Origin of the sequence: Rufibacter latericius, assembly GCF_003721515.1 — a bacterium.
GTDB lineage: Bacteria > Bacteroidota > Bacteroidia > Cytophagales > Hymenobacteraceae > Nibribacter > Nibribacter latericius.
Window position 1 is genome coordinate 115,344 of sequence record NZ_RJJD01000004.1, and the last position, 57,671, is coordinate 173,014.

The 57,671-nt window shown below is 52.0% G+C and carries 45 protein-coding genes (2 of these 45 cut by a window edge); 21 read left to right on the forward strand and 24 right to left on the reverse strand.

The annotated features are described in order from the left end of the window. Positions 1–325, reverse strand: the 5' portion of a protein-coding gene (locus tag EFB08_RS08465) for an ABC transporter permease (RefSeq protein ID WP_123126518.1). 932 nt of this gene lie to the left of the window's left edge; the window shows 325 of its 1,257 coding nt (coding positions 1–325); its start codon is at positions 323–325; its stop codon lies beyond the left edge, outside the window. 237 nt (positions 326–562) lie between these two features. On the opposite strand from EFB08_RS08465, the gene queA reads away from it, so the two are divergent. The 3 genes from queA to EFB08_RS08480 all read left to right on the forward strand — a co-directional run bounded on the left by queA (position 563) and on the right by EFB08_RS08480 (position 5,461). Then, positions 563–1,609, forward strand: coding sequence for a tRNA preQ1(34) S-adenosylmethionine ribosyltransferase-isomerase QueA (gene queA, locus EFB08_RS08470; protein WP_123126519.1), 1,047 nt, complete (start codon positions 563–565; stop codon positions 1,607–1,609). A gap of 359 nt (positions 1,610–1,968) precedes the next feature. Further along, the gene (locus EFB08_RS08475; protein ID WP_165864837.1) at positions 1,969–4,602 is read left to right on the forward strand and encodes a PAS domain S-box protein; all 2,634 of its coding nucleotides are present in this window, start codon (positions 1,969–1,971) and stop codon (positions 4,600–4,602) included. 157 nt (positions 4,603–4,759) lie between these two features. Then, entirely contained in the window at positions 4,760–5,461 is a 702-nt protein-coding gene (locus tag EFB08_RS08480; protein WP_123126732.1) for a 2-C-methyl-D-erythritol 4-phosphate cytidylyltransferase, read from the forward strand. Between the two features lie 20 nt (positions 5,462–5,481). Here EFB08_RS08480 and EFB08_RS08485 read toward each other — a convergent pair whose 3' ends face one another. The 4 genes from EFB08_RS08485 to EFB08_RS08500 all read right to left on the reverse strand — a co-directional run bounded on the left by EFB08_RS08485 (position 5,482) and on the right by EFB08_RS08500 (position 8,869). After that, complete coding sequence (locus EFB08_RS08485) at positions 5,482–6,234, reverse strand: ABC transporter ATP-binding protein (protein ID WP_123126521.1); 753 nt, start codon at positions 6,232–6,234, stop codon at positions 5,482–5,484. A 90-nt stretch (positions 6,235–6,324) separates the two neighbouring features. Then, positions 6,325–6,546 carry a DUF2795 domain-containing protein gene (locus tag EFB08_RS08490; protein ID WP_022821757.1) on the reverse strand — a complete coding sequence of 74 codons (222 nt, stop codon included), beginning with the start codon at positions 6,544–6,546 and terminating at the stop codon, positions 6,325–6,327. Positions 6,547–6,715: 169 nt separating this feature from the next. Further along, positions 6,716–7,504, reverse strand: a complete 789-nt coding sequence (locus EFB08_RS08495; RefSeq protein WP_123126522.1) for an outer membrane beta-barrel protein — start codon at positions 7,502–7,504, stop codon at positions 6,716–6,718. A 48-nt stretch (positions 7,505–7,552) separates the two neighbouring features. Then, entirely contained in the window at positions 7,553–8,869 is a 1,317-nt protein-coding gene (locus EFB08_RS08500) for a DUF349 domain-containing protein (RefSeq protein WP_123126523.1), read from the reverse strand. A gap of 253 nt (positions 8,870–9,122) precedes the next feature. Between EFB08_RS08500 and ettA the strand changes: the two genes are divergently transcribed. Beyond that, on the forward strand, positions 9,123–10,790 hold the full coding sequence (gene ettA / locus EFB08_RS08505; protein WP_123126524.1) for an energy-dependent translational throttle protein EttA: 1,668 nt from the start codon (positions 9,123–9,125) through the stop codon (positions 10,788–10,790). Positions 10,791–10,910: 120 nt separating this feature from the next. Here the strand turns inward: ettA and EFB08_RS08510 are convergent, their stop codons facing one another. Then, complete coding sequence (locus tag EFB08_RS08510) at positions 10,911–11,225, reverse strand: hypothetical protein (protein ID WP_123126525.1); 315 nt, start codon at positions 11,223–11,225, stop codon at positions 10,911–10,913. Between the two features lie 729 nt (positions 11,226–11,954). On the opposite strand from EFB08_RS08510, the gene EFB08_RS08515 reads away from it, so the two are divergent. From EFB08_RS08515 to EFB08_RS08540, 6 genes are all read left to right on the forward strand, one after another. Continuing rightward, positions 11,955–13,187, forward strand: a complete 1,233-nt coding sequence (locus EFB08_RS08515; protein ID WP_123126526.1) for a glycosyl hydrolase family 18 protein — start codon at positions 11,955–11,957, stop codon at positions 13,185–13,187. A 260-nt stretch (positions 13,188–13,447) separates the two neighbouring features. Next, positions 13,448–16,579, forward strand: coding sequence for a SusC/RagA family TonB-linked outer membrane protein (locus tag EFB08_RS08520; protein ID WP_227006266.1), 3,132 nt, complete (start codon positions 13,448–13,450; stop codon positions 16,577–16,579). A 17-nt stretch (positions 16,580–16,596) separates the two neighbouring features. After that, on the forward strand, positions 16,597–18,192 hold the full coding sequence (locus tag EFB08_RS08525) for a SusD/RagB family nutrient-binding outer membrane lipoprotein (protein ID WP_123126527.1): 1,596 nt from the start codon (positions 16,597–16,599) through the stop codon (positions 18,190–18,192). 33 nt (positions 18,193–18,225) lie between these two features. After that, positions 18,226–19,572, forward strand: coding sequence for a glycosyl hydrolase family 18 protein (locus EFB08_RS08530; RefSeq protein ID WP_165864838.1), 1,347 nt, complete (start codon positions 18,226–18,228; stop codon positions 19,570–19,572). A gap of 240 nt (positions 19,573–19,812) precedes the next feature. Next, positions 19,813–20,925: a glycoside hydrolase family 18 protein gene (locus EFB08_RS08535; protein WP_123126529.1), complete on the forward strand. Its 1,113-nt coding sequence runs from the start codon at positions 19,813–19,815 to the stop codon at positions 20,923–20,925. A gap of 90 nt (positions 20,926–21,015) precedes the next feature. Beyond that, positions 21,016–22,077, forward strand: a complete 1,062-nt coding sequence (locus EFB08_RS08540) for a proline iminopeptidase-family hydrolase (RefSeq protein WP_123126530.1) — start codon at positions 21,016–21,018, stop codon at positions 22,075–22,077. Between the two features lie 91 nt (positions 22,078–22,168). Here EFB08_RS08540 and fabF read toward each other — a convergent pair whose 3' ends face one another. Continuing rightward, on the reverse strand, positions 22,169–23,413 hold the full coding sequence (gene fabF, locus EFB08_RS08545; RefSeq protein ID WP_123126531.1) for a beta-ketoacyl-ACP synthase II: 1,245 nt from the start codon (positions 23,411–23,413) through the stop codon (positions 22,169–22,171). Positions 23,414–23,616: 203 nt separating this feature from the next. Between fabF and EFB08_RS08550 the strand changes: the two genes are divergently transcribed. After that, positions 23,617–24,522 carry an alpha/beta hydrolase family protein gene (locus EFB08_RS08550; protein ID WP_227006267.1) on the forward strand — a complete coding sequence of 302 codons (906 nt, stop codon included), beginning with the start codon at positions 23,617–23,619 and terminating at the stop codon, positions 24,520–24,522. A 305-nt stretch (positions 24,523–24,827) separates the two neighbouring features. Here EFB08_RS08550 and EFB08_RS08555 read toward each other — a convergent pair whose 3' ends face one another. Together EFB08_RS08555 and EFB08_RS08560 are read right to left on the reverse strand one after the other, a co-directional pair. Further along, on the reverse strand, positions 24,828–25,535 hold the full coding sequence (locus EFB08_RS08555) for a YceI family protein (RefSeq protein WP_165864839.1): 708 nt from the start codon (positions 25,533–25,535) through the stop codon (positions 24,828–24,830). Between the two features lie 139 nt (positions 25,536–25,674). After that, complete coding sequence (locus EFB08_RS08560) at positions 25,675–28,275, reverse strand: M1 family metallopeptidase (RefSeq protein WP_123126533.1); 2,601 nt, start codon at positions 28,273–28,275, stop codon at positions 25,675–25,677. A gap of 178 nt (positions 28,276–28,453) precedes the next feature. Between EFB08_RS08560 and yjjX the strand changes: the two genes are divergently transcribed. From yjjX to EFB08_RS08585, 5 genes are all read left to right on the forward strand, one after another. Then, entirely contained in the window at positions 28,454–29,002 is a 549-nt protein-coding gene (gene yjjX, locus EFB08_RS08565; RefSeq protein ID WP_123126534.1) for an inosine/xanthosine triphosphatase, read from the forward strand. Between the two features lie 116 nt (positions 29,003–29,118). Next, on the forward strand, positions 29,119–29,823 hold the full coding sequence (gene pxpB / locus EFB08_RS08570) for a 5-oxoprolinase subunit PxpB (protein ID WP_227006268.1): 705 nt from the start codon (positions 29,119–29,121) through the stop codon (positions 29,821–29,823). Further along, positions 29,813–30,814 (forward strand): 5-oxoprolinase subunit C family protein, encoded by a 1,002-nt coding sequence (locus EFB08_RS08575; RefSeq protein ID WP_123126536.1) that lies wholly within the window; start codon positions 29,813–29,815, stop codon positions 30,812–30,814. The genes pxpB and EFB08_RS08575 overlap by 11 nt, the downstream gene beginning before the upstream one ends. Further along, positions 30,811–31,581 carry a LamB/YcsF family protein gene (locus EFB08_RS08580; RefSeq protein ID WP_123126537.1) on the forward strand — a complete coding sequence of 257 codons (771 nt, stop codon included), beginning with the start codon at positions 30,811–30,813 and terminating at the stop codon, positions 31,579–31,581. The genes EFB08_RS08575 and EFB08_RS08580 overlap by 4 nt, the downstream gene beginning before the upstream one ends. A gap of 4 nt (positions 31,582–31,585) precedes the next feature. After that, a complete protein-coding gene (locus EFB08_RS08585) occupies positions 31,586–32,776 on the forward strand; it encodes an NRAMP family divalent metal transporter (RefSeq protein WP_123126538.1) in 1,191 nt (396 codons plus the stop codon). 259 nt (positions 32,777–33,035) lie between these two features. Here EFB08_RS08585 and EFB08_RS08590 read toward each other — a convergent pair whose 3' ends face one another. Then, positions 33,036–35,921, reverse strand: a complete 2,886-nt coding sequence (locus tag EFB08_RS08590) for a M16 family metallopeptidase (RefSeq protein ID WP_227006279.1) — start codon at positions 35,919–35,921, stop codon at positions 33,036–33,038. Positions 35,922–36,465: 544 nt separating this feature from the next. Here EFB08_RS08590 and EFB08_RS08595 point away from each other — a divergent pair. Further along, positions 36,466–39,264, forward strand: a complete 2,799-nt coding sequence (locus EFB08_RS08595) for an outer membrane beta-barrel protein (protein ID WP_123126540.1) — start codon at positions 36,466–36,468, stop codon at positions 39,262–39,264. A 256-nt stretch (positions 39,265–39,520) separates the two neighbouring features. Beyond that, complete coding sequence (locus EFB08_RS08600; RefSeq protein ID WP_227006269.1) at positions 39,521–41,641, forward strand: ATP-binding protein; 2,121 nt, start codon at positions 39,521–39,523, stop codon at positions 41,639–41,641. Between the two features lie 518 nt (positions 41,642–42,159). Here EFB08_RS08600 and EFB08_RS08605 read toward each other — a convergent pair. Next, entirely contained in the window at positions 42,160–43,218 is a 1,059-nt protein-coding gene (locus EFB08_RS08605; protein ID WP_123126541.1) for a hypothetical protein, read from the reverse strand. Between the two features lie 271 nt (positions 43,219–43,489). Between EFB08_RS08605 and EFB08_RS08610 the strand changes: the two genes are divergently transcribed. After that, positions 43,490–44,368 carry a c-type cytochrome gene (locus EFB08_RS08610; RefSeq protein WP_123126542.1) on the forward strand — a complete coding sequence of 293 codons (879 nt, stop codon included), beginning with the start codon at positions 43,490–43,492 and terminating at the stop codon, positions 44,366–44,368. A 2-nt stretch (positions 44,369–44,370) separates the two neighbouring features. Beyond that, complete coding sequence (locus EFB08_RS08615) at positions 44,371–44,940, forward strand: cupin domain-containing protein (RefSeq protein WP_123126543.1); 570 nt, start codon at positions 44,371–44,373, stop codon at positions 44,938–44,940. A gap of 28 nt (positions 44,941–44,968) precedes the next feature. On the opposite strand, the gene EFB08_RS08620 is transcribed toward EFB08_RS08615, so the two are convergent. Then, complete coding sequence (locus EFB08_RS08620; RefSeq protein ID WP_123126544.1) at positions 44,969–45,505, reverse strand: dihydrofolate reductase family protein; 537 nt, start codon at positions 45,503–45,505, stop codon at positions 44,969–44,971. A gap of 128 nt (positions 45,506–45,633) precedes the next feature. After that, positions 45,634–46,095: a DUF1801 domain-containing protein gene (locus EFB08_RS08625; protein ID WP_123126736.1), complete on the reverse strand. Its 462-nt coding sequence runs from the start codon at positions 46,093–46,095 to the stop codon at positions 45,634–45,636. Positions 46,096–46,392: 297 nt separating this feature from the next. Between EFB08_RS08625 and EFB08_RS08630 the strand changes: the two genes are divergently transcribed. Then, positions 46,393–47,307, forward strand: a complete 915-nt coding sequence (locus tag EFB08_RS08630) for a zinc-dependent peptidase (RefSeq protein ID WP_227006270.1) — start codon at positions 46,393–46,395, stop codon at positions 47,305–47,307. Positions 47,308–47,337: 30 nt separating this feature from the next. Here the strand turns inward: EFB08_RS08630 and EFB08_RS08635 are convergent, their stop codons facing one another. From EFB08_RS08635 to EFB08_RS08685, 11 genes are all read right to left on the reverse strand, one after another. Next, positions 47,338–47,874 (reverse strand): hypothetical protein, encoded by a 537-nt coding sequence (locus EFB08_RS08635; protein WP_123126546.1) that lies wholly within the window; start codon positions 47,872–47,874, stop codon positions 47,338–47,340. A 99-nt stretch (positions 47,875–47,973) separates the two neighbouring features. Then, complete coding sequence (locus tag EFB08_RS08640; protein ID WP_123126547.1) at positions 47,974–48,894, reverse strand: helix-turn-helix domain-containing protein; 921 nt, start codon at positions 48,892–48,894, stop codon at positions 47,974–47,976. A gap of 66 nt (positions 48,895–48,960) precedes the next feature. Further along, the gene (locus EFB08_RS08645; protein WP_123126548.1) at positions 48,961–49,971 is read right to left on the reverse strand and encodes an aldo/keto reductase; all 1,011 of its coding nucleotides are present in this window, start codon (positions 49,969–49,971) and stop codon (positions 48,961–48,963) included. 187 nt (positions 49,972–50,158) lie between these two features. Beyond that, positions 50,159–50,542: an iron chaperone gene (locus EFB08_RS08650; RefSeq protein WP_123126549.1), complete on the reverse strand. Its 384-nt coding sequence runs from the start codon at positions 50,540–50,542 to the stop codon at positions 50,159–50,161. A gap of 139 nt (positions 50,543–50,681) precedes the next feature. Beyond that, a complete protein-coding gene (locus EFB08_RS08655; RefSeq protein ID WP_123126550.1) occupies positions 50,682–51,032 on the reverse strand; it encodes a hypothetical protein in 351 nt (116 codons plus the stop codon). Positions 51,033–51,110: 78 nt separating this feature from the next. Beyond that, positions 51,111–52,184 carry a serine hydrolase domain-containing protein gene (locus EFB08_RS08660; protein ID WP_123126551.1) on the reverse strand — a complete coding sequence of 358 codons (1,074 nt, stop codon included), beginning with the start codon at positions 52,182–52,184 and terminating at the stop codon, positions 51,111–51,113. A 65-nt stretch (positions 52,185–52,249) separates the two neighbouring features. Further along, positions 52,250–54,067, reverse strand: coding sequence for a serine hydrolase domain-containing protein (locus EFB08_RS08665; RefSeq protein WP_123126552.1), 1,818 nt, complete (start codon positions 54,065–54,067; stop codon positions 52,250–52,252). 84 nt (positions 54,068–54,151) lie between these two features. After that, a complete protein-coding gene (locus tag EFB08_RS08670; protein ID WP_123126737.1) occupies positions 54,152–55,513 on the reverse strand; it encodes a glycoside hydrolase family 140 protein in 1,362 nt (453 codons plus the stop codon). A gap of 7 nt (positions 55,514–55,520) precedes the next feature. Further along, positions 55,521–55,877 carry a YciI family protein gene (locus EFB08_RS08675; protein ID WP_123126553.1) on the reverse strand — a complete coding sequence of 119 codons (357 nt, stop codon included), beginning with the start codon at positions 55,875–55,877 and terminating at the stop codon, positions 55,521–55,523. Between the two features lie 148 nt (positions 55,878–56,025). Then, on the reverse strand, positions 56,026–57,444 hold the full coding sequence (locus tag EFB08_RS08680) for an MATE family efflux transporter (RefSeq protein WP_227006271.1): 1,419 nt from the start codon (positions 57,442–57,444) through the stop codon (positions 56,026–56,028). Positions 57,445–57,568: 124 nt separating this feature from the next. Then, positions 57,569–57,671: the 3' portion of a VOC family protein gene (locus EFB08_RS08685; RefSeq protein ID WP_123126554.1), read on the reverse strand. 401 nt of this gene lie beyond the right edge of the window; only the last 103 of its 504 coding nucleotides appear in the window; the start codon falls outside the window, past its right edge; it ends in the stop codon at positions 57,569–57,571.

The following is a 57,671-nucleotide window of genomic DNA, read 5'->3' on the forward strand; positions in this document are numbered from 1 at the left end:
CTCCTTCGGCGTTCTCCAGGTTCTCATGCATGTACCTGAACTCGCGCGTGTTAGGGGAAGGACGCTGCATGAATTTCCACCACGGAATATCAGAATCGTCGCTAAAGATCCAGGGGAATTTCTCAACGTAAACAATGCGTTCGCCCACAAAACTCATGCTTTCCCGTATGCTGCGTTCCAGCGAGTCTACAATGGTGAACACCGAGATGATGGCGAAGATCCCGATGGTCACGCCCAGCAACGAGAGGATGGTACGCAGCAGATTGGACCGCAGGGCCTGCCACGCAAACTGAAAACTCTCATAGACCAGTCGTAAGTATAACATGTAGGAAGAAGCAGGTTGTAAAATTGAGAAACAGAATAAGCTCTATTTGAAATAGTTAGAGGTGCAACAAACTTATTAGTAGCAAAAGGGGTTGTTTTCTTACACTGCTTCGGTTGCCGCTTTGGCAAATTACCAGAGGCCGTCTTACTTATATTTAGCGGAAAGTAAAGTAAATTAGCGTAAACTGCCTACCTTTGCCCTCTATTTCGCAAATATTTTAATACCGTAATATTAAAAATGAAGTTATCAGAGTTTAAATTTGACCTGCCCAATGACCTAATGGCTACCCATCCGGCCCCAAACCGTGACGAAGCCAGAATGATGGTGATCCACCGTGACAGCGGCAAGATAGAACATAAAGTCTTCAAAGACATCATTGGTTATTTCGATGACGGTGATGTGATGGTGACCAACAATACCAAGGTGTTTCCGGCCCGTTTATACGGAAACAAGGAAAAAACCGGCGCCAAGATTGAAGTGTTCCTGTTGCGTGAGCTGGACAAGCGCATTCACCTGTGGGACGTGCTGGTAGATCCGGCCCGTAAGATCAGGGTAGGAAACAAACTCTACTTCGGCGACAGTGACCTGGTAGCCGAGGTGATTGACAACACCACGTCCCGCGGCCGTACCATCAAGTTCCTGTATGACGGACCAGACGAGGAGTTCTACAAAGTAGTGCACAGCCTGGGCGAAACCCCGCTTCCTAAATACATCAAACGCGAGCCAGAGCCCGAGGACGAAGAGCGTTACCAAACCGTGTACGCTGAGATCACCGGTGCCGTAGCGGCTCCTACCGCTGGTCTTCACTTCACCAGGGAAGTATTGAAGCGCCTTGAACTGAAAGGCGTGGACGTTGCTCCGGTAACCTTGCACGTAGGTTTGGGTACGTTCCGCCAGGTAGACGTGGAAGACTTGACTAAACACAAAATGGATTCTGAGCAGTTCTTCGTGACCGAGGAGACCGCCAAAATCGTGAACAAGGCCCTGGATGCCAAAAAACGTGTCTGCTCGGTAGGTACTACCACCATGCGCGCGTTGGAGTCATCTGTGTCTGCTAACAGCCGCCTGAAACCAAACGAAGGCTGGACCGATAAATTCGTGTTCCCTCCCTATGATTTTAAGATCGCGAACAGCCTCATTACCAACTTCCACATGCCGGAGTCAACCCTGTTGATGATGGCCGCGGCTTTCGGGGGCTATGACCTGATCATGGAAGCCTACCAATCTGCTATCAAAGAGAAATACAAGTTTTTCAGCTACGGAGATGTGATGCTGATTCTATAAGAGACGCTAACTTCCTGAAAAGCCCCACCTGCGACTTCCGCCGGTGGGGCTTTTTGTTTTAGGGCCCTTTTAGGAAAACAGGCCTGAAACAAAGCTTGTTTAGAGGGGTTAGGCTAGCCTTGCCAATCCTGTACTGAACGTAAAAGAGGCTGATGACCAAAATTCTGTTTAGTAGCTAGTTGGTTAAAAGAATTGGCTTATCTTTATTCTGCTAATACACCCTAGGACGAACCTTCCTTTTTGACGTTGGATTCACGTTGCTGTTGAAAGAGGCAAGAGGCGCAGCGAGGTTCCCAGGAAAAATCCAAGGGAACGGAACGGTTGTTTTGAAAGAGGATTCCGGCTTGTAAATAATGGTAATGGAGGATAAAACTCAAGAGGAAAGTGCTTCTTTGCAACACGAAGCTGCGCCGGAACAATCCGAGGCAGAGCGTCCGCTCATAGTAGATCAGGCACCCGTCCTGAAACACCCCCACCTACCCGAAGCCCCCAAGGAAGGGACTGCTTATCAAGCGCAATTAGAGGCCCTGCAGAAAGAGTTGCAGGAAACCCGCCAGGAACTTGAGATCGCCAAGGACCGGGCCCGCCAAGCTGCCTCCACGCAGATCAACACCAGCCTCTTGCAGGAGGTAAGCGAGTACAAACGCGTCATGGAACTGGAACGGCTGGGCAAAAAGGTGCTGGAAAGAAACACCCTGCCCGGCAGTACCCTGGAATCTACCGTTTCTTTTTACCTGCAGGAAATAGAGAAGCTCCACAAAGGCATGTTTTGCTCCTGCATGCGCCTGGAGGGCGACAAACTTTACCCCATTGCGGCACCCAGCCTGCCAGAAAGTTTCCGTGACGGCCTAAGAGGCATCAGAATAGGAGAGAACGCCGGCTCCTGCGGCACGGCCGCGTACCTGGGGCAGAAAATCATCGCCACTGATATCAGGACCGATCCCCGTTGGAAAGACCACTACGCCTTTCTTCTTACCTATGGGCTGGAGGCTTGCTGGTCCTTTCCCTTGATAGGCCCAAACCAGAAAGTTCTGGGCACCATGGCCGTGTATTACCAGGAAGCAAAGGCTCCCACGTCTGCCGAGGAAGAAACCCTGGAAAGCATCCGGAACCTGCTTCAACTTATCCTGGAAAACAAGCTGTCTGAAAACGAACTTCGGCAAAGCAACGAGCGCTATTATTACGCCACCCTGGCTACCAATGACGCCATCTGGGATCTGGATATCCTCAACTCCAGAATTAACTGGGGCACTGGGTTTGAGAAGCTGTTTGGCTATAGGATCAAAGAGTTTGGTCCTGAGTATGATTTCTGGGCCGCACAAGTGCACCCCGATGACCTGGAACGGGTAAATAACTCCATAGACGAGTTCATCAGGAAAGCCGATAAGGAACATTGGCGCGAGGAATACCGGTTCAGGAAAGCCAACGGCGAGTACGCGTACGTCATTGACCAGGGTACCTTGTTGCGGGATGAAAACGGCAAGCCTGTGCGGTTAGTGGGGGCCATGCTAGACGCCACCGAGCAGAAACAGACCGAGGAAAAACTCCGCATGCTTTCCGTGGTGGCCCGCGAGACTATTAACGGGGTGCTTATCATGAACCCAGAACTCCGCATCCAGTGGATGAATGCCTCCTTTACCAGAATGATGGGGTACTCGCTGGAGGAGATGGCCAACCATACCCCGGGTACTTTCCTGAACGGCCCTGAGACTGATCCTGCCACCCTAGATTTCATAGACAGCCAACTAGGTGCCCAGCAGCCGCTGGAGTGTGAGATCATCCAGTACTCCAAGGCCCGCGAAAAACACTGGATTAAACTGCAGGTTCAGCCCTTGCTCAATGAGGCCGGTAAAGTGGAAAGTATTTTCGCCCTCTTAACCGATATTACCCAGCAGAAAGCCGAGGAACAGCAGTTGCGTTTGCTGGAGTCTGTGATTACCAATGCCCAGGATGCTATCATCATCAGTGAGGTGTCTTTAAGCGTGCCACAGAAACTGAAGGCGATTTTCTTCAACAAGGCGTTCTTCCAGATGACCGGCTACACCCAGGAAGAAGTGCTAGGGAAAGACCCTGCTTTCCTGAACGGACCAGACACCAACCCTCAGGCTTTGCAGGAAGTGATAGAACGCATGCAGGCCGGGTTGTCCAGCGAGGCCGAGTTGGAGAGCTACCGCAAAGACGGAAGTCCCTTCTGGACCCAACTGCTGTTGATTCCCATGTTCAACCGGAAGCAGAAACTCACCCACTGGATTTCCATTCTGCGCGACATCACCAACCGCAAGCACTATGAGCAAGAGCGCGAGGTACTCATCTCTGAGCTAACCCAGAACAACGCCGACCTGAAGCAATTCACGTTCATTACCTCGCATAACCTGCGCGCGCCGCTGGCCAACCTCACGGGTATCGCTAACCTCATAGACGCCGATGCTATTCCCGAGGGCCGGAATAAGGTCCTGATTCAGAAATTCAAGGAGTCTACGGTGCAGCTGAACACCATCATAGATGATCTGCTGGAAGTGCTGGTGATCAAGGACAATCCGCATACCAACAAAGAAGAAGTGAACCTGGCTGAGGCCTTTGAGAAAGTGGTGGTATCTGTAGACAGTCTCCTGGACAAAAGCGACATCCATCTCACCACCGATTTTTCCCAGGTGCCACAGGTTTACTATAACGCGGGTTATCTGCACAGTATCCTGCTGAATTTACTCACCAACGCCGTGAAGTACCGCTCCCCAGACCGGCCCCTGCGCATAGAAGTGCGGGCCGAGAAAGCAGACGGACGTGAAAAGCTGTATTTCTCAGACAACGGGCTGGGCATCGACCTGAAACGGTACGGTGAGCGCATTTTCGGGTTATACCAGCGCTTCCACCACCACAAAGACAGCAAAGGCATGGGGCTGTACATCGCGCACTCCCAGGCCAAAGCCATGGGGGGGAGCCTAAGCGTCACCAGCGAAGTCAACGTGGGCACTACTTTCATCCTGGAATTCTGAAAACGGGCGTAAAGCTCACCCGGTGTTAATAAAACGGTAAGGTACTTCGGTTTCCTGAGCCTTTTCTTCGATCTACTTCTGTTTTGAGGGTGTTTTTCAGAAATCATGCCCTAAACGGAATTGCGCCTGCTGCCCTTGAATGTGTATCTTGCGCCCCATGCTTTCACCCGATCTAAAGAAATACGCCATTGTTGTAGCCGGCGGCTCCGGCAGCAGAATGCAGGCTTCCCGGCCCAAGCAGTTCCTCCTCATCGGCGGAGAGCCGGTACTTATGCACACGCTCCGGCGGTTCCACGCCTTTGACCCGACCATGCCTTTGGTGGTAGTGCTGCCTGAGGCAGAGATTTCGGCGTGGCAAGGCCTGTGTGAAGAGCATCAGTTTCCTATTGAGCACCGGGTGGTGGCAGGCGGCAATAGTCGGTTTCAGTCGGTGAAGAACGGGTTGGCTGCGCTGGAGCAGGAAGAAGATGGCGTAGTGGCCGTGCATGACGGGGTGCGGCCTTTCATTGATCAAACCATTCTGGAGACGGCCTATGGTGCCGCCGCTGAGAAAGGAGCCTCGGTGGTGGCGGTAACTTTGAAAGAATCTATCCGGCGGGTGCGCGGCAATCATTCCAAGGCAGTAGACCGGACCGCTTACCGGTTGGTGCAGACGCCGCAGTGTTTCAGGCTGCCTTTGCTGCGCCGCGCCTACGCCCAACCAGAAATACCGCTCTTTACCGATGATGCGTCGGTGGTGGAGCGTTTCGGGCACAAAATAGAACTGGTAGAAGGAAACTTCCGGAACATCAAACTCACCACGCCCGAAGACCTGGTACTAGCCGAGGCTTTCCTGACACAGGAGAAATCAGCGAAATAATCTGTAAAGCCTCCTTTACTTTATCGAAGGGAAAGGCCAGGTTTAGAGGGAACTATTGCGGAGGCTTTTTCCTCCAGGAACCGCTGGTGTGCGAGCACCGTCTCCGGCGAAAGTCTTTCCAGAGTAGGACTGGTTTGAGAGATATTCAGCAAGTATCCTTGTAGAGGCAGGAGGTTCAACAGGTCATGGGTAATGCAGAGCACAGTTTTTTGTTCTTCCTGCACCCAACCGGCCATCAAATCAAAGACTCTTTTCTTGTGGTACACGTCTAGTTGCTGGGTAGGTTCATCCAGTAGGACGATGGGTGCGTCCTGGAGCATCAGTTGGGCGAGCCAGACCAGTTGCTGCTCTCCCCCAGATAAGTCGGTGAAGATGCGCTGGGTTAGGTGCGAGATGTGCAAACGCTCCAGCATGGCTTCGGCGCGAGCGTAGTCAGTGGAGGTGTAGTGCTCCAGTAAACGCTTCTGCCGGAACAAGCCCATGACCACCAGTTCGCGCACCTTGATGGGAAAGGACACGTTGTTTTTCTGCGGAAGGTAGGAGAGGGAGCGGGCGAGAGCTCCGGCGCGTGAGACCAGGGCTTTGCCTTGCAGGAGAATCTGGCCTTGGTAAGGAACCTGCCCGGTCAAGGTTTTCAGTAACGTGGATTTGCCGCTGCCGTTATGGCCAATGATTGCCACAAACGCTGGTTCCGGCACCAAAAAAGAAAGGTTGCGGAGAAGTACGCGCTCGTCGTATCCCGCAACCAGTTCTTTTATTTCTAAGACGCTCAAGTCAGATTAGAAATTAGAAATTAAAAATTAGACCATCAGAGAAGGCTTGCGCCCACTTCCAATTTATAATTCAGAATTTCTAATTGAATACTAGTACTCGTCTTCGTTGAACATGAAATCTTCTTTGGTAGGATAGTCCGGCCAAACTTCTTCAATGCTCTCATAAGGCTGACCATCGTCTTCCAAAGCCTGTAGGTTTTCTACCACTTCCATAGGTGCGCCAGAGCGGATAGAATAGTCAATCAATTCATCTTTGGTAGCTGGCCAAGGCGCATCTTCCAAATAAGAGGCAAGTTCAAGTGTCCAATACATAGTAAATTCGCTTTTAAAGTATAGCTATACAAACAAGTTGCAGAGGTAAACGAGCCGCAAAAATAAGATTTAGTTTGACAATTCAAATTTTTCTTCTTAGTGCTGAACGCTTGCAATTGCTAAAACACAACGGGCATTCCTGCAAAATGTTTAGTTCAGGTCTTATTTTTTACTCGTGACGCGCGCTGCTGGTGCCGTCGCCGGTGTTGAAGAGGTAATTGATGCCCAACTGAATGCCGGCTACCATGTTCTGGCGCAGCACATAATAGTCGGTGTCGCGGCGGTAATCTTCAATGTGCTCTTCCTTGCGGATGTTCACGAAGTTGTACCCGTAGCGCAGATTGGCCGTGAGAATGAGGTTGTCTTTAAGGCTGTACTCTGCGCCCAGGCCTAACAGCACGCCCAGGTCATATTGGTTGAACTCGCCCACACCAGAGTTATTGCGGTCACTATCCTCAGTGCTGGCCAGAAGGTAGTTTCCTCTCTCCACCGAGAAAGTATTGGCTTTCACTTGATAGGAAGCGGTGCGGGAGAAAGTGTTCCGTTCAGTGCCTTTCTGTAGAATGCCCAACTGAGGTCCCACCTGGAAGTTGAAGCGGAGAGTGCCCTCTGTGGTGTACTTAAAGAGTAACGGAATATTCCAATACACCAGGTCAATTTCTTTCTCGCCGGCTTTGTTGCCGCTTTGGTCCATCAGGTCAAATTTCTCGCCTTGGTGCGAACGGTAGATCTCGGCCTGTACGTTGTGGTTCTCGTTGAATTTATAACCTGCTACAAAGCCAAATGGCGCCCATTTGGTCGTAAACCGATGTTTGTAGTTCACATCCTCGTACTGCTCGTCGTTGATGATCCAGGTATTTTGGAATTGTGTAGTGACCCCAACATAGGGTCCTTTGATGTTCTGGGCCTGAGCCAGGAAAGAAAGAGAAAGGGAAAGTAGTAGAAAATATTTTTTCATAGAGTAAGCCGTTAGATTTTGGACTATTTCTAACGGCTTACGAAGGACTTAGGCAATTTTGTTGCTTTGTACGCCATACTTTTTGCGCAAAAGCTCTATTAATTCGTTTTTAGTGCGGATTTTCCGGTTGAAGTTCTTGATCTTTCCTTCCAGCATGGCTCTAAAGGCCTCATTCCCCGGATTTGGATTTAATCTACCCAAATTGGTTTCAAGTACTTCCAGTTCCTGCTTGTCATATTTGATGAAATCGCGCAGGGCGTTGATGCGGGCGTGCAGTTGATCGTTGTCTGAATTTTTGCCTTCGGGCAACGGGCGCTTGCGCATGAAGTGCTCCAGGCTGCTCAATTCAAATATCTTGTCGCACGCCACCAGGAAGCTTTCCCAAACGGCATCAGATTCTTCCTGCTTCACCGGGCCCACTTTTTTCCAGGCGGCTTGCAGTTCCTTGGCTTTAGGTACGGCCTGCTGCACGGGTTCGTCTAAAAGGGCTTCGGCTTGGGCAACCAGAGAGCGTTTTTTCTCCAGGTTGTCTTCCATGTACTTGTCCTTAGACTCAGTCTTCTGGCTGTTGATGTGCTTTTTGAGGCGCTCAAAGAAGTGGTTGTTGGCCGCCCTGAAGCTGTTCCAGAGATCATTGGACATCTTGCGGGGCAAGGTGCCGCCAATCTCTTTCCACTGGTTCTGCAGGTCCTTGAGCTTCTTGCTGGTTTCTTCCCACTCCTCAGAATTCTTCACAGACTCAGACTGCGCAATCAAGGCCTTGTACTTGTCTACCGTGCGGGAGAGCATGTCCTTTTTGTCCTGGAAGAATTCCTTCTTGCGGGTGAAGAACACCTCCACGGCTGCCTTAAAGCGCTCTTCCAGTTCCTCGGTCAAAGACTTGTCTACCGGACCGGTTTTGATCCAGTTCTGGCGCAGTTCCTTCAACTTATCGGTGGTTTCCTGCCAGTCAATGCTGGTTTGCAGGGCCTCAGCCTGTTGGATGAGCGTGATTTTGGTAGCCAGGTTCTTATCGCGGTTCTTGGAGATGGCTTCCTTTATTTCTTCCTCGGCCGCGGAGAGGCGCTGGTGCAAAGAGGCAAAATCGCCGATGGCGTCATACTTCTCAATCTGCTCCTTCAGGTGCAGAACCTTCATCAGGAAAGATCCCTTGTTTTCAGAGGTTTCTATCTTCTCCAGCAGGCTTTCTACCTTCTGTTTGAAGTTCTCGAAACGGTTTGCGAAGTATTGCAATGATTCTTCGGGGACCTCCTTTACATCGCCTACCTGGCGAGCCGGAAAGTGCATAAATGGCTTCAACCACACTTGGTTACCCTCAATGTAGCCGTACTTATGGGCCTCCTCAGACAAATCTTTGGTTTCCATCAACTGGATAATTAACTGTAAAATTTAGAGTCTATTTTGGTACAAGTTTATGAATTAACGCCAATTATCATAACCCCGCCGTGCCAAAATTTACGATATTTGTACCCATTGGCAGAAAATAATCGAAACCTGGCGTTAGTTTGCATACTGATTTCCGGGCACAAGGTTATCTGTTTCGGTTTGGGCCTGGTTTAAAGAAAACACCGCCAAAACGATTCCTGCCGAGGAACGAACCTGAATCTAACTACTATTCATGAGCAACGAAACCATCATCTTCTCCATGGCGGGGGTGAATAAAATTTACCCCCCGCAGAAACAAGTTCTTAAGAACATCTATCTCTCCTTTTTCTACGGCGCCAAAATTGGCGTGTTGGGTCTCAACGGCTCTGGTAAATCCTCTCTCCTGAAAGTGATTGCCGGCGTAGACAAGCAGTTCCAGGGCGAGGTGGCTTTCTCCCCGGGCTACTCTGTTGGGTACCTGGAGCAGGAGCCGCAGCTGGACCCTTCCAAAACCGTAATGGAAATTGTGCAGGAAGGCGCCGCCGAGACCGTGGCCCTCTTAAAGGAATTCGAAGAAATCAACGAAGCCTTCGCGGATGAAAACGCTGATTTTGACAAACTGATGGCCCGCCAAGGCGAAGTGCAGGAGAAACTGGACCACCTGGGTGCCTGGGACCTGGACAGCAAACTGGAGCGCGCCATGGATGCCCTGCGGACCCCTCCGGGAGACGCCGTAGTAGGCAACCTCTCCGGGGGTGAGAAACGCCGCGTAGCCCTGTGTCGCCTCTTATTGCAAGAGCCCGATGTGTTATTGCTGGATGAGCCTACCAACCACTTAGACGCTGAGTCTGTGCTGTGGCTGGAGCAACATTTGCAGCAATACAAAGGCACCGTGATTGCCGTAACCCACGACCGTTACTTCCTGGACAAAGTTGCCGGATGGATTCTGGAACTGGACCGTGGCGAAGGTATTCCGTGGAAAGGCAATTACACCAGCTGGCTGGAGCAGAAAGCCGAGCGTTTAGCCAAAGAAGAGAAAACCGAAAGCAAGCGCCAGAAGACCTTACAGCGTGAATTAGAGTGGGCCCGCATGAGCCCGAAAGCGCGTCAGGCCAAGTCTAAAGCGCGTTTAGGCAACTACGAGAAAATGGCCTCCGAGGAAGCCAAAGAGAAAGAGCAGAAACTGGAGCTCTTCATTCCAGACGGCCCGCGCTTAGGTAACGTGGTAATTGAAGCCGAGGGACTGACCAAAGCCTTCGGGGACAAGCTCCTGTTTGAAGACTTGACGTTCAACTTGCCGCCTGCCGGAATCGTGGGAATTATAGGGCCGAACGGTGCGGGTAAGTCTACCTTGTTCCGCCTCATCACCGGCCGCGAAGCCGCCGATGCCGGAAACATCACCGTGGGACCAACCGTGGAAACCGCCTACGTAGACCAGCAGCACGAAAGCCTGGACCCGAACAAGTCTGTGTTCGAAACCATCTCCGGTGGTACTGAGACCATGCTGTTGGCCGGCCGCCAAGTGAACGCCCGCGCTTACGTGAGCAAGTTCAACTTCACCGGCGGTGACCAGGAGAAGAAGGTAGGCGTGCTGTCTGGGGGAGAGCGTAACCGCGTGCACCTGGCCATGACCCTGAAGCAAGGCGCCAACCTGCTGCTCTTAGATGAGCCTACCAACGACCTGGACGTAAACGCCATCCGTGCCCTGGAAGACGCCCTGGAGAACTTCGCTGGTTGCGCCGTGGTAATCAGCCACGACCGCTGGTTCCTGGACAGAATCGCCACCCACATCCTGGCCTTCGAAGGCGACTCGCAGGTAGTTTGGTTTGAAGGAAACTTCTCAGACTACGAAGAAGCCAAAAAGAAACGCTTGGGTGACGTAGAACCGAAGCGTATCCGCTACAAAAAGCTGATGGACTAGTCCGTTTAGCGCCTGATATTATGAAAAGAGCCCGGAAACGTAAGTTTCTGGGCTCTTTTCGTATTCAGATAAAAGGTGAATGGAGTCTTGCCTTTGGTGAGAAAACAATAGCTGAAGGGCTTATTCGTCGCAGTCCAGGTCTGAAGTCACGGCTACTAACGTCTCTTCTAATTCCTCCCGGGTTTCTGCATCTAGAATATCACATTCTCTGGCGGCCTCTAGGTAGTCTACCGTCGCCTTTTTGTAGGCTTGGCAATTTGCCTTGCTTTGATCTTTATAATAGGCATCTACTGCTTTTTCAAAAGCCTCAGTTTCATCTTTTAAACCACAGGGGTCCTCAGCCGGATCTTCTCCATCGTCATCGCTTGAGCAGGAGGTAAAACAAAGACTGCCAGAAGTGGCTACTAATAAGAGCAAAAGATGGATCTTCTTCATAAAACTGGGGTTAGTTTGTATATTGATTAAATTTTATATTGACTAAAGAATTAGAAGCTAAAAGTATAGGTCTGGTTTTTTGTAATAGAATTGGTTTGGCATCATAGCTTCAGGCGTCGAACAAAGGCAAGTAACTTCTCGCTAAGTAGGAAGATCGTCAGGCGCTTTTAGGCATTTTCAGAAGTATAGACACAGAGAAATCTCTTTACCCCTAATCTGGCTGTCAGTTTTTCGCCTTCTTTTAGTTTTTAGGCCGGAAATAGGGAAGGAGGGCGGTTTTGCTTCTAAGCCACAACTTTGGCAGAATAGGTAGATTGCCAGCTTCGAAGGCGTGGTCCACTATCCAGAATGTGATTTCTTGAAAGGAGAAGGATAGAAAGTCAAGATCATCTTTGTCTTCAGTTTTATATAAAATCTTTGGTGCCCAGTACCGAGTGATCAGCAGGGCTCAGTCTAATAATAAACTTTCATCAGGCGGCAGTGTGCTACACCCGTTAATCCCTGAAGTTGTCTTAATAGGTCTGTTGAGATGATCTCTGTTTTGTAGTTGATTTCGCAAAAACGACGCTAAAACAATAGCACAAGTAGGGGCTGGGGTAAAATCAGAATCTACCTGATCTGCCTCGTCATGTTTTTGTACTGAAAAACGTCCGTTTGTTTTTACTGTGATGCCAGAAAACAGTAGCTTTAGTTTTTATACATCCCCTAACCTTATAAGATAAACAGCAGATGGATAAGTTATTGAGAGCAGTGAAGCTGTTTTTCTTCTTCTTTTTTCTCGCTTGGCAGGCCCAGGCGCAAAACAAAGTGGTGGCGTACCTGCCCAACTGGTTAGACTACAATTCCATCGCCAGAAATATTGACTACGACAAGTTAACCCACATCAATATTGCCTTCGAGAATACAGATGCTGCCGGTAACCTGAGTTTCACGGCCTCAAACAATACCTTGATACAGCTGGCGCACGCCAAAAAGGTGAAAGTACTGGTATCCATAGGAGGCGGGATGATTTCTTCCAACCCCAGCATGTATGCGGTTTACTTTGATTTGATCAGTGATGCCAAACGGGCGGATTTCGTGCGCAAGATAGCGGCGTATCTAACATCACATAACCTGGACGGGATAGATGTAGACCTGGAAGGATCTTCCATTAACAGCGATTACGGCAAGTTCATTGCTGATCTCTCTGCCGTTCTCAAGCCACAGGGCAAGTTGGTGACGGCGGCGCTGGCGCATACCAACGGCGGTGATTCCGTGACCAGCGATACCTTCCAGTATTTCGATTTCATCAATATCATGGCCTATGACGAAACTGGCCCGTGGGCTCCTAATCGTCCGGGACAGCATTCTTCCTTTGAGTTTGCCAAAGCCTGTCTGGATAATTGGATAGGCCGCGGGCTCCCGAAAGAGAAAGCCGTGTTAGGGGTGCCTTTTTATGGCTACGGTTTCGGGGCCGATTTTAACCAGGGCATGGGTTTTGGGGAAATCATCAAACGCTATCCGGGTTCAGAAAACCAGGATCAGGTAGGAAACACCATCTATTACAACGGCATCCCTACCATCAAGGCTAAAACCGAATATGTAGTGGAGCAGCAGTACGGCGGAATCATGATCTGGCAACTGGCCCAGGACGCGACCGGAAACTATTCCTTGCTCAACACCATCCATCAGGTTTTAAGAAAAGTCACGGGTTCTGGCCCTCAGGATGCTGAGGCGATTAAGGTGCATATTTACCCAAACCCTACCAAACTACCTGCCATAGGATACCTGGCTTTCCCAGCCGCCACAAACAAGATAAAAGTGGAGATCAGGGACATGAAGGGGGCGAAGGTATTTGACAAGACCTTCAAGAATAAACAACGGCAGGATAGAATAGAACTGCCAGGCCTTTCTCAAGGCATGTATCTTATCCGGGTAAAAGCAGATGATCAGGTGTTTTCCAATAAATACCTGATAGAGTAACCATCTGATGAGATTGCCAAATTGCTACTGTTCTGGCAGGTTTGAATGAATTTATTTCAATAGTATTCTTGAATTGGTTCTATTCTTCTCTTTGGGTAGAGCCGGTAAAATGTATTCGTCCATTTCTTTCTGAATGGCTGCATTTTAAATTATATTAGAATCTTAGTAGCTCCTTTTCTCACCCCCTTCCATCTTGTAAAAACTCTCTATGTATGAACAAAACTTTTACTTTTCCTAAGAAATGGATAACAGTCCTGCTAATGATGCTGACTGTTGTCTTTTACCGGGCAGAAGCGCAAACGAACGTCATCACTGGCCAGTTGGTGTCTTCTGAAGATAATTCGCCCATTCCCGGGGCAACAGTCCTGCTCAAAGGGACTTCTACCGCCACTGCCACAGATGCCAGTGGCCGCTTCAGCATTCCGGCCCCGGTGGGTAGTGTGCTGGTGTTTTCCTTTATTGGCTATGTTCCGCAGGAAGTAACGGTGGGTACCCAGACCAACATCAACGTTACGTTAGCGCCAGACGTGACCGCCCTGTCTGAAGTAGTGGTAACGGCGCTTGGTATTAAAAGAGATGCGAAGGCGTTGGGTTACTCTATTTCACAGGTAGGAGGCAGCGAATTGGCCACCGCCAAAGAAATCAACGTGATCAACTCCCTTTCCGGCAAAGTGGCCGGGGTGGATATCTCTACCCCTACGGCAGGTCCATCCGGATCCTCAAGGGTAATCATTAGAGGGAACTCAGAGTTAAGTGGCAACAACCAGCCTCTGTATATCATTGACGGCGTGCCCATGGACAATACCACCGCTGGCGGTGCCGGACAGTGGGGCGGGTATGACCTGGGTGACGGTTTGTCAAGCCTTAATCCCGATGATATTGAATCAGTATCGGTGTTGAAGGGCGGAGCTGCGGCTGCGTTGTATGGCTCTCGGGCTTCCAACGGCGTTATCATGATTACTACTAAATCAGGGGCCAACCAAAAAGGGATTGGCGTAGAGTACACCAGCAATTATACCGCTGAAAGGGTGTTGTCTAAGTTTGATGATTACCAGAAAGTATACGGCCAAGGCCGGGACGGCTTATTGCCTATAGAGCCCAACGCCAACAATACCCAATCAGCGTGGGGGCCTCAGCTAGACCCAAACCTGAGACTGCAGATCTACAACGGGGAGACCAAACCCTATTCTTTGGTGAATGACAACATCCTGAGCTTTTTCCGAACGGGGTCAACCTTTACCAACACGTTGGCTTTTACCGGCGGAACAGAGAATGCCTCCGTTAGGGTCTCTGTTTCTGACATGCACAACAAAGACATCGTGCCCAAGACCGGTATGGCCCGCAATACCTTCCTGATCAACAGCACCATGAAGTTGGGCTCTAAAATCACCATCAACGGGAAGGTGAACTACATCACTGAAAAGGTTGATAACAGACCGGCTTTGTCAGATAACCCCAACAACGTGGGCCTGGCCATCATCGGGATTGCCCCTAACTTTGACCAGCGCTGGCTTTCTCAAGGCTATAAAGATGAGTTCGGCCGCTATCAGGACTGGAACGGGAACACCTACCGCATCAACCCTTACTGGTCCATCAACGAGATGTCCAATACCTCCAGACGGAACCGGGTAATTGGCTATCTGCAGATGAACTATGACTTCACAAGTTGGCTAGGGCTGCAACTACGCGGCGGTACTGATTTCTATAATTTCCGCTATACCAACTTCTCGCCTAAAGGAACTCCGCTGTGGGAGACCGGTGCCCTGCAGGAGCAAAGCAATCACTTGGCGGAGAAAAACTACGAAGCCCTCCTGAAGTTTGACAAACAGTTCACCGATGACTTCTATGTTACGGCGTTTGCGGGTGGTAACATCATGCACCGCCGAGCCGAAAACCAGATGAGCACCGGTTCTGGTATTGTACTGGAAGGCATTCAGGCCATTACCAACTTTACCACCCAGAGCAATGATTATGGCTTGTTCCGGAAACAGATCAACTCTCTGTATGGAACCGTCCAGACCGGCTACAAAGACACTTACTTTCTAGACGTAACCGCCCGGAATGACTGGTCTTCTACCCTGAGCAAAGGCAATAACTCCTACTTCTACCCGTCCCTTTCCGGAAGTTTCGTGTTCACGAACCTATTGGATAGAAGCCCTATTCTTTCTTTCGGTAAACTGCGGGCTTCCGTAGCTGAAGTAGGTGGTGACACAGATCCTTACCAGTTAAGCTTAACGTACGGCTTGAAGAACTTTTCCCTGTTGGGCAAACCGCTGGGCGAGATTTCCAATACCAGTGTTCCCAACCTGTCGCTTAAGCCAACCCAGACCTTCACTTATGAATTCGGGACCGATCTCCGGTTCCTGGAGAACAGAGTGCAACTGGATTTAACCTATTACAGCAAGAAAACCACTGACCAGATTCTTCCTTTGATAATTCCGTCTAGCAGTGGCTATAATACCGCTATCATCAATGCCGGTGAAATCACGAACAAGGGAGTGGAGCTTATGCTGAGAGGTGGTGTGGTTTCTACCCCTACTTTCTCCTGGGATGCGATCGTGAACTTTGCTCGCAATGTGAACCAGGTAGTGAGCTTGCATGAGCAGGTAAAAGAGTACACCCTTGCCAATGCCCGCTGGGCCGGAGCCGCCATCATGGCGCAGGAAGGGGAAACCTTCGGGACAATTGTAGGCAAGAAACTGATGCGCGACCCAGAAGGAAATGTGGTGCACAACGCCGCCGGTTTACCGGTGTTCGGTACGGAGCAGGAGGTATTAGGCAAAGGAACCTATGACTGGACCTCGGGTATCACCAATGTGCTGACCTTTAAAGGATTCAGATTGAGCGCCTTGGTAGATATCAAATCAGGCGCCGATGTGTACTCCATGAGCAGTGCCATTGCCCATACCAACGGTACCTCTGAAAACACCCTGGAAGGCCGTGCCGGATGGTATGCCTCAGAAGAAGCCAGATTAGCCGCTGGCGCAAGCCCAGCTGAATGGACGCCAACCGGCGGGTATGTGGGCAAAGGCGTGGTGAACGTAGGCACCACAGAAGCTCCTAACTATCAACCCAACACCACTTATGTGAATCCGCAGAGTTATTGGGCTCAGTTCCTGTCTAATTCACCGGAGCCGTTTATCTATGACGCTACCTATGCCAAACTCAGAGAGTTGACCATTGGGTACACCCTTCCTAAAACCTTGTTCGGTAGATTACCTATTCAGGCGGCGTCTATCTCTTTCGTGGGTAGAAACCTGTTCATCTTGTACAGCAACCTGCCTAACATAGACCCGGAGTCCAGCTACAACAACGGTAACGGTCAGGGCTTGGAATACGGTTCTATCCCGTCCAGAAGAAGCTTTGGGGCTAATTTATCAATCAGATTCTAGCATTTACATCACATAGTATGAAATCAATATATAAGAAAATAAGGCTTTTGCTGAGCGGTTTGCTTCTCCTGTCTTTGGGCAGTTGCGACAATTTCGAGGAGATGAACCAGAACCCAACCAAGTCCACGCAAATGGACCCTAACCTCATGCTGCCTACCATTCAGTTACAGCTGTCTGGTGGCATGTATGAGCAATGGCGGAACGGCTTCATTTACGGCGGCGACTGGATGCAGCAGTGGACGGGCGAATATGCTACTACTGAGTTTGGCGGAAAAGGCCAGAAAAACGACGGGTACATGAGCGCCCTTTGGGATACCCAATATCCTAGAGAAGTGAAGAACATAGCCGATATGGTGGCCCGCACAAACGGTGACCCGGCTCGGGTGAACATCAACGCCGTTTCCCGGATTATGAAGGTGTACATCTTCTCCCGGTTAACCGACTTGTACGGAGACATCCCTTACTTTGAAGCCGGAAAAGGGTATCATGAAGGAGTATTGACGCCTAAGTATGACGCCCAGCGCGATATCTACTATGACTTCTTCAAAGAGCTGGATGCCGCCACCAAGGCCTTGAACCCCGCCGGAGACCCGGTTACACAGGACTTCTACTTCAACGGTGATGTGAACAAGTGGATAAAGTTTGGGAACTCCTTACGCCTTCGCTTAGCCATGCGCCTGGTGAAAGTGGAACCCGCCAAAGCCAAAGAAGAAGCAGAGGCTGCTATTGCCGCCGGTGTGATGGAAAGCAACAGTGACATGGCCGTGATGCAGCACATCAACGTGCCTTTCGGGGGCGATGTGTTCGGTGGAAACGGGGTTTCCTACGTGTTGATGGCAGTATCACCTTCTGAGAGCGCCTTCCGGATGGTGAATACCTTTGCCAAATACCTGGAAGACACCTCTGACCCAAGACTAAGAATCTTTGGGGCTTCTTACCTGAAAGACGAAAACCGCACCGAAATCACCGACCAGGTACGTGGCAAGTTAGGTAGCTATACCGCCATGTCGCTGCCGCCTAGTACCTTTTCTTATGAAGGAACCGGCCCCGCCATCAGCGTAGATGTAAACGGACAGGCTACTGAGGTTCCCCGCATCTTACAGGTTTTGCAGCCATCCAAATACATTTCGGCCATTGACGCTCCTTATATCATCATGAGCTACGCCGAGGTGGAGTTATGGAGAGCAGAGGCCGCTGTCAGAGGCTGGAACTCTGGTGGAACAGCGCAAGACCATTTCAACAAGGCATTAGAAGCAGGTGTGAAGCAAATGACGGTGTACAAAGCCCCTGAAGTACCGCAGGCCACCATCAATGCCTTTAAAGCAGCTAACCCCTTACTGCCCGGCCAGGAACTGGAACAAATCAATACCCAACTCTGGATCAATTTTGCCTTGAACCCGCAGGAAGGATACGCCAACTGGAGAAGAACCGGGCTGCCCAACCTGGCTTACCGCAACCGCGACCCCGGTGTAAACCAATCGGGTGGTCAAATACCTAGAAGAATGCAGTACCCGGTAAATGAGTATCTGTTGAACGAAGCCAACGTGAAAGAAGCCGCAGGCAGAATCACCGGTGGCGATGTTTGGACTGCTCGCGTTTGGTGGGATAAATAATAGAGGCTTAAACAAGAATTTAACCAGATAATGATGAAAAATTATATAAATCTAATTCTAGGCTGTTTTCTCTGCCTTTTCTTTCTGACCAACTGTGAGGTGGAGGATGATGAAAACCCGGTTTTTGAAAGCACGGCAGTACCCCGCATTTTTGGGTGGTCCACGGCCAACACTTATACCACCGATATATCAGATTCACTTATCATTGACTTGCAGGTGTCGCCCGCCGAGGGCGCTACTTTCAAATGGTTTGTAGACGGGGTAGAAGTAGGCACCGGACTACGGTTCAAGTACCTTTTCCCGGAGGCGAAGGACTATACCCTTAAGTTTGAGGCCACCCGCAATGGCGTTACCAATTCCAGAGAGGCCGGGGTGATTGTCATCAAGCCTTTCGTGCCGAAAACCTACAACAAGAAAATGGTAGGTTTCCTGACGCAGAACGGTTCCATCAATGACGTCAACTTCGCCAACCTGACGCACTTGGTGATTTCCTCGGCCGTGGTAGGGGAAGTGGCTGGTCAAGCCTCGTTGGTAGACACTACCTTAGAAAACCTGAACATTCCGCTCATCATCAAAGCGGCGCATAACGCAGGCGTGTACGTGTTGCTGGACGTAACCGGCAACATGGTGACCTTAAACGGCGGCGGCTTATACGCCGATTACGGCTTCTTCAACGTGGTGAAAGACCCGGCCAAACAGGCCACGGCCATTGCCACCATCATGAAGTTTGCTTCCAACAATGGCTTTGACGGCATCAATGTGTACCTCAACAACACCTCCGAAGGCGTTTTAGAGCCGGTTTCCAAAGTAGAGCAGTTTTTCAAGGCCATTCCGGCGGCATTACCTCCCGGACCGAACGGGAAATTCTTCTACACCGCCTCGGTACCCGGCGGCTGGACCACCGGCGTGTTGAGCGCCATCGCGAAGGTTCCGGAAATCGATTGGGTGAACATTCAGCCCTACCGTTATGAGGATTTGGCGCCAACGGCCCATTCTCCTTACTGGGCGGCGACAGACCTGGTGAATACGTGGGTGAACTTCGGGATGCCGAAAGAAAAGATTGTACTGGGTATTCCGGCATTCGGTCTGCATTACAAAATGCCCAAAGACGGTACGCAGGTAGGTTGGGGTAATCTATGGCAATACACCACCTATGAAAGCTTTAGAGACATCCTGCTGAAAGACCCAATGGCGCACACCAAAAATATGCTGAACGTGGATGACGGCATCTACTATGACGGACACCCCGTCATTCAACAGAAAGCCCAGTTTGTGAAAGACCAGGGATTGGGCGGCCTGATGATGTGGAGCCTGGAAAGCGATACTCCAGACCAGTCTAAGTCCTTGCTGAAAGCCGCCAACACCGCATTGGGTAACTAGAAGAACTCTAACATTGCTGTCATAAACCGTACTCCTGCTTTAAGGCTGTTTTACCCAAAACGACCTTAAAGCAGGAGTACTTTTGAAAGCCCCAAATTACTTCCTGAAACTACGCTCTACCGGAAAATTGATTCAGGCCGGTTTTCTGAAAAGAAGGTCAGAAACAGATGTGGTATGCATTTTTGAGTTAGTTTCCGCTAAAGGAGCTTAAAACAAACCGAATTTTTCCTCCCATCCCTTATGATAAAATCTACCAGAATCTTTCTGCTTCTTGCCTTCCTTTCATTCACGGTAGCAGCGCAGAAAGCAACTTCGCAGCGCCCCGCTATCATCGCGTATTTCGCCGGAGATGCCGCGCAACTAGATACCTACAACGCCCAGCAACTGACGCACATTATCTACTCCTTCGGGCTGCTGGACGGAAACAAACTGAAGCTACGTAACCCCTCAGATTCTGCCGTGCTCCAGAAGATGGTATTGCTCAAGCAGAAAAATCCGCAGCTGAAAGTGTTGGTGTCTTTAGGCGGATGGGGCGGTTGCGAAACCTGCTCAGATGTATTTTCCACCTCCGTCGGCCGGAAAGAGTTTGCCGCCTCGGTCAAGAAAATGAACCAGTACTTTGGGGCCGACGGCATTGACCTGGACTGGGAATATCCGGTGGTAGAAGGTTTCCCCGGCCACAAGTTTGCGCCAGAAGACAAAGACAACTTCACTTCCCTGGTGCAGGAACTGCGCCGCAGCCTGGGCAAGAAGGCCATTATCAGTTTCGCCGCCGGCGGATTCCAGAAGTTCCTGGACGAAGCAATTGACTGGAAGAAGGTGATGAAAAAAGTGGATTACGTGAACCTGATGACCTATGATTTAGTCAACGGCGGTTCAACTAAAACAGGTCACCACACCGCCCTGTATTCCACCCCGCAACAGCCTGAGTCCACCGACAACGCCGTGCAGTACCTTTTGAAGAAAGGCGTGCCTTCAGAAAAGGTCATCATAGGCGCTGCGTTTTACGGCCGAATTTGGGAACAAGTGCCTAATGTGAACAACGGCCTTTACCAAATGGGGAAATTCAAAACTGCCGAAGCCTTCAAAGACTTCCCCACGCTTCTCTCTCAGCAACAGGGCTACACCTACCATTGGGACGAGCAAGCCCAGGCGCCTTACCTGTACAATGAAGCGCAAGGACTTTTCGTGACGTATGATGACCCCCGCTCCATGACCCTCAAGGTGAATTATGTGAAAACCCATAACTTGGGTGGCATCATGTTCTGGCAACTGGCTCAGGATTCCCCCTCCAACGGCTTGTTGAACGCCATCCATGGAACGGTGGAGGGTGTTTCCAATCCTGGCAAGTAAGTATTACGGGAGACTAGAAAAGCACTGCCAAAGCCATAAAAGCCATTAGCTGATTTTCGCTCAGATAAATAACTTTAAGGAAATAAACCTATGAACAAACTTCTCCAAGGCGCCTGCCTGCTGGTGTTGAGCCTTCTGTTTTCCTGCTCAAATCAGAAAAACAGCCCTGAAACAGTTACTGCTTCACCCAGCGAATACTTCGCCCCTGCCGAGCAAGGCGTGCAGGATGGCGGCGTGCAGATGGTACCCATCCAAACCGCTAAAGGTACCTTCAACGTCTGGACCAAACGCGTAGGCAACAACCCCAAGATGAAGCTGCTGTTGCTCAACGGAGGTCCCGGCGCCACGCACGAGTACTTTGAGTGCCTGGAGAACTTCCTGCCCGCCGAGGGCATTGAGTTTATCTACTATGACCAACTAGGCTGCGGCAACTCAGACAATCCCAAAGACACTACAATGTGGGATTTGGCCCGCTATGTGGAAGAAGTGGAGCAAGTACGCAAAACCTTGAATTTGGGACCCGAGAACTTCTTTCTGTTAGGCCATTCCTGGGGAGGCATCTTGGCCATGGAGTACGCCTTAAAGTACCAGCAGAACATGAAAGGCCTTATTATCTCTAACATGATGTCCAGCGCCATTGACTACGGCAAGTACGCCGATGAAGTGCTAGCCAAACAGATGGATCCGCAGGTGCTGGCACAAGTACGCGATATTGAAGCCCGCAAAGATTACCAGAACCCCAAGTACATGGAGTTGCTCATGCCGCACTTCTACGCCAAGCACGTGTTGCGCCTGCCCCTGGAAGAATGGCCTGAGCCCGTGAACCGCTCGTTCGCAAAAATGAACCAGTCGTTTTACGTGACCATGCAAGGCCCCAGCGAGTTCGGAATTTCCGGGAAACTGGAGAAGTGGGACCGCAAAGCCGACCTGAAGAACATTACCGTGCCTACCTTGTCTGTTGGTGCTGAGTTTGACACCATGGACCCGAAACACATGGAGTGGATGGCCACGCAGGTGCAGAACGGTTCTTACCTGTATTGCCCCAAAGGCAGCCACATGGCTTTCTACGATGACCAGCAAACCTACATGAAAGGCCTCATCACCTTCTTGAAAGGCGTGAACGAAGGCAATAAAGAAGTCAAACTGCAATAACTCACTTCAAACTTGATTTCATGAAAAGAGCCCGGAAACAATTTGCTTCCGGGCTCTTTTCATGAAAACGCTGTAAAAACAGAGATAATCCTTACGCGGTAAACTTCTTGAAAATGGCCGTGGCAATGTGCCCTCCAAACCCGAAGGTATTGCTCATGGCGTAGTTCACTTCCTTTGAAACTGCTTTGCCTAAAGTCAAGTCAAATTTCGCGCTGAGTTCAGGTTCCGGCTCGGTTACGTTAATGGTAGGCGGAATGATGTTCTCCTGCACGGCCTTGATGCACGCAATAGCCTCAATGGCGCCGGCCGCTCCCAGTAGATGTCCCGTCATGGATTTGGTTGCGCTCAAATGCAGGTGCGTGTTGGTCCCGAACACCCGCTCTACGGCAATCAGCTCGCTCGCGTCTCCAATGGAAGTGGAGGTGGCGTGGCAGTTAAGGTAGTCAATGTCTTCCGGCAAAAGGTTTGCTTCTTTCAGAGCTTCCATCATGCCCAGGTAGGCGCCTTCGCCTTCGGGGTGAGTCCCAGTGAGGTGGTAGGCATCGGCGGCCATGCCTCCGCCTACTACCTCAGCCAGGATGGTGGCGTTGCGTTGCATGGCGCTGTCGTAGCTTTCCAGGATGAGGGCACCGGCCCCTTCGCCCATCACAAAACCGTCACGTTTTACGTCGAAGGGGCGCGAAGCTGTGGCCGGGTCATCGTTGTGGGTAGACAAGGCCTTGAGCGCGCCAAAGCCGCCCATACCGGTCTCATTGATAGAAGCCTCAGAGCCGCCGGTAATAATCATATCGGCTTTGCCCCACTTGATGTAGTTGAAGGCTTCCAGAATGGCGGTGTTGGAACTGGCGCAGGCGGAAACCGTGGCGAAGTTCACGCCCCGCAGGCCGTATTTCATGGAGATGACGCCCGCCGCGATGTCCACAATCATCTTGGGTACAAAGTACGGGTTGAACCGAGGCGTACCATCACCGGCGCCAAACTCCAGAATTTGGTCCTGCAACGTGACAAGGCCGCCGTGGCCGGTGCCCCAGATCACCCCGATGCGGTTGCGGTTCAAGTTCTCAAAGTTGATGTTGGCCATCTGCACGGCCTCGGCCACGGAGATGAGCGCATACTGCGTGTACAGGTCGTTCTTGCGGGCTTCGTTCTTGGGCATGAAGTCCAGCGGATTGAAGTTCTTCAGCTCGCAGGCGAAGCGGGTCTTGAACTTGGAGGCATCAAACCGCGTGATGGGTGCCGCGCCGCTCACCCCGTTTATTAAGGATTGCCAGTATTCTGGGACTGTATTCCCGATGGGCGTTAAGGCACCCATGCCGGTGACTACTACTCGTTTCATTTCTTGTCTTTTGTAAAGCTGTTCTGCCGGTTGCGACTTCGTTCTATTCTCTATCTTTCATTCTTGGCAACCGGTTTTCTTTCTCCTGAAAGAGAAAGTATCGGCAAGATACTCGTTCAAAATGAAAAGCGGCACGTACCTTCATTCTTCCAACCTGTTTGGTTGTCCTGTCATCCACATTTGAACGCTTGTTTACGCTCCCCATGAAGTTCTTTCTGGCTTTTCTCATCTTCTGTTTTTTCTTTTGCACCGGTCCTGTTCACGCCCAAACGCAGCCGGCTAAGCTGATTACCTGGCAAGACCTCATGCAACTGCCTACGCCTGCTGCCGGAAAACGCATTGCCTATGGAACCGACTCGTTGCAGTTTGGAGAACTTCGGGTGCCAGAGGGAAAAGGACCATTCCCGGTGGTAGTGGTCATTCATGGCGGCTGCTGGCTTTCGCAGTACAATTACCAGTATATGAACCACGTGAGTGCCGCGCTCACCAAAGCCGGTTTTGCCACCTGGAACATTGAGTTCAGGCGCGTAGGAAACCCCGGCGGAGGCTATCCCGGCACTTTCCAGGATATCGCCCAAGCTACCGATTATGTGCGTGAGCTGGCCAAAGGCTATCCGGTCTCCAGCAAGGACGTGGTGGTGATGGGCCACTCCGCCGGAGGACATCTGGCCCTCTGGACCGCTGGCCGAAAAGATCTGCCCCTCAGCAGTCCGCTGTACACCAAAAATCCGCTGAAAGTAAAAGGTGTGGTTTCCTTGGCCGGAATCCCGGATTTAACCACGTACAGTACCGAGAAAGGAAGCTGCAATGCGGCCGTGGAAAAGCTGATGGCTGGTTTGCCTGCTGCCGTGCCCCAACGCTATGCAGAAACTACACCTTCGCCAGCCCTGGCCTTGAAAATACCCGTGCGAATGATACAGGGTGCCCGTGACCCGATTGTGCCAGTGAGTCAGGCGCAGAATTTTGTGAATCATTCCTCTTCCAGAAAGAACAATGCGAAGGTTGTGCTGTTGCCCCAGGCTGGGCACTTTGATTTGGTTGCCCCAATCTCGCCAGTTTGGCCAACCATTGAGCAGGCAGTAAGAGAACTGCTGATAAAACAGAAGTAGGAGGGCAGTAGATAGGGAATGCCGTTTCTGAGGCTGTCGCCTTACTGATTTGCAAACTTCAGGTCATGGAAGGTCCAAGTTGAAAGCTTGAACCTTCATGCATTTTTGAACTTGTGAGCGAACTAGAATGGCGTTGAATCAGCGGTATTCTAGTTCGCTCACAAGGTCCATTCAGGATGACAAAGGAGGATAAAAGGAGCAATCATTCTGCCTTGTGCTTACATCACTTCTGAGCCTGTTTATACCAAAAGAGCCTGAAAACGTCTTGTCGTTTTCAAGCTCTTTGCTTCAATGTAAGCAGGTGTTTATTGGACCGAAGCGGTGGCTGCTCCGCCTTGTTTTCTCGCTTCCAAGTCAAGTTCTATGTTCACGGTCTCGGAGATGAACTTGTCGCCCAGGGTTTTGTCGTTGCCGTAGTTCATCTGCCACTGGCGGCGGTCAATGTTGAAGTTGGCTTCGGCTTCCATGGTATTTTCATCTAGTTCAATGCGCGCCGGGAAGGTGATGTTCTTGGTCACGCCTTTCAACGTGAAGTTACCGCTCACGCTGAAGTTGGCGCCTTCTACCAGCGAGGTGTCTTTCCCGTCCGCTTTGTAGGGCTCTACTTTGGTTATCTCAAACTTGGCGGTGCCGAATTTATCCACGTCAAAGAAATCGCCGCTCAGCAGGTGGGGCTTCAGTTTGGTCTGGAACATCTCCCCCTGCTCTTTCATGGTCAGGGATTTGATATTGATGGTAAACTCACCGCCGGTAATCTGGTTATCGGCCACTGCTACTGAACCGGAAGTCAACTTGAAGGTGCCCGGGTGGTTCTTGCCTACACCGTTACCGGTAAACTCCACCAGGGAAGCGGCGGTGTCTACCGCAAACGTTTGTCCGCTAGCATCAGCCGCTGCTTTTTGGTCGGTAATGGTGGCTTTGTCGCCTTCTTTGGGAGCCTGGTTGCAGGAAGCTAAGGCCAAACCTGCTGCTAAGGCAAGTCCAGCCGTTCTAAGCGAAAGTGATTTTTTCATAGTCGTAAATTGCTTTAGTTTATGTAAATACATAAAGTACACTCTGAACGAGGAAAGTCAGTATTTGTTCTATTTCCGGAAAATGTGCCTGAAACGAAGGCAGCACTTTCCTGCCAACTGGTAAGGCTTAGCGGACGTGCTACTTCACCGGTTGCACCAACTTTTCTGCCCTGAACACACCATCGGCGGCTTGCAGAATCTTGCCTTTCAGTTTGGGATTATAGTCTGGGTGCGCCTGCAAAAAAGAGCGTACGGTGTTGGCCGCTCCTGCGGTTTGGTAAGACCCAAAGGTGGCCGAAAGCCACGAGGTCGGGAAGAAAATATCCCCGGTAAGCTGAATCTCTTCCAGCAAATCAAGGCTCTCTTTGAGGTACTTCTCTGAGGTAGTAGCGCGCAACGGATGGTGCAGGTAACTCAACGCCGCCAACACCCAGGACTCCACCTCACGGTTCTCTTCTTTTTTCAACGAGGCGAAAAACGCATCCCGTTCCTGCACATTCCCTGACAAAGCAGGCAACATAAACTGCAGGCGCTTCTTGCGGTCGGGGTTGGGAATGCGCTCCATCTGGCGCGCCAAGACTTGCGGAATGTTCTGGTAGTCGCGCACCGCCAAAGCCAATGCCAGCGAGGTGTAATCTTCCTCGGAGAGCTTCACCCCAGTGGGTGCCTGTTCTTTGTCCCAGATTTGGTATAAGCGGGCTTGTGCAGGAGAACTCAAAGTAATGCTCTGGTAGGTTTTAAAAAGCAGCTTTTTCACGTTGCCGGAGGTGGCTTTCTCCATAGCCGTCCAGAGTTCCTGTTCCAGTTGCGGAGCCAGGGCGGGCCGCTGGGTTGCGGGCAGGAAGCGCCAGAAGATATCGCTCAGTTGGCCGGTGATCAGTTTTACGTTGAGCTCTTCTGGTTCTTTGGAAAGTCCGCTACGGTAGAAATCCAGTAATTGCTGCGGAGTGACGCCTCGGCCATTCTGCATGTTCTCATATAGGTTGATGTACGCCGAGGCTCTGGCCACCGGGCTCTTCAGGCTGTACAGCCCACCCAGCATCTGCGCATCTACCGGGAACACCCCGTACCCTTGCCCCGTCACATCAAACAGCACAAATAAAGGCTTGTCCTTGCCCACGGCTTCTTTCAACGTCACCTCAGCCTGGTTCATGTTCACCGTCATCTCCTGAATGCGGTCTGGGTACACCAGCGCTATCTCAAAAAACTGCGGCCAGAACCTGTTGGACCCGTCTTCACCTTTCTGTCGGATAATTAAACCAGAGATTTTGTTGCCTTCAGTATGCAGGCTATAGTCAAACTGCGGACGGCCAGCCTCATTCACCCACACCTGGTTCCAAGCCTGCAGATCGGCGGGAGTGAGGTCGTCCAGAATCTGGATGAGGTCGGGCCAGGTGGCGTTGCCGTAGGCGTACTTTTTGAGGTACTGCTGCAAGCCTTTCCGGAACGCCTCTTCGCCCATGAGCCTTTCCAGTTGGCGCATCATCACTGGCGCTTTGTGGTAAATGATGTTGCCGTACATGGAGCCCGCATCCTGCAGATTGTCCAGTTGCTGCCGGATGGGGTTGGCCCCGGCGGTTCTATCCACCCCGTACGCAGCCGGTAAATGGTCTACCACAAACTTGAGGTCGTAGTTGGAGGTAGGCATAGCCACTTGTGTAATCTTATCGGCCATAAAATTGGCGAACACCTCCTTCATCCAGACATCGTTGAACCACTCCATGGTCACCAAATCCCCAAACCACATGTGCGCCGTCTCATGCGAAATCAGACTGGAGCGGGAGATTTTCTGGTCCTGCGTGGCGCCCTCGTCCAGGAACAGAGTGGAGGCCTTGTACTGGATAGCGCCCACGTGCTCCATGCCGCCGTACTGGAAATCAGGGATAGACACGAAATCGAACTTTTGGAACGGGTACTTGATTCCGGTGTACTGCTCCATGAACTGCAGCGCATCGGCGTGAATCTGGAAAATAGGCAAGAGGCTTTGCTCCAGCTTTTCCTTATCGGTCTCGCGGTGCAGGAAGTGCATGGTTCTGCCGTTGGCAGTCTGCGCCAGATGGTCAAACTTTCCGGCCGCAAACGAGAACAGGTACGTGGGAATGATGTCGGATTTCTGGTAATGGTACGTCTTCTGCCCGGCACTCATGACAGAGTCTTGCAGCGGGCCGTTGGCAATGGCTTTCCACTCCTGCGGGATGGTTAGGATGAGCTTGAAGGTGGCTTTAAGGCTGGGCTGGTCAAAGCAGGGGAAAACCGTGCGGGCGCGGTCGGGTACTAGCAGCGTATACAGGAAATCCTGCTGCCGGTTCAAAGACAGGTTGCCCGCGATGAAGTCAATCGCCACTTGGTTCTCGCCTTTCTTCAGGTGCTGGGCCGGAATAACCAAATGCTCTTGCGTGTGCTCCACCGGCACCACTTTTCCGTTCACCTTCACCTGCTTCAGTTTATCGGAGCTTTCCTTGAAATCAAGCTGTACCGGCTGCCCTTTCTTTTTCAGGTGGAAAGAGATGATTTCAGAAGCTAAGACGGGTTCCTCTTTCCGGGCCGGAATCGTCAGGCGCAGGTCATAGTTGATCTTGCTCAGTTGAGAGATTCTGAAGTCTGCCAGGGCTTTAGAAACCCCGGGTACTACCGGAATTGCTGAGCTGGTGGGGGCAGCGGGCCTGGTGCAGGAGACTGCCGAAACCAGAGAGACAAGGAGAAGGCCTCTGAGGAAGGATGGAAGGGGCTTGTTTTTCATTCTGGTTAAAATTACAATTTGTTCTCGATTTTGAGAGCCTCAGAGAAGCTTTTGTATTCTGTGGATATTCATTTATGTTCCTGTTTAATAAAAAAATACTCCAAAAAATTTATTGGCACCATTGTAGCTGTAAAATATAAGAATTTTACTTTACTTCGTACCCAAGAAAACATATCAGATGAATAAAGTAGTACAAAAAGTAGTGGTGGCTTCCACTAACCCTGTTAAACTGAAAGCGGTGCAAAGCGGGTTGCAAGCCATGTTCCCGGAGCAGGAATTTACGGTAGAGGCGATATCGGTGCCGTCTGAGGTAGCCGACCAGCCCATGTCTGACACGGAGACCCTGACGGGAGCCTTCAACCGGGTGTGCAACGCGCTGGACGCGTACCCCCAAGCCGATTACTGGGTAGGCATTGAGGGAGGCGTGCAAATGCTGCACGACGAACTTGCAGCCTTCGCCTGGATTGTGGTGCGCACCCCGCGTTTGGTTGGCAAAGCGCGTTCCGGCATGTTCTTCCTGCCCAAGGCCGTGGCCGAGTTGGTGCAGCAGGGCGTGGAATTGGGCGAAGCCGATGACCGGGTGTTTGGGCATTCTAACTCCAAGCAGAACGGCGGTGCCATCGGGTTGCTGACCGATAACGTGGTAGACCGGAAACAGCTTTATGAGCAGGCGGTGAAACTGGCCCTGGTGCCGTTCAAAAACGAATCGCTTTACCTGCGGGACTAGCCCACCCCGCCGCCAGGAACAAGGCGTTTTAGCCTTATTTTTCTAACTTAAGCCCCAAAGCCTATTGCAGAAAATCTACTAACTACTTTATGCCCTTGCAACCCTCATCCGCCAGAATGTACCCCTTAGGGGATGCAGCCATTGTGCTGCAGTTAGGTGAGGAGATTGCAGAAGAGACCCATCAGAAGGTAAAAGCCGTTGCACAGTTCCTAGACCAGTACTCCTTTCCGGGGATGGTGGAATACGTGCCGGCTTTTGCTTCTTTAACCGTGTACTATGACCCCTGGCTGGTCAGCGGGCAGGGAAAGACTGACCCGTATGCGGCCGTACAAGAAAACCTCCGGCAGATGCTGGACCAATTGGAATCCGTTTCATCCAACGTGCCTTCCTCCCTCAAGGAGATTCCGGTGGTATATGGCGGCCAATACGGCTCAGATCTGCCCTTTGTGGCCCGTCACACCAATTTATCCCCTCAAGAAGTTATTTCCCTGCACAGCCAAACCGAGTACCTGGTGTACATGATCGGGTTTGCGCCCGGTTTCCCGTATCTGGGCGGTATGGACAAACGTTTGACATCACCTCGCAAGGAAGTGCCCCGCAAGATCATTCCGGCCGGTTCGGTGGGCATTGCCGGTCCGCAAACGGGCGTGTACCCCATGGAGACGCCGGGCGGTTGGCAGCTGATCGGGCGTACGCCGCTCACCTTGTTTGATCCTGAGCGGGAGTCGCCCAGTTTGCTGCAGATGGGAGACCGGGTGCGTTTTGTGCCCATTTCTGAAGAAGAATACCTGAACTGGGAGGAGCCGATGCATGTGTATTAGCGTCGAAAAACCCGGTTTGCTTTCCCTAGTGCAGGATCTGGGCCGATTCGGGTATCAGAAACAGGGCATGGTGGTGAGTGGTGCCATGGATGCATTCGCGTTCCGTTTAGCCAACCTTTTGGTAGGGAACCCCGAAAACGCTCCCGCCTTGGAGCTAAACCTCTTCGGCCCCAGTCTGCGGTTTCAGGAAGATACCCTTTTTGCCTTGGCCGGTGCTAACCTCTCGCCAACCCTCAACGGAAAACCTGTGCCCCTCCATCGGCCCATCTTCGTCCGGAAGGGTGCCCTGCTGGAATTCGGGTCACCGGTACAAGGTGCCCGGACGTACCTGGCGGTGGCCGGAGGAGTTGTAGTGCCGCTGGTAATGGGCAGTGCTGCTACCTATGCGCGGGCTGGTTTGGGCGGATGGCAGGGCCGGGCGCTTCAGAAAGGCGATGTTCTGCCCGTTCATTCCCTTTCCTCTGAGCAACTCCTATACTGGCAACAGAAGTGTGCTCCGCAAGAATCGTTTGTCGCGGCTAATTGGAGTGTCTCGCCTGATCTGCTGCCGCGGTATGAAGAACACCCCACGGTGCGGGTAATACCGGGACCCGAATACGGGCTGTTTTCTGAAAAAGCACAGGAAGCCTTCTGGCAAAGTGACTTCCTGGTGACGTCTGCCTCAGACCGCATGGGTTACCGGCTGGAAGTTCTGGCTTTGCAATTGCGCCAACCCGGAGAGTTGCTTTCCAGCGCGGTGACTTTTGGCACGGTGCAGGTGCCTGCCAACGGAAATCCTATTATCTTGATGGCCGAACACCAGACCACTGGCGGTTATCCCCGCATCGGGCAGGTGATCTCCGCCGATTTGCCGGTGCTGGCGCAGGTGCGTCCGGGCAAGGCCATCCGGTTCCGGCAGGTTTCCCTGGCGCAGGCGCAGGAGTTGTATTACCAGCAGCAAAAGACCCTGGAGCACCTGACACGTGTCCTTTACCTTCAAGCGAAAAGATGAACGAAACCTTTACCGTTGATTTAAACTGTGATCTAGGCGAAAGCTTCGGGGCGTACAAAATGGGCAACGATGAAGCCATCCTGCCCCTGGTGACCTCGGCCAACATTGCCTGCGGGTTCCATGCCGGCGACCCATCGGTGATGAAGAAGACCGTGCGGATGGCGTTGCAACAAGATGTGGCGATAGGGGCGCACCCCGGATTTCAGGATTTAGTCGGGTTCGGGCGGCGCGACCTGGCCGTTTCTCCCGAGGAGGCGTTCGATTTGACTGTGTACCAGATGGGGGCGCTCTCCGGTTTCATCAAAGCTGAAGGCGGCAGGTTGCACCACGTAAAACCCCATGGCGCGTTGTATAACATGGCCGCCGTCAATCCGGCCCTGGCCGAAGCAATTGCCGAAGCTGTGTACAAAGTGAACCCAGAGGTGGTGCTGTATGGCCTGGCCGGGAGTGCGCTGGTACAAGCCGGCGAGAGACTAGGCCTGAAAACTGCCCACGAAGTCTTCGCTGACCGCACCTACCAGCAAGACGGCACCCTTACCTCCCGCAGATTACCCAACGCCCTTGTCACTAGTCAGCTCGAAGCGGTGCGGCAGGTGGTGCGCATGGTGAAAGAGGGGCAAGTATTGTCGCAGCAAGGGGTAGACGTACCCATTAAAGCCGATACGGTTTGCATCCATGGCGATGGCGCCCACGCGGTGGAATTCGCCCGAATCATCCGGGAGGTGCTCACCCAAGAGAATATTTCCCTTCAGGCGCTTTCGCTCTAGTTTTATGAAACAACCCAGAAACTGGAGCGTGCTGCTGGGCGCCGCTTTTTTGATGGCCACCTCGGCTGTTGGTCCCGGCTTTTTAACCCAGACTACGGTCTTTACCCAAAGCCTGGGCGCCAGTTTCGGGTTTGTCATCTTGCTCTCCATTTTGCTGGACATCGGGGTGCAGCTCAACGTTTGGCGGGTGATAGCCATTTCTGAGAAGCGCGCCCAGGACATCGCCAATGCCGTGTTGCCCGGCTTGGGAGGGTTCATTGCTTTCCTGATTGTGCTGGGCGGTTTCGCCTTTAACATCGGGAACGTGGGCGGGGCTGGACTGGGCCTCAATGTGCTCACCGGTTTTTCCGTGGAAACGGGGGCGGTTATTTCGGCGGCCTTTGCCATCGGGATTTTCCTGGTGCGCGAGGCCGGGAAATGGATGGACCGGTTTGCCCAACTTCTGGGAGCGGTGATGATCGGGTTGATTGTGTACGTGGCCTGGATTTCCTCACCACCCTTGGCCGAGGCCGCCATCAGGACGTTTGCTCCGGAGCAAATCAGTTTCATTGCCATCATCACGCTGGTGGGCGGAACGGTAGGCGGCTACATCACCTTCGCGGGTGGGCACCGGCTGCTGGATGCGGGCGTCAAGGGGAAAGAAGCCTTGGGGCAAGTGACCACAAGCGCCGTTTCTGGAATCTCGCTGGCCTCTATCATCCGTGTTTTTCTGTTTCTGGCAACTTTGGGCGTATTGCAACAAGGCAAGGTGTTGAACCCCGAGAATCCGCCGGCCTCGGTGTTTGAGTTGGCTGTGGGGAATCTGGGCTACAAGTTGTTCGGGGTCATGATGCTGGCGGCAGCGATTACCTCGGTGGTGGGTTCTGCCTACACCTCGGTTTCCTTTATCAAGTCCTTTCATCCGGGCATCGCCCGAAACGAGAATTGGTTCATCATCGGGTTCATTGTTATTTCCACGGTCATTTTCGTGTCCATCGGGAAACCCGTGTCTTTATTGGTGTGGGCCGGTTTGCTGAATGGCTTCGTGCTTCCCGTCACGCTGGCCACCATGCTCATTGCCGCGCATAAGAAAAGCCTGATGGGCGATTACCGCCACCCGTGGCTGTTGACGTTGTTCGGCGTGGTGGTGGTGCTCCTGATGACCTGGATGGCGGGAGATACGCTTTTGCAGCAATTGAAGAGTTTGATGGGGTAGACGGCGCTTCTTTTTAAGCAGCTTTCTTCCTTCTGTTGACAACCTGTTTTGTCCCTGTTTTGGGAAAATAGCCCTAAAGCCAGTAGTAATCTGTTTTAAGTCTGTTTCCTGGAAAACACGCCGAAAACGATACCATCCTAAGTAATATAAAGAAGCCCACCTACACAGATGGGCTTCTTTTTGTTCAGAAAAACTTCAGGACGTTTTAAGGCTAATTTCCTCAAATTGGCTTCAAAGCCTTGCTTTTAGACTTGTCAGGTTAGAAAGCGCGACCTTCTTTTCGGGCTTTGCGGCCTTTGGGTGGTTCTATTTTCTTGGGTTCTGCGGTCACCGCAGGTACATCTGCTTTGGCCAGGATGGGAGCGCCTTCTGTGTCTAGTTCCACCACGTCATAGCCTAGTTTCTCCAGGCCGGGTTTGATGGAGGCTTTGTCGCCCACCAGCATGATGCTCATTTTCTCTACCGGAAGGTATTTCTTAGCCAGTGCGTTGATCTCCTCTTTGGTAATGTTCTTCAGGATCTCGTTCTGTTTGGCCACATAATCGGCATCCAGGTTGTAGCGTAGCATGTTGTTGAGGAAGGAAGCTTTCTGGAACGAGGTCTCGTACTTACGGGCATCACTCTGCCCGATGGCGCTTTTCATGAAGGCCAGTTCCTCATCGGTGATTCCTTCTTCCCGGAAACGCTTGATCTCTTTCATGAACTCCACCACGGAACTGTCTGACACGTTGGACCGGACCCCAGCCTGGGCGGTGAAAGGTCCGGGGGCTTCGGTGCCTGAGAAATAAGACCAGGCACCATAGGTATAGCCTTTGTTTTCGCGCAGGTTCAGGTTGATGCGGCTGTTGAAGGACTCGCCCAGCACGTAGTTCATCAAAGAGGCCTTGTAGTATTCGCCGGTGGCGTCATAAGGCAGGGCCATGTACCCGATCCTTATCTCTGACTGCGCCGCCTTGTCTTTGTCTACCACGTAGATTTTGGTTTTGTCTATGTTGGGCACCTTCGGCTCTGCCGGAATATTCACCGGCTTGGGAGCCCATTTGTTCAGGAAAGCCAGCTTAGGCATGATCTGCGCCTTTTCCACATCGCCCACAATCACCAGGTTGGTCACGCTTGGCGAGAAGTAGTTGGTGTAGAACTGCTTCACATCGTCCAGGGTGATGCTTTCTACGGTGGCAGTGGTGCCCATGACCGGAACGGCTTTGATGTTGCCTTCGCCATAGAGCATTTTGTTGAAGACGTTGTTGGCCACCACGGTAGGTTGGGTGCTTTGGTTTTTGATAGCTTCCAAACGCTGCTTTTTCAGGCGGTCAAAGTCGGCGGGATCAAAACGGGGGTGCATCATGCGCTCTTCCAGCAAGGCCAACGTGGCATCCAGGTTTTTCACCTGGCTCTGCACGGAAACCGTCATGTTTTCGGTACCGCTCCCGAAGTTAATGGAACTGCCCAGTTTCAGGAGTTGGGTAGAGATATCCTCGGCGGTGTATTTCTGCGATGATTCATTCAAGATGGCGGCGGTCAGGGACGCGATTCCCGCTTTGGACGGGTCGTGGGCTTCCAGTTTGTGGCCGCCTTGCAGCGTGAAGAGCATGGTCACAGTAGGTACCTCGTCGTTTTTGGCCCCGATCACCTTGATGCCGTTGGCCAGGTTGTCTTTCCAGAAAGGCGGTACTTTGATGACAGGGTTGGCACCAGCGGCCGGGCGTTTGCTGCGGTCGAAATTATCTTTGGCTTTCACGTACTTGAGGCCGGCGTATTGGTCAGCGGGAGCCCGGTAGCCGTCTGGGTCTACCTTGAAGTTATCGGGTTTGGCCACCATCTCGGGTTTGCCTTTGGGCACCACGCTGAGCAGTACGGCTTTTTTGCCTTTGATGTACTGGTTGTACACCCGCAGGACATCGGCTTTGGTTACGGCACGGTGCGCTTTGAGTTGATTTACCAGGTAGTTGGGGTTGCCGGTGAAGGTCTGGTAGGAAGCCAGGGTAGATGTCTTGCCCGATACGCTGGACATGCTGTTGATGATGTTGGCTTCGTAAGACGCTTTAAACCGCTCCAGGTCATCGTCAGTGACGCCTCTCTTCTCGAACTCCACAAACGCGTTGCGCATCTCTTTTTCCATTTCGGCTAATGACTGTCCGGGAAGCGGAAGGGCGCTCAAGGTAAACTCACCGGCCAGTTCTGAACAAGGATGGCTGGCGTTGGCCTGCACGGCCTTCTGTTTCTTGGTTAGGTTCTGGTACAGGATAGAGTTCTTGCCCCCGCCTATGATCTCCGCGAGCACATCCAACGGCACCTCGTCTGGGTGATAGTTGGGCACGGTAGGGAAGGTCATCTGCAGCAAAGGAAACCGGATATTGTCTTCGTAGGAGATGTAGCGGTCCTGGGTAAGCACCGGGGCCGGCAACTTCATGTTCTTCACCTCGGGGCCGCGCGGAATGGAGCCGAAGTATTTCTCGGCCAGTTTCACCACTTGTGCCGGAGTTACGTCACCGCCTACAGTAAGGGTGGCGTTGTTGGGACCGTACCAGCGCAGAAAGAAGTTCTTGAGGTCGTTTACATCTACCCGGTTCAGGTCCTCAATGTACCCGATGGTAGTCCAGGAATAGGGATGGCCGTAGGGGTAAAGGGCCTGGCCGTTTCGCTCATACACCCGGCCGTACGGCTGGTTGTCTACCCGCTGGCCGCGTTCGTTTTTCACGGTCTCGCGCTGCACCTCAAATTTGCGTTGGGTCACGGCATCCAGCAAAAAGCCCATGCGGTCGGCCTCCAGCCAAAGCGCTGTTTCTAATTGATTGGATGGAACGGTTTCAAAGTAGTTGGTTCGGTCGCGGTTGGTGGTTCCGTTCAGGTCACCGCCCGACTGCGAAACGATCTTGAAATGCTCTTCATCGGCTACGTTGTCCGATCCCTGGAACATCATGTGCTCAAAGAAGTGCGCGAACCCAGACTTGCCCACCTCTTCCCGCGCCGAGCCTACGTGGTAAGTCACGTCTACGTGCACGATTGGGTCTGAATGGTCTTCGTGCACCACCACAGTGAGGCCGTTGGGGAGGAGGTATTTTTCATATGGGATTACCAGTTCGCCACCCTTGCGGGTTACCTTTTCCACCAGTCTGGTTTGCCCCGATTTGCTTTGGCTAGCCATGGTAGTCGGTTTCTTGGCGGCGGTCCCCTTTTTTTGCGCCTGCGCTTGGGCTTGCCCTGAAAGAGCAACGGCAAAGCACAAAGCCATGATACTTTTCTTTGACATACGCTTAGAAGTTAAAGGTGAGAATCATTAAAGTAAGTTACTAAATATTGTGTTATTTAAACATTAAATTGATTCTTTTTCCTTTTAGCGGATCGCCTATCTTTTTTTTAGACCACGTTGCGACTTTGGGGGGGAGTTGTGTCACTTACCGTTGAAAGCAGGTAATTCTAAAGAACAGGCTGAATTGCTGACCCAATCACCATTATGGTGAGTCTGGCTTAGGAGAGCTTCTCACGTTTTGCCCTTGATTTCCGGAAAACAGGGGCAAAACGAACGGGTTCTTTCACTTATCCAAACTAAGGCTGAATTGGCTAATTCAAATGTTAATGTTTGTTAAATGTTGAGGAGGCACTCAAAGGCTTCAGGTTTATTTCCTTAACATTATTCTCAGATGGTGCTGCTCTCTCAGGCCCTTGTTTCAACCTCAACCTAACCCCGCATGAAATCACCCTTACTCTTTTGTTTGCTTTTCTTCCTGTTGATGGGTTTGCCCAAACGCTCCTTCGCCCAGAACCAGAAAGGGGAAGTGAAAGGAAAACTCTGGGATGTTACCCACAAAGAGGCGTTGTCTTATGCCACCATTGCGGTCTACACCGCACAGGACACCACGCTGGTCACCTTCAGGGTAAGCGATGAGAAAGGGAATTTCAGGGTTCCGTCACTGGCGCTGAACCAGCAACTCCGGATCGTGATTACCATGACCGGTTTCAAGGTGTTCCGGAAGGAATTCACGCTGTCACCGGAGAACCGGGAACTGGATCTGGGCCAAATTGACATGACCCAGTCCGATAACCTGCTGGGCGAGGTGGTAATCGAGGCTGAGGCGCCGCCCATTGTGGTGCGCAAAGACACGCTGGAGTTCAACGCCAATTCGTTTAAAACCCTGCCTACGGCATTACTGGAAGACCTTCTGAAGAAACTGCCCGGCGTAACGGTGGATAACTCCGGCAACATCGCGGTGAACGGAAAGTCAGTGAACAAGATCCTGGTGGACGGGAAGGAGTTTTTCGGGAATGATCCTAAGGTGGCTTCGCGCAACCTGCCCGCCGACATGATTGAGAAAGTGCAGGTGGTGAACGACCCCGATGCCCTGCGCAAAGACCCCGATCTGCCGGTCAACGAGATTCCGCAGGTCATCAACCTGAAACTGAAGAAGGGCATCAAGCAGGGGGCGTTCGGGAAAGTGTACGCGGGCACGGGCTCTGACCGTCGGTACGAAGGCGGCGGAATCCTGAACATTTTCCGGGATACCACGCAGGTCAGTTTGCTGGGCTATTCCAACAACCTGAACAAACCGGCCTTCGGTTTTGAGGACATTTCCAGAATCGGGGGCTTTAACCGGAGTGGTATGAACTCCATCATGGTGCGCAGTGACGGCGGATTTGCCGTGAACGGCATTTCCTTTGGCGGTACCGAAGACGGAATCCAGCGGTCTACCGGGGCGGGCGGAAACTTCAATACACTGCTAAAAGGCGGCCTGAAAGTGAACCTGCAGTACTTCTACGGCGGTATTGACGCCGATCTGAACCAACTGGTGAACTCCACCCAGAACCTGCAGACCGATACGCTTATTTCGCGCCGTAACCGGGCTCAGGACAGCAACACCCAGAACCATCGCATCGGTGGGCGCCTGGACTGGAAGATCGATTCCCTGACCAACCTGAGTTTCTCGCCCAGCGTGGTGCTGGCGCAGAGTACGTCCAACCAAAGTCTGTTTACCAACACGTTCCGGAGTTTCTACGAGCCGCTCAACACCAGTGACAACCAGCAACTGCTTGAAAACAACACCACCACGTTCTCTGGAAACCTCTCGTTTGACCGGAACTCGCGCCGCAAGAAGGGCCGCCAATTCAACTTCTACGGTACCTACAACTTCAATGACGGCGACCAGGGCCAGTATTACTTAGTCAACACCTCCTACTTCAGCCCCAGCCCCTACAATGAAACCCTGGACCAACTGCGCGACAACGTAGTAACCAGCCAGGCCATCAACACCTCGTATTCCTATACCGAGCCTTTCAGCAAGAACCTGAGCGGCGTTTTAAGGCTGAATTCTGAATACTTCAAAGACAAGAACTACGTGAACACCTTTGATCTGACCGGCGAAGGACCTCAGGGGCAGGTTTTCCTTCCAGATTTGTCTGACGAGGTAGAAAGAAGCGGCTGGCGCAATTTCGTGACCACCAGCCTTAAGTGGAAAATCAAAGACCTTACCCTGCAGCCGGGCGTGCGGTTCACCCTGCTCAACATTGATAATGCTTTCCAGAAGATGGAGCCCATTAGGCAGGAGTATTTCTATGTATTTCCCTCGCTTACGGCCAATTGGAAGGAGTTTAACTTCAGCTACAACGTGAACGTGAAAGAGCCCTCGGCCGCCGATTTGCAACCCGTCACTGATCAGTCTAACCCTTTGTTCATCCAGTTTGGGAATCCGGCCCTGAAACCCACCATCTCCAATTCGGTGAACCTGCACTTCCGGAAATTTGACACCAAACGGTCTATCAACTATTGGGCGTACCTCTCGGGGAGCATCAGCAAAGATGCGGTGACCCGGGCCAGAACCCTGGATGAGACCAGCGGCCAGCAGACCACCCGGCCCGTGAACACAGACGGCAACTGGCAACTGAACGGAAACGCCGACATCTCCAAAGACTGGAAGTTTGACGGCAAAAAGCAGTTCTCTCTGACGGCTTCGGTGTGGATGAACTACGTGAAAACGCTCATCATCCTGAACGAGCTGCGCAGCTACGGCCAGAATTTCTCCGTGAACCCCAGCCTGAACGCGCGGGTGAACCTGAATGACAAGTTTGAGTTCAATGAGTCTTTGACCTTGGGCCACCGCCGCAGCGTGTATGAAGACCAAGCGTTCAAGGACATCAGCTTTATCACCAGAACCTCGCGCACGGGGGTGGTGGTGCGGGTGCCCAAGCGCATTGTCTGGGAAGCCAACTTTGACTACACCTACAATTCCAACGTGGCGCCGGGCCTCCGGAAAGACGTGAGCCGCCTCAATGCCGGGGTTACGTTCCTGTTCATGAAAAACGACCGTGCCCAGTTGAAACTGTCTGTGTATGACTTGCTGGACCAGAACATCAGTGCGTACCGCAGCATCCGGGAGAACTTTGTGGAGGACTTCCAGACGCAGGTGCTTACCCGCTATGTGCTGCTCACCTTCACCTACAACATCCGCAATTTCGGGGGCAAAGTAGGCGGTACCAACACCTTCTTCCGGTTTTAGGCCTCTTTTTGCCAAAATCTGCCTCTTTTGCCCGGGAGAGATGTTGCGGGCAGGCGTAACTATTTTAGCTTTGTTTCTGTAAAAGGAGCCTTAAAACACGGGGCTCCTTTTCCTTTTGCCAGGAACTACCAGGCTCACTGCCGCTGAAATTCGCCCTATTTGGGGGTGATGCGTATTTCCGGCGGCTGCCGTATAAAGGAGTTATCTTTGGTTTTACCTAAGCGTGGGAAAGAAAAACGCCCCTTACTGCTCCTTTATGCCAGAGACCTACAAAGATGATGTAAGCACAGATACCTTCAACGTTTTTCAGAGCGGCGGAGAGATGGGTGCTTTGATGCGGGCATATAACTGGGAGGAGCATCCGCTGGGAAGCCCCAAACACTGGCCTCAGAGCCTGAAAGCCAACATCCGGCTACTGCTTAACTCGGGGTTTCCCATGTTCATCTGGTGGTCTGAGGGGCTGTACGCCTTCCACAACGACGCCTACCTGCCGGCCCTGGGCAAAAAACACCCGAGTGCCCTGGGAACCTCGGCACGGGAGATCTGGTCCGAAATCTGGGGAGACATTGGAGGCGTTGCGGAGCGCATTCTGGCTGGCGGCGAGCCCTTCTATGCCGATGGCCTGCGGTTGGAACTGGCCCGCAAGGGTTTCCGGGAAGAAACCTACTGGACCTTCTCCTATAGCCCCGTGTTTGATGATGCCGGAAAAGTCTTTGGGGTGTTTTGCGCCTGTTTTGAGGAAACCAGCACCATTCTGGGCCAGCGGCGGCTGAAAACCTTGAAAGACATCGCCGATGAGCTGCCCCGCATCCAGACGCTGGAACAAGCCTGCCAAACCACCTGTGACATCCTGGCCCAAAACGAGGAGGACATTCCCTTCAGCCAGATTTACCTCCTGAACCAGACCGAAACCGAAGTGACCTTGTTAGGAGAATCGGGCAAGACGGTGCCTCAGGTGTCTTCTGCGGTGCTGCTGCAGGAGCAGGAAACATCAAACGCCTGGCCTTTTTCTGAGGTGCTGCAATCTAAAAAGAGCCTGGTGCTGGATGATCTGAAGGCTTTTTCCGTGCCCTTGGAAAATGCCGGAGGGCAGACCCTGCCCGAAAGAGCCGTTATCCTGCCTATCTTCCGGCCGGGGCAAGACCATCTGATTGGGTTCTTTGTCTCCGGCATCAGCCCGAAACTGGAGTATGACACCGATTACCAGAACTTCTTCGATCTGTTGTCTGGCCAGATGGCCACATCCATCTCCAGCGTGAAGGTAAGGGAAGAGGCGACCCGGAAGCAGAACGAGCTGAACGAATTGTTTCAGCAGGCTCCGGTGGCCATCTGCATCCTGCGGGGCCCAGACCATGTGGTGGAACTGGCCAACCCCGGCATTTTGGAGCTATGGGGCAAGCGGAGGGAAGATGTGATGCGCAAACCGGTTCTGGAAGCCCTGCCCGAGTTAGCCGACCAAGGCATCAAGGAGTTGCTGGACGGGGTATACCGCACCGGTATTCCGTACGTGAACAATGAGTTGCCCTTGCTGCTGGAACGCAACGGGAGGCTGGAGCCCATGTATTTCAACTTTGTGTACCAGCCCATGCGTGATGCCTTAGGGGGTATCTCAGGGGTGATGGCCATCGCCATCGGGATCAATGAGCAGGTAGAGGCCCGCCGCCAGATTGAAGCCAAAAACCGCGAACTGCTGGCCATCAACGCTGACCTGGACAACTTTGTGTACTCGGCCTCGCATGACCTAAAAGCGCCTATCTCCAACATTGAAGGCCTGGTGGAAACCCTGGTAGAGCATTTGCCCGCGCCCGTGCGGGAGCAGGAAATAGTGCAGCGGGTGCTCACCCTCATGGGAGCCTCCATCAGCCGGTTCAAACGCGCCGTGGCAGATTTAACCGAAGTGGCCAAGATTCAGCGGGCCGGCAATGAAGACGTGGCAACCATTGACTTAGCCGAGGTGATCGCCGATGTACGCCTGGATTTCGAGCACATGATCAAAGGAGCCGGAGCCCGCATCAAAACGCAACTCGCCTCAGACTCTACCGTTAGTTTCTCGGCTAAGAACGTGCGCAGTATTGTGTATAACCTGCTGAGCAATGCCCTGAAATACCGGTCAAAAGACCGCCCTTTGGAGATTTCTATCAGCACCCATCATGTTCCAGGCTTTACCGTGCTATCTGTCTCTGATAACGGCTTGGGCATGAAACCAGAAGACCGCGACAAGATCTTTACCATGTTCAAGCGCCTGCATGACCACGTAGAAGGAACCGGAATCGGCCTCTACATTGTGAAACGCATCCTGGAGAATGCCGGCGGCCATATTGAGGTGGAAAGCGAGAAAGGCGAAGGAGCCACGTTCAGAGTGTTTTTCAAGGATTGATGCCATAAGGCTTTTCCCGAGAACCCTGTTTTCTGCCTGTTTCCAGAAAAAAAGCCCGGAAACGTTCCGGGCTCTTATTTAGAATGCAAGGGCCGAGCAGGAATGCACGGCGTCTCACAATGAACAAACTCTTTTGTGGCTTAAAGCCAAACTAGAAACGTTGTCTGCCACGGTTTATTGGGTATCCTTCCTCCCCAAAAATGCTTTTACGAACAAGTGCCTGATCTGCGCACAGAAAGCTTGGTTTTGCTGGTGAAATCAGGAAAATTCCTCGGAAACAAGGCTTGTTTTAGAAAATTGGCGCAGAAACGCCTCTTCGTAGCTTCTGCCAATCACGATGTCAATTCTTAGGAGAAATGGTATTGTCTCGCCTACCTTCTACGTGTTTAAAGGGCATCAACCAAGGAATTGCACCCGTGCAAGAAAGATCCGGGTAAAATCAACCCGCCCTGGCTTGATTACGCAAGGCAGGGCGGGTTGACAGGCAATACAGGTTTTGTTTGCGTTTGTGAAAAGGGCTAGTGTGAATCTTTGTAGGTGAGGAGATCTTTCTCGTCTTTGACGAAGACGCCGGAGAGGGTGGTAATGTAGACTTTATGCCCAAACAGGGCCACTGAAGTGATTTTGTTTCCTTTGAGGCCTTCGTTCTGCAGTTCCAGCATGTTAATGGAGGTTGGTTTTATTCTAAGCTGAAACACCTGGTCGTTGAAGGTGCCTAGAAGCAGGGTGTCATGCAGGCTGGTATAGGAAAGCAGGTTAAGGGTACTGATATCGGCTTTGAAATTCCAGGTCTTGCCGTCCGGAGAGTGGTGCAGGCCATCGTTGAAAAGACCGTAGACGTTCTGTTTGTAGGTGAAAACGTTCAGGAGGCCGCTGTCGCGGAGTTTCTGCAGGTTGCCGTCTGGAGAGAGCAGGTAAGAGGCTCCGCCGGTGGCCACGTAGAACCCCTCTGGGTGCAGACCCATGTACTGGATGGGCACCAAAGAAGAAGAAATCAACACAACCTTGGTACCCGTGATTCTCACCTGGTCATATAAACCGGTTGTGCTGGGCGTGACCTCCAGGGAAACCAGCAACACCTTCATGCCATCAGAAGCCCGATATGGTACGGCCAGTACCTTGCCCGGAGAGATCTTCATGCACTCGCCCTGGTTGGCATTCACAAAATCAAACGCCTGGAATGCCGGATCCAGGTTGGTCATGAGAATCCCTTTACCTGATTGGAGAGACGGGTAGTGGGTGGGGTAGCAGATAAGGGTTGATTCATTGAACACCACCGCCGTGAGGGCAGACGAGATAGGGTACTTGTACTGCGTGGGGTTCCGGACACCTTCCAGAAGGCTGCGGCTGGTGACTTCCTTTCCGTTGTCTTGGGTAACCTTGATGAGGCTGTTCAAACCCATGAGGTACAGGCTGGCGCCATCGGAGTAGCTGTTGGTCTGCACCTTGGTATCAAACAAGAATCGCTCGTCTTCCTGCCAGGCCACCGTTGGCGGAACCGGCGTAACCGCTGCCTCCTCGTCTTCATGGCAACCTACCGAAAGCAGGACCAGCCAACAGATCAATAGTTTCTTCATGGGTGAGTTTTGACCAAACAAATGGTTTGGCTTCTACAAAGGAAGACAGCCAAAACGTAGTTTCCCCTAAGTAGACGCAGCTTTTTGTGCAGATGGAATGTTAGAAAAGCAGGGATTCTGCAAAAGAAGTGGCTTTGCTTTAACTGTCTTTTCTGAAAGAAGGCAAAAATGTAGGGGTGGTAATAGGGGACTGGTGGAAGTTGTATGTCTCTGGTAGAAAGCGGTATAGCTGACTTGTTAGTGTCTGTCTACAAGAAACCACCTTTTTCCCATGGTTAAGAAAATTCTGAAATGGACCGGCCTGGTTCTGGGTTCCCTCGTCTTGATAGGCGTGCTTTTCTACTTTTACGCATCTCACTCCGTGGAGCAGCGGATAAAGAAAAAGTACTCCTTCGTGCCAGAGAAAATCAACGTCACGCAAGACAGTGTCCTGATAAGCAAAGGCGCGCACCTAGCCGCCATTAAGGGCTGTACCGGTTGCCACGGAGATAACATGGCGGGGAAAGTGATGATAGATGATGCTCCCCTCGGCCGGTTGGTTTCCTCAAACCTCACCAAAGGCAAAGGAGGTCTGCCGGCCAGTTACACCACTGAGGATTGGGTGCGGGCGCTCCGCCATGGGGTGGGACAGGATGGGCTTCCGCTGCTGCTTATGCCTTCCCACGAAACCACCTTGCTTTCTGAGGATGACCTGACGGCTCTTATCGCGTATTGCCAAAGCCTGAAGCCGGTTGACAAAGTCTTGCCTGGTTCTGACCTGGGGCCAGTGGTAAAAGTGATGACGCATTTAGGCAAGATGCCGCTGTTGCCGGTAGAGCAAATTGACCATGCCAAACCTATGATGGCCAGCGTGGCGAACCTGGAAGGAGCCGCTTATGGGAAGTACCTGGCTATCTCCTGCACCGGTTGCCACCATGCTGACCTGAAAGGCGGTGAACCTGTTGCCCCTGGCCTGCCGCAGGTGGCCAATATCACCCGTTCGGGCAACGTAGGGAAATGGACCCAGGCCCAGTTCATCCAGACCCTGCGCACGGGCAAAACCCCCGAGGGAAAAGTGCTGGACAATGAAGAAATGCCCTGGAAAATGACCGCCCAGTACACAGACAAAGAACTAGCCGCCATTTACGAATACTGCCAATCCCTTAAGTAATCATGCCTGTCGTTTCTTCTTTGCCCAGAACCCTTGTCAATCCGCTTATCAAGGATAAGGTCACTTTTCTGAAAACCGCCGCCGAAACAAACGGAGCCTATACTTTGGTGGAAGTGGAACTGGCGCCGGGCGGTGGCAACAACCTGCACTACCACGTTGATTACATTGAGGTTTTTGAGGTAGTAGAAGGTACGCTGGGCGTCCAGTGCGGGAAAGAGAATTTCCACCTGCAACCCGGTGAAACCGCCACGGTACCCAGAAAAGCCGTGCATCGGTTCTACAACCCCAGCCAACAGGAACGGGTTATCTTCCACGTAACCATTAAGCCGGCACGCCAGTTTGAGGAGCTGCTCCGGATTGGCTACGGCCTGGCTACTGACGGAAAGACGAACCAGAAGGGCGTTCCCAATATCTGGTACCTGGCGCTTATGTTTGAAAAAGGCGAAACGTATTTCCCCAGCATTCCTTTTTGGCTGCAACGGGGCCTGGTAAAGGTCTTCGCCAAGATTGCTCGCTTCCTAGGCATGGACCAGCACTTGCACAAGTACTACCTGGAGCGTTCTCACAACTAAGGTTTAGATACCTGGCCGGGTTTGCTTTCTAGGCGTTATGACGGCAATCATACCACAGCTGCACCAGCCCAGACGGGTAGGTGATGCTGTTGGTAAGGGTGATTTGTTCTTCTGGCCGGCCGTCCTTGAAAAGCCGGATGCCGCTGCCCAGCAGATGCGGAATCACCGATACAATCATCTTGTCAATGAGGTGCTCATTGAGCAGAGCGGCCACCACTTCGCCACCGCCATCGCAATAGATGTTTTTGCCGGGCTGCTGCTTCAACGTAGAAACCAGGTCTTTGAGGTCGCCGCCGTAAAACTCCACGTTCTCGTCATGCCCGGTCCTGCTTCTGGAGAGCACGTAGCACTTCTTGTCTTTGTGCATAAATTCGGGCATGTTCATGGATAGAACCTTGTCATAGGTGCGGCGGCCCCAGATTAAGGTGTCTACCGTCTGTTGAAACGCCGCGTAGCCGTAGTCCTCGCCGGGTCGTTCCACTTGGCTCAGGAAATCAATGTTGTCGTCTTCTTTGGCAATGTAGCCGTCAAGGCTCATAGCAATGTAAAGGACTACTTGTCTCATGGATTTTCGGGGTTTATGGGTGGGAAAGGAAGGTGTTCAGGGAAAAAGAAACACAGCCGTTTACAAACCGATTTTCAGGAAACAGCCTCTAAACGCCAGAGTTGCCTTCGAGGCAAAGGCGGCCTATATTATTTTTTTCTGAACGCGGTCTCGTAAAGCTCTATCCATTGTTGCGGGGTCATTTTGGAGGCCAGTTCTCCCAGAAGCGCCAACGGAATCTGGTCGGGTTTCTTGAACCGGATGCAGCTTTTGCCCATGTCCAGCTTGGTTTTGCTGTGCTTGGGGTATTCAGAAGTAAACCAATTCAGAAGTTCCGGGTCGGCGTAAAGGCCCATGTGGTAGACGGCAATGAAGTTCTTCTGAGACGCGATGCTCAGAAACGGCAAAGGCAGCTTAGGGTCACAGTGATAGCCTGCCGGGTACAGAGAATGCGGCACCACGTACCCAATCATGCCGTAACTCATCTCCTCCGAAAAACCGCTCGGAAGGTTTGCCTGCAAGGTCTCGCGCAGAGCGTTCATGGCTTGTTTGCGGTCTTCGGGAAGCGTTTCAAGGTAGTCTTGCGGGCTGAGCGCGGTGGTGGTAGGCATATCGGTCAATTTAAGGGTAGTTTGATGAAAAAGCATCAGAAACACCTCCGCCGGAAGTTTTCAAAAGAAGCTTCCTGGAGGTGCTGGCTATTCAAATTTACCAGAATTTACCCGAGCGCAAAACCCGAGAGGCAGATTTAAAGGAGGATTCTTTTACCCCCGTTTTCAGGAAAATGCCCCTAAAGAATGCGGCTCAAAACTTACAAACACCAGATACGGACACCACCTAAGAATGCAGCCTACTTCGCCTAGAATAGGCATCTTTCCGTCCAGTTTCCCGTTGGTAGGCCTATGGGAATGATAGCATTTATAGGAGTGGTACTGGTGGTGTGCGTGGTCTTTTACCGATGGGCCACCCGCAAGACCCGCCGGCGGAAGAAAGTGATGGCGCAGGAGTTTCCGGCCGAATGGCGCAGGATTCTTACCGACCGCGTAGGCTTCTACCACACCCTGAAAACCGACGAGGAAAAGAACCGCTTCGAGAAGATGGTGCAGTTGTTCCTGTCTGAGAAACGCATCACAGGCATTGAGACCGTCATTGATGATACCACCAAAGTGTTGGTGGCCGCCAGTGCCATCATCCCCACCTTCGGGTTGCAGGATTGGGAGTACACGAACCTGGGTGAGGTGCTGGTGTTCCCCGGTAGTTTGCAGCGGTTCAAAGACGAAGACAGCGAGGCCGTCTCAGAGGTGCTGGGCCGCGTGAACCCCTTCCAGAACGACCATTATGTGACCCTCTCCAAACCCGCCCTGGAACGCGGCTTCAACGACATGGCCGACCGCCAGAACGTGGGCATCCATGAGTTCGCGCACATGCTGGACCAGGCCGATGGCGAAATCAACGGCACGCCCGGCGCTTATCTTCCCGAGGAGATGGTTTTGCCCTGGCAGGAACTGGTAGACCGTAAAATCAAGGAAATCAAGAAGGGAGAATCAGACATCAATCCGTACGCGGCTACCAACGAGGCCGAGTTCTTCGCCGTTTCCACGGAGTACTTCTTTGAGAAACCGGGCCAGATGGCCGAGAAGCACCCGCGGCTGTACGCCATGCTCACCCGCATCTTCCGCCAGAACCCCAAACGCCGTTTCGGAATCAATTTCCGGGAACTGCTTAACCCTTACGGAAAGCGGTTGGGCCGCAATGAACCTTGTCCCTGCCGAAGCGGGCAGAAGTACAAGAACTGTTGTTTGCCCAAGAGATCAGCCGCCTGATTCCTTGGCGTTTTAGGGGCACTATTATTTTCAGTATTGCAGATAAGGGAGTTTTTCTTTAGCAATCCGTTTTAGATCTGAAAGAGCGTCTACTCCTATTTCATCCTTTGAAAAAGACCAGGTTGCATTAACTTGTTCCATCAACAGATAGATAGTATCTACCTCTGCCAAATAAGCTCTAAAATAGCCCCATTTGAGTTCTGTACTTGTTTTGTCAGTTGTAAATTTTACGAACTCCTCATTGAACTCTAAAAAATAGTCTTCGTCCGGGTTAAACTTTTCCTCAGATGTCTTTTTCAACGATTCTTTCTTTACATGAAAACTCTTCATCTTTAATAAGAACCTGGTTAGGAAAATTAACCAAGTTCCTAGCATGACTATATAGAATCCTATCAAGAAATCGAGATCCGAAAAGAAAGAAAACCCAATTAAAATTGCAGTAAGTACAAGAAGCGTGATAAAATTCTTTTTTATACCTTTTAGCTCAAATCCCCTGATCAATTTATGTAAAAATAGAACCTGGCGGATTTCTTCTTCTAAAGTTCTGTTTACTTTTATTGGTCCCATAGTGGTCCCAATTTAGGAGGATATTCCATAACTAATGATACCGAACTGGCGAGGGAAAAAGTCATTTCAGGATATCGGAAATCCCGTTTTAGACCCGGTTTAGTTAAAAGAGTGCCTAAACTCCAGCGGCGACAGGTTGGTTTTGCTCTTGAACAGTTTGCTGAACGACTGCGGATATTCAAAGCCCAATTGGTAGGCAATCTCGCTTACTGTCAAAGACGTGGTACTGAGGCTTTCCTTGGCTTTCTCAATCAGTTTGTGCTGGATGTGCTGCTGCGTGCTTTGCCCGGTGAGGCTGCGCAGCATGTCGCTGAGGTAATTGGGCGAGAGGTTCAGTTTCTCGGAGACATAGTGCACCGTGGGTAGCCCATTCTCCTGCACCTGGCCGCTCTGGAAATACTCGTTCAGCACCGTTTCCAGTTTCGCCAACAAATCATGGTGGGTGTTTTTGCGGGTAAGGAACTGGCGGTTATAAAACCGATTGGCGTAATTGAGCAGCACTTCCATGTGCGACACCATCACATCCTGGCTGAAGCTATCAATGGCCGAGGTGTATTCCTGCGCAATGTTATTCTTGATGTTCTCCAGCACCGCCTCCTCTTTTTCTGACAGGTGCAGCGCCTCGTTCACGGCATACGAAAAGAACCCGTACTCTTTTATTTTCTTCCCTAGCGGATAGCTCTGGATAAAATCGGGGTGGAAAACCAGCCACCAGCCAGAGAGCGAGATTTCATCCGAGGCATCGGTGGAGATGACCTGTCCGGGCGAGAAGAACGTCATCACGCCTTCATCAAAATCATAGTAGTTCTGTCCGTATTTCAGTTTTCCCTGGAAGTCTTTCTTAATGCAGACGGAGTAAAAATTATACACAAAGCTGCCCAGCATGATCTTGCAGGCCTCCCTCAGATCGCTTAGGTTGATCATGCTCACTAGAGGATGTTCTGGCTGGGGAATACCCAACAACCGGTGCAGTTCAGAGATGGAGCGGATGGTATACGGGCTACTGGTTTGCTTTTTCATACGCCAGAGAATTAGGAAGAAAAGGTACGGGAAGTTTTTGGATATGCTTCCCGTACCGTCTTGTTTTTAGCTGTTGATCATGCTCATGGAAACGGCATCATAACGCGCCCCGGTGGAAGTCCCCAGCGGAACAATTTCCTCCAGCCGGGCCATGTCTTGGGGCGTTAAGGTGAGGTGCGTGGCCGCGATGTTTTCCTCCAGATACTTCACCCGTTTGGTCCCCGGAATGGGCACAAAACCTTTGGACAGAATCCAGGCCAGCGCCAGTTGGGCAGACGTGATCTCTTTTTCATCGGCCAGTGTTTTGATGGCCTGCACCAGCTCAATGTTCCTGTAAAACTGCTCGCCCTGAAAACGCGGCATGCTTCTCCTGAAATCATCGGCGGGGAAATCATCCGGGCTTTTGATGTCACCAGAAATGAAGCCTCGGCCCAAAGGTGAGTACGGCACAAACCCGATGCCCAACTCCGCCAGCGTTTCCAGAATACCGGCTTCCTCCACATCCCGCTCAAACAGCGAGTACTCGGTCTGCACGGCGGTTAACGGGTGCACGGCGTGCGCTTTCCTGATGGTCTGAGAGGAAACCTCGGAAAGCCCGATGTAGCCAACCTTGCCTTCCTTCACCAAATTGGCCATGGCGCCTACGGTGTCCTCGATGGGAGTTTGGGGGTCCAGGCGATGGAGGTAATACAGGTCTATGTAATCAGTACCCAGGTTCTGAAGGGAGCGTTCCACCGCTTTCCGCACGTAGTCAGGGCGGCCGTTGATCTGCCAGGTCATTTGTCCCTGGTCGTCAATCTCAAACCCAAACTTGGTTGCGATGATGTACTGGGTCCGGTTTCCTTTGATGGCCCGGGCAATCAGCCGTTCGTTCTCCAATGGGCCGTACAGATCGGCGGTATCCAGGAAATTTCCGCCCAGTTCCAGCGACCGGTGAATGGTTTTGATAGATTCTGCTTCATCGGCAGCGCCGTATATATCAGCGCCGGCAATCTTGCTCATGCCCATGCAGCCCAGCCCTAGCACCGGCACTACCAAGCCTTGGCTTCCTAAATTCGTTTTTCGTAAGCTTTCCATTTTTTACCTTTTAAATGAATTTCTTCTTTGAGTAAGACAAAGGTGAGAAAACGCCTAGGCTGGAAAGTAGCCCAATCTCTTTAGGTTGTATCCAAACAAAGGAATTTAGCGGAAGAAGTGTCAGGAAAGCCTACACGGCGAGGTGACAGGAGAGGTTTTAAAAATAAAAGTGGCCGTTGCGGCAGGTTCAGGTGGACTTCTTTAGATCGGCTTTCTTCTCCACGATTTCGCTCTTCCTGAATTCCACAATGCTGGTGATCAGCTCTAGAGGCAGCGGTTTGTTCAGGGGAAGCTGAACGGTACCTTTGCCGGTTTTGTACCCTGCAAACGCTTCTTTGAAGGCGGGGTTTTCTACCGGGGCTGGGTAAAACCCGATGTGGTGTTTGAATGCGGCGAAGTACACCAGAGGCCGGTTCGCGAGCTTGAACGTGGGAATGGCGTAACTGATGGTCTCTTCTGCTTCCGGCGAAATTTCTTTCACCATCGCCCTGATTTGCTCCAGTAACTTTTGCGTTTCTTCCGGAAAACCAGCGATGTAGTGGTCAATGGAGGTAGGGGTGGCCTTGGTCATGGAAATAGGGTTAAGTTGAATGATTGAAGCTCTTTACAAGTTACCAATGCTTCCTGAAAAAGCCTCCCTTTCAGATGCTTGTTTCAGGGCTGTTTTACTAAAAACAGCCCTGAAACAAAACAGTAGCGTCTATTAAGGATTACTGTTTTTTATACCCCATGGAGAGGCCCAGATCACCGGTTACTTTCAGGTTCACGGCGGCCGTGTCATTAGAGGCATTGCTGATGACCACCGCGGTGTTTTTGTCCACTTTGAGGCTAGCCCTTTGATTGGGTTTCACATTCAAGGTAGAATGCTTGCCGCCGTTGACAGGTGCCTGGTGAATGGAAAGGTTGGTGTTGGAGGCATTCTGCAGATTGACCTTGAAGCCCCCGTGTTCATTGTTGCCTAAGACAAAGCTGTTATTAGGTTGTATGTAGGTAGTGGAGTTGAGACCAGCACAGGACATCATGCCTAGAAGTGCGACCAAGGTGACATAAATAGCTTTCATATAGGAAATGGTTTATAGGTGGTTTCTTGATTTTAAGCTTTAAACCGAAGGAAGATTTTGCCTGCTTCTGAGCACCAGTTAGCGGGGTGCTTTGCCTAATTCCATCAGCAGGGCTTCCCGCAGGTTTTCCTTGTCGCCGTAAGAATCTGGGTTGAATTGATCTGTGTTGCTCAAGATGATGATGGTCTTGTTGAGGTCCAGCATTCTCACCAGCGCCGAGTTGGAGCCTAGAATGCCGCCTCTTCGTTCCATTATCAAAGGCTTGGTATCCGCGAAGGGGTACTGGTACGTCCAGCCGCTATACCCGGTGTAGTTGTATTGGGGGTAGGAGGTGTAGAGCAGGGCTTTGCTTTTCTCGCTGAGCAGAGTGTTTCCATACAGCGCTTTGTCTAGCAGGAACAAGTCTGCGGCGTTGGAGTACATGCACCCCGCGGCGTAGTAATTTTCCAAGTAAAGATCAGAGTCCCGGGCCAGGTTGCCGTTTTTGGTTACGGAGTAAGGCAGGACAAAATTGGTGGGGTATTTCCCTTTCGCCAGAAAACCGGTGTTGGTCATCGGGAGCTTATCTATGATTCGAGTTTTGATTGCTGCTTGCCAGGTGGTGCCGGTCTTGGCTTCTATGATCAAACCCAGTAGCACATAATCCAGGTTGTTGTAGTGGAACTGATCAAACTTCCCGGAATTGGCTCCTGTGGCTAATACCTTCTGAGTAAAGGCCTGGGGTGTGAGAGGTGCATCATACAGGGAGTCTTCTTCGCGGAGAAGTCCCGAAATATGCAGCAGCAAATGGTGCACGGTGAGCTTGTCCTGGTGTGGGAACTTGAACGTGGGCAAGAGTTCGCTCACCCGGTCCTGGAGCGATAGTTTGCCTTCCTCCACTAACTGCAGAATGACAATGGCCGTGAGCATTTTGGTGATAGATGCAATGCCAAATTTGGTCTGGTGGTCTATGCGTGCCTGAGTAGCTTGGTCTGTCAACCCGTAAGAGGATTGATGCACGATTCTGCCCTGATCCGCCAGCAGAATGGTGCCCGAGAAGCGCTGCTGGGCAGCCTGTTTCTGGATGATCTCCCGAATCCGCGCCGTGTCTACCTGAGCAAAGCACAGGTGCGCAGACAATGTGAGAAGCAGGCTAAGGTAGATTCGGTTCATGGTTTTGGGCGATTGTTCTAAGGAGGTTAATTTCTAAATGGGCGGGCAGCTTGGCATTTTAGAATTTATGGTTCTTGCTTCAGCTGGCTCAGTTTCTCTTTGGCTTGGAGATCAGAAGGGTCCAGTTCCAGGGCTTTGGTGTAGGAGCGGATGGCGTTGGGTTTATCGTTCATTTTAGCGAAATAGTCTCCGAAACGGGCCTGCACCATTGCCGAGGTGGGGTGTTGTTCCAGCGCTACTTCCAGAATGGCTTTGGCCGCCGCTAAAGCTGGTGTAGGCTTATTTAACAGTTCGTAGGCCAGATACGTGAGTTGGGATTCATTCATTTTCAACTGCCGGAAACCCTCTTTGGCTTCGGTAAACCGTTGTGCTTTCAGGAGTTCGCTAGGGGTGAATTCATCGTCTCGCATGCGCGGCATGGGTTTGTCTTGCCAGGCAGTTTGCAGGGAAATAACCTTGCCTTGCGCATCGCGGCGCACAAATCCTTTGATGTTGAAATCGGTGAAAACGAGGGTGTCTTTGGCAATCGGGAAGGTGTAAATGTCTGGCCCATCATTGACGTTTTCTACCAGGTAGTTCTTCTCCCGGCGCAGATACACCACTTCATCGGGGCCGCGTCGGTAGCGGCCGGTGAACTGGTCCAACTCGGTTGGGCTTAAAGAGAGCGGCGTAATTGCCTCGGGAAGAAAGTTGTGCCAACCGTAGGTCTTCGCCACAGCTCGTCTTATTTCTTTGCCCAACCCGTTCACATCATCGCCGGAGTTGAGCATGATGATTGCGCCGTAGCCTTCGGTTAAGTTCGCGATGCCATAGGCTAGGAACCCGGCGTTAACTCCGGTAAACTCAAAGTAGATGCCCTTGTTTTCCTGGTTGTCGGTGCGCTGCAGCAGGAACGGACCGAGGCCCATCTGTTCCTTATAAAACCCTTCGGACACTGTCACCTGCGGTGTGGACATCTGTTGGGCCAGCGCCTGTTGCAGAATCTTTCCTTTCCCGCGGTATGCGTTCTGGAGGTCGAGGAAGAATTTGGCTAAATCAGTGGGAGTGGAATATAACCCAGCGGCAGGCTGTTGAGGATACACGTACGGCATGCCTTTAAACCAAGGCGCTGCCGAATACGCCCAAGCGGCTTTGGCGGCAAATTCAGATGGCAGTGGTTGCGCGAAAGTGGAATTCTGCATGCCTAGCGGGTCAAACACCGTCTTTTTCACCAAAGGCGCGAAATCCATCTTAGCCACATCCATCAAGGCCAACTGCGCGATCATGCTGCCTCCTCCAGAGTAGCGGAATTCCTTAACTGGTTCACTGTTCACCACCACAGGTCTGCTCTCGGCCACGGCCGTTCCGCTCAGAATATCCACGATGGTGGGCAGCGGTTTCTTGTCTGGCGTAAACCCGAAGTAAGAAGATGGGGTGGTGCCCCCCGTATGGCTCAGCAGCATCCTGAACGTGATGGGGGTTTTGCGGGTGAAGTCGTTCTCCGGAATTTTCCAGGAGGTGAGATACTGGTTAATGGGCGCATCCAGCGATAGTTTGCCGTCCTGCACCAGGCGCAAGGCCGCGGCCGCCATCACCAGCTTGCTGATGGAACCTGCCGAGAACATGGTTTGGGTAGTGACGGGCGTTTTCTTGAGCGTATCAGCTAAGCCGTAGCCTTTCGCCCAGGCAATTTTGAAGTCTTTGATCACCGCAATGCTGAGGCCGGGCACGCGGTAGTACTTCATCCGTTCATGGATGTTCCACCCCGGAAAGCCGTTGACCGGCACAAACGGAATCAGGTTGTTTTCAACCTGTCGGATCTCTTTTGCAGGAGGAGCCGGTTGGGCATGTAATCCCCAACAATAGCAGAACAGAAACGCCAGTGTTAAAAGCTTTTTGTCCATGATGTAACCTCGGTAAGTGGTACTCTAGAAGCGTACTTGGCGGGGGAGGTTCAGACAAAAAGCGTCTGGCAGGGGGCATGGTTCTTACCGGGGGAGTTGGTGGGGCGAGTTTACCGGCAGAAGTACTAAAACGAAGTCGCTTCCTCTGCCTGCAGACCAGGGGGTAAAGGTGGGTTGATCGGTGCGGTTGTATTCTCCTATCTTCTTCCACTGCCCATCTCTAGGGTTAAACCAGTACGCCTCCCATTTGTTTTCTGCCAGTTTAGAAAGATCCAGCTTCAAAGCCTTACCCATGGGCGTGTAGGCCAGCAGGAAATCTTTCTGCTCGCCCATAGCTGCTACCTGGTGCGCTTCTCCAATGGGATTATCATTCAAAATCAAAGCTTGGTCGTTGCGTAGTTGCTGCCACGGAAAAGAAGAGAGCAGCTTTTTCAGGTGCAGGAGGTGGGTTGCGCCGGGGAGATCTAGAGACGCTTTCCAGTTGGTTCTGGCCCAACTGACGGGGCTTCGGTTGACCTGGTACATCTGCCAGATACCGTGCGCGCCGTAGGTATAGCCTGCCGCTCCGGAGAGCATGGTCCAATAGGCAGAGGAACGAACATCAGAGGCATCCAGCCAGCCAAACTCCTCAGGCTTGAAGCGGTCGGGGTGGTCTTCGTAGCGGGGTTCGCCGTTGATCACGGGCCGGGTTGGGGTTGCTTTCCGGCTGTCTCGCACATACTTGAAATCATAGCTCTGCCGGCTGTGCCCCGCCTGGAACATGTCCAGGTCCAGCCAGTCTTCATTGAAGAAATCAGTGGCTTTCTTCTCGCCGCTGGGGTGGAAGGTGATGAGGTGCTGCTGGTCCACGCTCCTAATGCCCCGAGCCATGGCTCGGATGATCTGCTTGTCTTCCTCGTTTTCGGGCCAGCGGTCGCCGCCCAGAATCCAGATAAGGTTGGGGTGTTTTGCGTATCTTTTTGCCAAAAGCTGGCCGAACTGTCTTGCATTGTCAGGCGTGAAAATTTCAGGACCCACGCCCCACGCTTTGTGGAATTTATCGCCCCAGGTAGGAAGCAAGCCAATGTAAAGCCCCAACTTCTCGGCCCGCTTGAGCACGTAATCTACGTGTTCAAAGTATTTTTCATTCAGTTGCGTAGGGTCTTGGTTGTATAGGGGAAGGTGTCCGTACGCGTTGGGAGTTTTCAAGCCATCCAGCTCTGCCAGAACCACCGTCTGGATGACGGTAAAGCCTTTGCTGGCTCGGTCTTTAAGGTAAAGATCCGTTTCCTCTCGGTTTAGCCGATGGATCAACTCCCAGGCAGTGTCACCAAGCCAAAAGAACGGCTTGTCCGTTTGGGTTTCCAAGTACCGCTTGTCTGCGCTGACCTTCAGAGGAGGCGTTTTCTGTCCATAAACACAAAAAGAGCTTAAAACAAGAAGTATAGGGAGAAGGAGGCTTCGCATGAGGGCCTTAAAGATTTCCGGGTATGGCAATCTCGCGCACCTCTATGCTGGTGTTTTCGCCTTGTAATATAGGGCATTCACCTGCCAGAACACAAGCCGCTTCCAGATCCTGGGCAAACACCAGAAGGTACCCGGCCACGGATTGCCGCTGTGCTACATAAGGACCATCCGTGACTTCGTTATTTGGCCTGAGTACCTTGCCTTCCCGGGATAAATGGTTTCCGCCGGGTGCCAGTAGCTCTTGGTTAGACAGTTTACTTACCCAGGTGCTCCATTGCGCCATATAGATCTGCATCACCTCAGGAGAAGGCTGTGCATCTTCTGAGGTGATGTCCATTCTGAAAAGTAAGGCAAATTCTTTCATGCAGCTGGTGGGCTCTAAAGGTGAGGGTTGTTACCAATATCGGAAATACGAAGTACCTTGCAAGTTATCGCCAAATCCTTCTGGAAAGCTTTAAGGCTCTTTTCCGAAAAACAGCCTTAAAGCGGAAAATATAGAAGGGTTTTCAACTTTACACCTGCACCGTTTTCCAACGGCCTCTCCGGAAGAGCCACCAACTGATGAGCGCGTGCAGGGAGTGGCAGAACGCGATGGTCACAAAGATGCCGGTTTGCGCATAGCCCAGGTAAATGGCCAGCAGATACGCCAGCGGGACCTCGAAAAGCCAGAGCACCAGAATGTTAATGAACGCGGGGGTTCTGGTATCGCCGGCGCCGTTGAAGGCCTGCACCATCACCATGCCCAGACCAAAAAAGATGTAGCCTAAGGTAATGATCTTAAGCCCCGAGGAGGCAATGGAAATCACTTCGGGTACCTGGGTGAAAAGACCCGCCAGGTGATCACCGAAGAAAAAGAAACCCGCCGTCACCAGCCCCAGGAAGATCATGTTGTAGCGCGCCGTGAGCCAAACGGAGAGCTCGGCCCGACGGGGTTTCCCGGCTCCCAGGTTCTGGCCCACCAAGGTGGTCGCTGCCGAAGACAGACCCCAGGCAGGCAGCAGCGTGAACATGATCACCCGGAAGGCAATGGTATACCCCGCAATGGCATTGCTCCCGAACTCGGCCACAATGCGGGTCAGGAAAATCCAGCTAGCCGATTCAATAAGGAACTGGCCCATTCCCCCCACCGATACTTTCAGAATCCGGAGGATGACTTTATAACTCAGTTCCAGGTTGTCGCGGGTGATCTTGAGCAGGTGCTTTCCGTTGAGCAAATGGTACAACTGGTACAAAACCCCAATCCCCCGGCTGATGCTGGTGGCCCAGGCCGCCCCTTCCAGTCCCATCGCCGGAACAGGCCCTAACCCGAAGATGAAAAGCGGCGCCAGCAGAATATTTGCGCCGTTGGCCAGCCACAGCGTGCGCATGGGCAGGTGCGGCAAACCGGCCCCTCTAAAAGCCCCGTTGATAAGGAACAGCAGGATGATGATAAGGTTGCTCCCGAAGATGATGCGCGTATAACCCACGCCTTTGGTAATCACCTCTGCATCGGCGCCCATCAGTTGAAGGATTTCCGGGGCAAAGGCAAACGTAACGGCACTGGTGAGCAGCGCCAGAACCCCCCCGGTTACCAGCAACTGGTACGTGATGGTGCCTGCCTTGGCATAGTTCTTTTCCCCAACCCGGCGCGCAACCATGGCTGTACCCGCCATACTCAGGCCCATGCCCACGGAGTACACAATCATCAGGATAGACTCGGTAAGGCCCACGGTGGCCAGGGCATACGGACCCAGCCTGCCTACCAGGAAAATGTCTACCACCGCAAACAAAGACTCCATGAGCATCTCCAGGATCATGGGCGTGGCCAGCAGCAGGATAGACTTCTTCAGACCCAGGCGGGTGTAGTCCTGTTCCTGGCCTTTCACGGCCGCCCAGATAAGCTGGAAAAACTCCTTGCGCGAATTCATGGGGGAAGATACTATTTCCAGCATTGTCAGATGCATTTTTTAGCACCCTGCTTCCCGGTGGGCGGTGCTTTCCCGGCGCAGAAGAACCCCTGAAGCGCCTACCAGGAACAAGCCTGGGCTTCAAAGGTTTGACCGGGAAGGATGAAAATCAAACGGTTACGGCTTCGTCAAACGCCCGCTGGAGCGTGGCAATGTCTATCTTCTCCATCTGGAGCATGGCCTGCATCACCCGCCCCGATTTGTCAGCACGT

Bases quoted from the DNA above. Each gene is read 5' to 3' on its own strand.
- queA (WP_123126519.1), top strand. From the start codon at position 563: ATGAAGTTATCAGAGTTTAAATTTGACCTGCCCAATGACCTAATGGCT.
- EFB08_RS08475 (WP_165864837.1), top strand. From the start codon at position 1,969: ATGGAGGATAAAACTCAAGAGGAAAGTGCTTCTTTGCAACACGAAGCT.
- EFB08_RS08480 (WP_123126732.1), top strand. From the start codon at position 4,760: ATGCTTTCACCCGATCTAAAGAAATACGCCATTGTTGTAGCCGGCGGC.
- EFB08_RS08490 (WP_022821757.1), bottom strand. From the start codon at position 6,546: ATGTATTGGACACTTGAACTTGCCTCTTATTTGGAAGATGCGCCTTGG.
- EFB08_RS08495 (WP_123126522.1), bottom strand. From the start codon at position 7,504: ATGAAAAAATATTTTCTACTACTTTCCCTTTCTCTTTCTTTCCTGGCT.
- EFB08_RS08500 (WP_123126523.1), bottom strand. From the start codon at position 8,869: ATGGAAACCAAAGATTTGTCTGAGGAGGCCCATAAGTACGGCTACATT.
- ettA (WP_123126524.1), top strand. From the start codon at position 9,123: ATGAGCAACGAAACCATCATCTTCTCCATGGCGGGGGTGAATAAAATT.
- EFB08_RS08510 (WP_123126525.1), bottom strand. From the start codon at position 11,225: ATGAAGAAGATCCATCTTTTGCTCTTATTAGTAGCCACTTCTGGCAGT.
- EFB08_RS08515 (WP_123126526.1), top strand. From the start codon at position 11,955: ATGGATAAGTTATTGAGAGCAGTGAAGCTGTTTTTCTTCTTCTTTTTT.
- EFB08_RS08520 (WP_227006266.1), top strand. From the start codon at position 13,448: ATGATGCTGACTGTTGTCTTTTACCGGGCAGAAGCGCAAACGAACGTC.
- EFB08_RS08525 (WP_123126527.1), top strand. From the start codon at position 16,597: ATGAAATCAATATATAAGAAAATAAGGCTTTTGCTGAGCGGTTTGCTT.
- EFB08_RS08530 (WP_165864838.1), top strand. From the start codon at position 18,226: ATGAAAAATTATATAAATCTAATTCTAGGCTGTTTTCTCTGCCTTTTC.
- EFB08_RS08535 (WP_123126529.1), top strand. From the start codon at position 19,813: ATGATAAAATCTACCAGAATCTTTCTGCTTCTTGCCTTCCTTTCATTC.
- EFB08_RS08540 (WP_123126530.1), top strand. From the start codon at position 21,016: ATGAACAAACTTCTCCAAGGCGCCTGCCTGCTGGTGTTGAGCCTTCTG.
- fabF (WP_123126531.1), bottom strand. From the start codon at position 23,413: ATGAAACGAGTAGTAGTCACCGGCATGGGTGCCTTAACGCCCATCGGG.
- EFB08_RS08550 (WP_227006267.1), top strand. From the start codon at position 23,617: ATGAAGTTCTTTCTGGCTTTTCTCATCTTCTGTTTTTTCTTTTGCACC.
- EFB08_RS08555 (WP_165864839.1), bottom strand. From the start codon at position 25,535: ATGAAAAAATCACTTTCGCTTAGAACGGCTGGACTTGCCTTAGCAGCA.
- EFB08_RS08560 (WP_123126533.1), bottom strand. From the start codon at position 28,275: ATGAAAAACAAGCCCCTTCCATCCTTCCTCAGAGGCCTTCTCCTTGTC.
- yjjX (WP_123126534.1), top strand. From the start codon at position 28,454: ATGAATAAAGTAGTACAAAAAGTAGTGGTGGCTTCCACTAACCCTGTT.
- pxpB (WP_227006268.1), top strand. From the start codon at position 29,119: ATGTACCCCTTAGGGGATGCAGCCATTGTGCTGCAGTTAGGTGAGGAG.
- EFB08_RS08575 (WP_123126536.1), top strand. From the start codon at position 29,813: ATGTGTATTAGCGTCGAAAAACCCGGTTTGCTTTCCCTAGTGCAGGAT.
- EFB08_RS08580 (WP_123126537.1), top strand. From the start codon at position 30,811: ATGAACGAAACCTTTACCGTTGATTTAAACTGTGATCTAGGCGAAAGC.
- EFB08_RS08585 (WP_123126538.1), top strand. From the start codon at position 31,586: ATGAAACAACCCAGAAACTGGAGCGTGCTGCTGGGCGCCGCTTTTTTG.
- EFB08_RS08590 (WP_227006279.1), bottom strand. From the start codon at position 35,921: ATGGCTAGCCAAAGCAAATCGGGGCAAACCAGACTGGTGGAAAAGGTA.
- EFB08_RS08595 (WP_123126540.1), top strand. From the start codon at position 36,466: ATGAAATCACCCTTACTCTTTTGTTTGCTTTTCTTCCTGTTGATGGGT.
- EFB08_RS08600 (WP_227006269.1), top strand. From the start codon at position 39,521: ATGCCAGAGACCTACAAAGATGATGTAAGCACAGATACCTTCAACGTT.
- EFB08_RS08605 (WP_123126541.1), bottom strand. From the start codon at position 43,218: ATGAAGAAACTATTGATCTGTTGGCTGGTCCTGCTTTCGGTAGGTTGC.
- EFB08_RS08610 (WP_123126542.1), top strand. From the start codon at position 43,490: ATGGTTAAGAAAATTCTGAAATGGACCGGCCTGGTTCTGGGTTCCCTC.
- EFB08_RS08615 (WP_123126543.1), top strand. From the start codon at position 44,371: ATGCCTGTCGTTTCTTCTTTGCCCAGAACCCTTGTCAATCCGCTTATC.
- EFB08_RS08620 (WP_123126544.1), bottom strand. From the start codon at position 45,505: ATGAGACAAGTAGTCCTTTACATTGCTATGAGCCTTGACGGCTACATT.
- EFB08_RS08625 (WP_123126736.1), bottom strand. From the start codon at position 46,095: ATGCCTACCACCACCGCGCTCAGCCCGCAAGACTACCTTGAAACGCTT.
- EFB08_RS08630 (WP_227006270.1), top strand. From the start codon at position 46,393: ATGATAGCATTTATAGGAGTGGTACTGGTGGTGTGCGTGGTCTTTTAC.
- EFB08_RS08635 (WP_123126546.1), bottom strand. From the start codon at position 47,874: ATGGGACCAATAAAAGTAAACAGAACTTTAGAAGAAGAAATCCGCCAG.
- EFB08_RS08640 (WP_123126547.1), bottom strand. From the start codon at position 48,894: ATGAAAAAGCAAACCAGTAGCCCGTATACCATCCGCTCCATCTCTGAA.
- EFB08_RS08645 (WP_123126548.1), bottom strand. From the start codon at position 49,971: ATGGAAAGCTTACGAAAAACGAATTTAGGAAGCCAAGGCTTGGTAGTG.
- EFB08_RS08650 (WP_123126549.1), bottom strand. From the start codon at position 50,542: ATGACCAAGGCCACCCCTACCTCCATTGACCACTACATCGCTGGTTTT.
- EFB08_RS08655 (WP_123126550.1), bottom strand. From the start codon at position 51,032: ATGAAAGCTATTTATGTCACCTTGGTCGCACTTCTAGGCATGATGTCC.
- EFB08_RS08660 (WP_123126551.1), bottom strand. From the start codon at position 52,184: ATGAACCGAATCTACCTTAGCCTGCTTCTCACATTGTCTGCGCACCTG.
- EFB08_RS08665 (WP_123126552.1), bottom strand. From the start codon at position 54,067: ATGGACAAAAAGCTTTTAACACTGGCGTTTCTGTTCTGCTATTGTTGG.
- EFB08_RS08670 (WP_123126737.1), bottom strand. From the start codon at position 55,513: ATGCGAAGCCTCCTTCTCCCTATACTTCTTGTTTTAAGCTCTTTTTGT.
- EFB08_RS08675 (WP_123126553.1), bottom strand. From the start codon at position 55,877: ATGAAAGAATTTGCCTTACTTTTCAGAATGGACATCACCTCAGAAGAT.
- EFB08_RS08680 (WP_227006271.1), bottom strand. From the start codon at position 57,444: ATGCTGGAAATAGTATCTTCCCCCATGAATTCGCGCAAGGAGTTTTTC.